This window comes from Erwinia sp. PPS120 (assembly GCF_047918655.1).
GTDB lineage: Bacteria > Pseudomonadota > Gammaproteobacteria > Enterobacterales > Enterobacteriaceae > Erwinia > Erwinia tasmaniensis_A.
Genome location: NZ_JBLREF010000017.1, coordinates 23,520 through 81,190, shown reverse-complemented (window position 1 = coordinate 81,190; position 57,671 = coordinate 23,520). Strand labels below are relative to the sequence as shown.

The following is a 57,671-nucleotide window of genomic DNA, read 5'->3' as shown; positions in this document are numbered from 1 at the left end:
CTGACCTATACCGCCGCACTGTTTTCGATGATCTGCTTTTTTACCGCCATTATCCTGCTACCGCTGCACTTTAACGCCCTTGGGGTGAGTGAAGCGCAAACCGGTTATTTTCTCTCATTCGTCTCACTGATAGCGGTTTTTGCCGCGTGGCTGATGCCAGAGCTGGTCAGGCGCCTGTCCGGGCGGGTAACGCTTGCCCTGGCTTTTACGCTGTATGCCGTGGGGCATCTGCTGTTTGCCTTTGCTCCCTCTATGCCCTTTTTTGTGCCTGGCGGCATCGTCATGGGCTGTGCATTTGGCTTCTCGGTCCCGCTGGTTAATCATCTGATGGTGCAGCTTTCCAGCCCGGCTCAGCGCGGACGAAATCTTGCCCGCCTCTCCATGGCCCTGTTTCTTGGGCAATTTCTGGCTGGCTTTATGGGGTATCTTCCTGGGAACAGTACGGCGGTGTTTACTGCGGCAGCGCTCATTGCGGCAACTATGGCCGCGCTGACGTTCGCTTATAAGCCTTTTCAATAATCGGCTGCGAGTCCGGGCCATGCCCGCATTTCCGCCGCCGGGCTTAGGTTAGCTATTTTCGTCATTAAGCGGTTGCCACGCCTTTTGCTATGTTGCCCGTAGTGTAATGACATAGAGGGAAACAGGATGAAAAAGGTCTGGCTGAGCAGCCTGGTGGCGGCCGCATTAATTAGCATTACCTCTCACGCACTGGCGGAAGAGACCCCTGCGGCGGTAAATGGCGAGCCGTAAGTTTGCCGACCGCTATCCGCAAACGGCGCTGAAGGTGGTGGATCAGCTGGGGGATCTGAGCGACTGGGCCAATCAGCACCCGCAGGATGCGGCGAAAATCCTCTCCGCCTCTACCGGCCTGGCGCAGCCCATCTGGCAGCGTGCGCTGGCCAGAATGCCCTTCGGCGCAGAGCGCATGACCCCGGCCGTGTTTCAGGAGCAGCAGAAGCTGGCCGATAAGTTCACCCAAATCGGCCTGCTGCCGGTGAAAGTGGACGTCAGCAGCGCGACCTGGTCGCTCGACAGAAAATAACGCCTGTGCAGGTGGGCGGCCGCGGCTGCCCACCTGCACTTGTGTCACAGCAGTGAATATACCTTAATTTTCCACCCGCGCAGGCTGTCTGGCCTGCTCCGCCGTCGTCGCATAGCGGCTGGTTTTAAAGGGGAGCGACAGTCGCCCGCGCAGGGTAGCCTGGTCTGATGGCTGCCAGTAGCCGCGCGCGGCGAGGATCGGCAGGACAAGCTGGGTGATATCCTCCAGCGCCTCCACCAGCACCGGCCCGCTGATAATAAAGCCGCTGGCTCCCCCTTCCTCCACCCAGCGAATAAAGGTCTCAGCCACCTGCTCTGGCGTACCGAAAAACTCCCCCCGGGGCAGCGTGGTTTCAAAGGCAACCTGCCGCAGGGTGAGCCCTTCCGCCTTCGCCCGCTGTTTAATACTGTCGGTGGTCGAACGGAAGGTATTCTGTCCCAGATCGCCCAATTCCGGGAACGGCCCGTCCAGCGGATACTGACTGAAATCATGGTGGTCAAAGAAGCGTCCCAGATAAGCCAGCACGTCCTCTGCCGAGAGCAGCGAAAGCAAATGCTGATATTTCGCTTCGGCCTCTTCTGCCGTGTTCCCGACGATCGGGCTGATGCCGGGAAAAATACCCACCGGCTCCCGCCCATTTTTCGCCACTTCTGCCTGGAGCCTGTCGGCATAGATCCGCGCCTCCTCCAGCGTACGGGCATTGGTAAACACCGCATCCGCTGATTTGCCGGCCAGCGCAATGCCGGTTTCCGACGCGCCCGCCTGGAAAATAACCGGCTGCCCCTGGGGGGAACGCTGGATATTGAGCGGCCCTTCCACCGAGAAATACTCCCCCTGGTGATTCAGCTTATGCAGCTTTGTCGCATCAAAAAACCTGCCGCTCTGCCGGTCGCGAATAAAGGCATCATCCTCCCAGGAGTCCCACAGCCCCTGTACCACGCTGATATACTCCCCGGCAATTTTATAACGCAGCGCGTGATCCGGGTGCGCCTTGCCAAAGTTGCGCGCCGACCCTTCCAGGGGCGAGGTCACTACGTTCCAGCCTGCCCGGCCGCCGCTGATATTATCGAGCGTGGCCAGCTGGCGGGCGACGGTAAAGGGATCGCTGTAGGAGGTGGAAACCGTCCCCGCCAGGCCGATGTTATGCGTCACCGACGCCAGCGCGGAGAGCAGCGTAATGGGCTCAAATCGGTTCAGAAAATGCGGCAGTGATTTCTCATTAATGTGCAGGCCGTCGGCGACGAAGAGAAAATCGAAGCCCGCCGCCTCTGCACGCTGCGCCAGCCCGGTGAAGTAGCGGAAGTTAACGCTGGCATCCACCGGGGCCTTTGGGTGACGCCAGGCGTTCATATGCCCGCCCGCGCCGTGCAGCATCAGTCCGAGTTTAATCGTGGTCGTGTTGCTCATCAGATTTCCTTACTGCTGGCCCGCCAGCAGGGCGATGGAACGCAGACGCTGGCTGGCATCGGCCAGCGGCGTATGCAGGATAAATTCGGAGATGTTTAGCCGCTGCTGCAGGGCCGCCAGCTTTTCATGAATCTGCGCTGCGGTGCCGTGCAGGATGGTCAGCGGCTGCTTATCAATGCGGTAATCGCTGGCCCCCGCCTGACGCACAAACGCCTCTGCCTGGTCGCGCGTACCGACGGTAACGTGTTTGTCCCCCAACGTGACGCGGAAGTTATGCTGATCGGCCACGTGTGCCCGCGCCTCTTTTTCGGTATCGGCAGCCAGCGCCGCCAGGCTCACCAAAGCCTGACCCCGCCCACCGGCATACTCATGGTAAGCCAGCACGGCCTCAGTCATCTCGACCTCGTCGGGGTTAATAAAACCGGCAAAGACAAAGTTCCAGCCCAGGGACGCGGCCAGACGTGCGCTCTCTTTACTGGCCCCCAGCAGAAACCGCTGCGGCGAGGTGGCCGGGGCGGGTAGCGCGCGGGCTTCGTCCCCGGAAGCATTTGCCCCATCCTGATTCAGATACTGGTCCAGCCGGGTGAGCTGCGTGGTGAAATCGTCACGGCTTTCCCCTCGTGCGCCCTGAAGCGCCCGGGTAGAAAGCGGCAGCCCGCCCGGTGCCTTGCCGATGCCCAGATCCACCCGATCGGGAGCCAGCGACGCGAGCAGATGGAAATTCTCCGCCACCTTGTAGGGGCTGTAGTGCTGAAGCATCACCCCGCCGGAGCCGATGCGTAGCCGGGCGGTTTTTGCCAGCAGCCAGGCGATCAGCACCTCCGGCGAACTGCCTGCCACCCGATCGCTGTCGTGGTGTTCAGATACCCAGAGGCGATGATAGCCCAGCCGCTCGGCCTCGAGCGCAAACGTCAGGGTGGTGCTGAGCGCCTGTTCAGCACGCTCTCCCTCAGCAATGGGGCTTTGATCTAATAAACTCAGTCGGTAATTCACGGCAGCCTTCCTCGCGGTTTTGCATCAGAATTTCATATAAGCCGCCGGGTATTAAATATTAATTCCGACTTAGGTTTTCCGTTATTGTCACAAACCTCCCGGTAATGGAGCGCCGTGGTTTTTAATTAGCCCTTATTGTTATTTCGCCCTTAGTTTATTTAGTTTTGTTGTTTTACTTCATCCGCCCCCTGGAGAATAGTGCAGGGAAAGTGGAAAATGAAAATATGGATAAACAATAAAATGATGAATCGAACGCGCCTGGCCGCACTGGCCCTCGCCCTCAGCTTTACGACTTTAAGCCACGCCGCTGGCGTCGACCTGGTGGCGAATGAAACCCCCATTCATACCGTTAAAAATAACGCCGCCGCGGCATTAATTCCCCCGGGGTTTAAATTTGTTAAGCCGGGTAGCCTGACCGTGGCGCTGGCGGCTGGCCTAAAACCGCCAATATTGCCGTCACCCTGAAAAAGGGTAATGGGCTGGTGAACGCCGTTCAGGCCTCGCTAAACAGCGCAATCGCCAACGGCAGTTATCTCCAGGTGCTGGATCGCTGGGAGGAGAGCGTGGAGAAAATAGACCACTCTGAGATTAATCCGCCGGGCCTCGGCGACTGAGCAGGGAGAACCCGATGATCGACGACCACTTTATTCATACCAGTCCGGACGATCCGCTGATTGAACCGGTGCTTGATGGGCTGTTTGCGGAGTACCGTCAGCGCTACGGTGATTATTTCGCGGCACAGGCCGAAGAGGTTGAGCCGCTGGGGCTGTACGCCCCACCCGAGGGTGCCTTTATCGTCCTGCTGCGCCATGAGACGCCGATCGCCATGGGGGCGTTTAAACGCTATGACGCCCACACGGCCGAGCTTAAGCGCATCTGGACGCATCGCTCTATGCGGCGCCAGGGGCTGGCGCAAAAGGTGCTTGCCGAGCTGGAACGTCTGGCACGACTCCAGGGCTATCAGCAGGCGTTTCTCACCACCGGCTTTCGCCAGCCGGAGGCGGTCAGGCTCTACCTGTCCCACGGCTACCAGCCGCAGTTTGATACCTCCGTCGATGCGGAACGTTACTCCCTGCCGCCCTATGACGGGCGTCTGCCCTTTACTAAAGCGCTGTATCTTCCGTCCGCGCTGAAGCAGAGTGCATAAGGCGCTGAGATGTCGTCCGATAATCCCGTTCGTTCCGCGCTGACCACGCATACCGAGCTGGATAACGTCAGCCTGACCATTGAGCAGGCACGGTGACGGTGATCCTTGGGCCGTCAGGATCGGGTAAATCCACCCTGCTGCGTACCATTAACCATCCGGAACGCGTCGATGAAGCCTTTATACAGATTGATGGCGAATATGTCGGCTACCGTCGCAAAGGCGACCGGCTGTACGAGCTTAAGGAGCGGGCAATTCTGAAGCAGCGCACCCAGTTTGGCTATGAGCATGGCCGCGCCAGCTCTCCGGAGGTCAGCAGCAGCGGGTCGCTATCGCCCGCGCGCTGGCGCTGGAACCTAAGGTGATGCTGTTTGACGAGCCGACGTCGGCGCTGGATCCGGAACGGGTTGGCGAAGTGCTGGAAACCATCAGAACGCTGGCGCTATCGGGAGTGACGATGGTGGTGGTCACGCATGAAACTGGCTTCGCCCGGCAGGTGGCCGATCGCGTGGTCTTTATGGCTGAGGGTAAAATAGTTGAAGCCGGTAGCGCAGAGCGGGTACTTAACCGCCCCGCCCATCCACGCAGCGCTTTTTGCAGCGGGTGCTGTAAACGACTTATACCGGTTTTTATGGAAAAACATCGTATCCACCAGGTTGTTACTGAACTGGCACGTCAGCGTGAGAAGGAAGCGGCCAAGAAAGCCAGTGCTGAAAGAGAGACGCTGAGCAAAACCAGTGGGCTTATCGCTGATGTTGGTGACCGAATGGGTGAGTATCTCGGAGATAAGTATAAATCGCTGGCTAACGAAATTGCGAATGATATAAAGAACTTCCAGGGGAAAAATATTCGCAGTTACGATCAAGCGATGGCATCGCTGAGCAGGAAGTAGAGTCCTGGGTGCTGGGCGGGATAGCTGCCAGTCTGGCTTTGGGTTTTTTCTCAGCGACAATTGGGTTTGCTTTGTTATATGCTGGCATTCCTGCGATAGCTGTGGGTATATCAGGAATTATGTCCTGACATCAGCCTGAGAGGTCTCCCGGTGGTGGTCAGTTCATGATCGCAGCACAATAATAGATAAAAACAAAATGCATAGAAAAATGGACTGAGCAGACAAGAGCATATAAGCGCCGCTCTGTCAATACTCTTAATTACTTTGCGAATTCTTATCGTACACGCAAAGCATAAAAAAGCCAAAATGGGTGCGGTTTTGCAATAAACATCCATGACCTTAGTCATCAGCGGATTTTTTGCAGATGTTATTCCCGGAAGATCGGCGGTTCTGGCTGCGATATCCTTCAGAATGGCAGAGTCAGCGTTATGCAAATCCATCGCCCAAATCACTACCAGCGGAGTAACACCCGCAAACAAAAACAGACAGGACAGCCTGTAGTGGATCGGTAATTCAGGACACCTCGAAATCCTGTTAATGTTAAAACAGTGAACATGAGGTGATGCATGATCAAAACTCGTCGGACTAAACGCACATTTTCTCCAGAGTTCAAACTCGAAGCTATCGAACAGGTTGTTAAGTATCAGCGAGATGTTCGGGAAGTCGCGCAGGCGCTCGAACTCAATCCTGATCATTTGCGCAAATGGATACGGCTTTATAAGCAGGAACTTCAGGGTATTGAGTCCACTGGCAATGCGATTACACCTGAACAACGTGAAATTCAGCAGCTTAAAGCGCAGATAACGCGTCTTGAGATGGTAAAAGAAATACTAAAGCAGGCTGCCGTGCTGATGAGCGAAGTCCCCGGAAAGCTATCGCGCTAATCACACGGCTGAAAGCAAAGTGGCCTGTGTTGGTTCTTTGTCATTTATTCGGTGTTCACCGCAGCGTTTATTACGCGCAGATGAAACGTCCTGTTAATGTGCAACGAATAGAATTACGAAGTCGGGTGAGAGCATTTCATGCTCTCAGTCGTGGCGCTGCGGGGAGTCGGGCAATCAGCCAGATGCTGCGCCAGAGTGGCGTTGATGCAGGCCGGTGGCTGGCGCGACGACTGATGCAGGAGTGCGGACTGACAAGTCGCCAGCCGGTTAAACATCGCTATCGGGTAAACGAAGACAACAGTCCGCCGCTGCCAAACTTATTGAATCGGCAGTTTAACCCTGCCGCACCCAATCGCGTCTGGTGCGGCGACATCAGTTTTATTCGCCTGCAGGATAAATGGTGCTATCTCGCGCTTGTCGTTGATTTATATTCACGCCGGATTATCGGTTCAGCCCTCTCATTAACCGCTGATGCTGATTTGGTGTGCAGGGCGTTGTGTCATGCTTTGGAAACACGACCGCGTGATGGTCGTCTGCTGTTTCATTCAGATCAAGGGGTTCAATATAAAAGCAATAAATACAGAAAGTTACTCTGGCGTTATGGGGTAATGCAAAGTATGAGTCGCCGGGGGAATTGCCTGGATAACTCGCCGATGGAAAGATTCTTTCGTAGCCTTAAAAGTGAATGGCTTCCAGAAGGCGGGTATGGTGATTTTAGCCATGCGGTACGCGATATAAACCAGTGGATAAATGGTTATTACAACGCATACCGCCCTCATACGAACAATGGTGGTTTATCGCCTTGCTTACATGAAGAAAAATGGAAACAGGTTATTCCGGTGTCTTGATTTTGTGATCCACTACAGCGAGCCTGTGAGCTAATTTATTGTCCTCTTCAATACTCCGCATTGCGATTCCTTCGCCTCTGTGCTGGTCACCTTTTCTTCATCATATACCCATCCCGGTGGTAATTACGCCGCTCAAACAACCCTGCTGATATCCCCTCACCACTTCATCGCACCCTGCTGCCATGACAGCAGGCGGTCACGCAGGGTAAACAGCAGCGTGATTAGCGAGGAGAATAGCAGCGCCATCACGATCAGCGCACCGTACATATTGGCATAGGCGGCCCAGCCCTGCGCCCACTGTAGATACCACCCCAGCCCCGACTTCACCCCCATCATTTCCGCGGCGACCAGCACCGAAAATGACGCCCCCAGTCCCATAAACAGCCCGACAAACACGTGCGGCAGCGATGCCGGTACCGCCACGCGCAGGATCAGGAACAGCGGACGCGCCCCCAGAGTTCTTGCCACGTCAAAATAGCGATCGTCAACGCTGCTGACACCTGACCAGGTCAGCACCGTCACCGGAAACCAGGTTGCAAGGGCAATCAGAAAAATTGCCGCGGAAAAGCTGGAGGGAAAGAAATAGAGCGACAGAGGCAGCAGCGCCGTTGAGGGAACCGGACCCAGCAGGCGCAGTACCGGATGAACCCAGTACCCCAGCCCACGCGACCAGCCGATGGCAACGCCGGTGATAAAGCCACTCAGGCTGCCCAGTACAAAACCTGCCGCCAGCAGCCGCAGCGAATTCAGCACGCTGTCCCCCAGCCGTCGCCAGTCGGTGGCATAGGCCTCAACCAGCGCGCGCGGCGGCGCGAAAAAAGGCGCGGGCAGCAGCGCCAGCTTGGCGGTAACCGTTTCCCACAGGGCAATCAGCACGGCCAGCACCACCAGCCAGCGTGCCGCCCTGCGCAGCGGGTCGAACAGCCGCCCGTTAAGCACTCTCCCCAGCAGCGTTGCGAGGGTGAGTATTACCGCCAGCACCACGAACAGCCGGTGAGTTTCACCGACAAAGCGCGGCGGCGCAAAACCCACCTGCCGGTCCGGCCAGAAGATCATCAGCGCCGCCAGCAGCCACCAGGCGAGTACCGCCAGCGCTAAGGCGGGCGAAATGGCTGCCGGGGGCGCAGGCGTTTGTACGAACGTGCGCGGAATAGTAGCTGATGGTGCAGACGTTTGTGCTAATGCGGATGGGATTGCAGGCGACGAGACCGGCGGCAGTGCAGTATGCCCGCTGCTTTTCTTCGGGCTGGCATCGGTAAAGGCGTCGCTGGACATGGTGCCTCCGTTAGCTCATATGCGCGTGCTGAACCTCAGGCAGCAGCTCGGGAACATAGTGTTCCGCAAAGCGCTGCGCATCGGTATCAGGACGTATCACATTGATGAGTTTCAGCTCATTGACATACACCGCGACCTCTTTACGCAGCTGGTCGCCGGTCGAGTGATGATGGTGCGTATGTTCGCGCAGCATCGCGGTGATGTCGTCAATCGGTACCTGGCCCGGCACATAGGGGGCAAAGATTTTTGCCGTCTCTGCCGGATGATCGGCGGTCCACTGCTGGGCATCCACGATCGCCTGGGTGATTGACCGCGCCACGGCGGGATTATCCCGTACCAGCGATCCGCGCAGGCCTAATACACAGCAGGTCAGATTGCGGTACTCGCCGTTAAGGTTGTTGTCCACCTCGACCAGCCCCTCACGATGTTTGATTAACCATCCCTGGGGATCGTCGGTGGCCAGCGCCTGGACTTCCCCCTTGCGCAGCGCCTCACCAAACAGGTCTTCCGGGTACTGTACCCAGTTGACCTGTTTGTCGGCATCAATGCCCTGCTTAGCCAGCTGGATAGCGAAGAAATTGCGGATTGGACTGGCCTGATCGGACACCGCGACGCTTTTGCCCACCAGGTCGCGTACGCTGTGGATCCCGGCGCTGGCCGGGGCCAGCAGCCGCATACAGCCGCCGTGCGTACCAACGGTCAAATCGACGTCAAACCCCTGTTCGAGCGGTTTAAGCCAGCGCAGCGCCATACCAATGCCGCCATCAGCCTGCCCGGTGGCGATGGCCTGGAGCAGGGCATCCGTCGGGCCGCTAAAATTGACCGGCTCAACGTCCAGGCCATATTTTTTAAAAAATCCCTGCTGTAGCGCCACGGAGATCGGTGCCTGACAGACCGCCGTCTGTCCCCAGGCCAGCTTAACGGGCGTCAGTTTTCCCCCGCCGGCTGTCGGGGTTTCAGCCCAGACAGGCAGCGCTGAAGCCAGCCCTAATCCTGCTCCCATCGCCCCAAGCGTCTGAATAAAAGAACGTCGCGAAAAACTCCGGTGACCGGCCATAATTAACTCCCTGAAGTATGATGTGCTCATTACTTTTACAGGACTGGAAATATCCACCAAATAACATTAGTGCATTAATATTTCTGCCAGCGGCAATATGTCTTACAGCCTCACTATATTCACTTTGTACGTTAGCTTAGCGGTTATTGTTTATTTACCTTTTATTCTCAGCGCGGAATATATCCGCCAGCTGCAAAAAAATATAGGGACTATCAATGACGTTAGCCGAAGATATTAACCCGGTTACCGGGCTGGCATTAACGATTGCGGGCATCAGTCACGCGTTCTGGCTGGGCGGTGAGACGCTCCCGGTGCTGGACGACGTCTCGCTACGGGTGAAGCCGGGGGAATTTGTTGCCCTGCTTGGCCCCTCCGGCTGTGGGAAATCGACCCTTTTGCGTCTGGTGGCCGGGCTTGACAGGCCTGCCGTGGGGCAGATTGAGGAAAACGGCAGGCCGCTCAGCGGCCCCGATCCCAGCCGGGTGGTGGTGTTTCAGGATCCTACCCTCTATCCCTGGCGCAGCGTGTGGCGGAACGTCGCGCTGGGGCTGGAAACCCGCAGCAGGCTGACCGCAGAGGACAAAACCCGCGTCGATGCCATGCTTGAGAAGGTGGGTTTAAGCCAGTTTGCCCATGCCTGGCCGCATCAGCTTTCCGGCGGCATGGCGCAGCGTGCCTCGCTGGCACGCGCGCTGGTTAACCGGCCCCGGCTGCTGCTGCTGGATGAGCCTCTCGGCAAGCTCGATTCCCTGACGCGCATCCGTATGCAGCAGGAGCTGGTCACGCTGTGGCGGGAGCAGCAGTTCAGCGCGCTGATGGTCACTCATGATGTGGAAGAGGCGCTGCTGATGGCCAGGCGGGTGGTAGTCTTTAGCCCGCGTCCAGCCCGTATTATCGACACCCTTGACGTGCCCCTGCCCTGGCCGCGTCGGCGCGACGATCCGCGCCTGATCCAGCTACGTACCCGCGTGCTCGATTTACTCGGCGCGGATCAGCCCGCGGCCTGAATTATCCCCGGAGCCTTTGATGACAATCTATAACGGCATTACCGAACTGGTCGGCCAGACCCCACTGCTGCGGCTCAACGGCTTCTGCCAGCAGTTTACCCTTCATGCCGGGCTGGTGGCAAAACTGGAGTATTTTAACCCTAATCACAGCAGTAAAGACCGTATCGCGCTGGCGATGATAGAAGCGGCGGAGCGTGACGGCAGGCTGCGGCCCGGCATGACGCTGGTCGACACCACCAGCGGCAATACCGGTATTGCGCTGGCCGCCATTGCGGCAGCAAAGGGCTATAAATTTCGCGTCTATCTTCACGACAAACTGAGCGCCGAGCGCTTTGCTATTCTCACTGCCTTTGGTGCGGAGATCGTGCCGTTTAGCCAGGTCGAGGGCTTTGACAACGTTATTGAAGAGACAGAGGGTGACTTTGTTGCCGCCGCCCGCTGGCTGGCGGCTAACGTTATCCTGAAGCAGCCGAATATCTGCTTTACCTGCCAGCTGGAGAATCCGGTAAATCCTGATGCCCATTATCGGCATACCGGACCGGAGATCTGGCAGCAGACCGGCGGCCATATTGATCTGCTTATCGCCTCGGTCGGCACCGGCGGCACCCTTTCCGGCGCGGGACGCTATCTGAAGCAGCACTCGCCATCCATTCAGCTGATTGGCGTTGAACCTGGCAGCCACTCGATCCCTGGCCCTGATAACCCGGACAGGCGTGAGATAACCGGGGTGCACGCCTTCCACGACGTGGCACCTGAACGGGTGCCGCCCACGCTCGATCATCCCCTGCTAGATGATGTCTTTGCCGTGGAGAGCTGGCAGGCGATACAGACCGCGCGCGAAGTCGCGACTTCGGACGGTATTCTGGTGGGGGAGTCTTCCGGCGCGGTGCTCTTTGCCGCGCGTGAAATTGCCCGCAGGCCGGAGAACGCCGGCAAACGTATTGTGGTGATTCTGGCTGACAGCGGCCTGACCTATCTCTCGACCGGACTGTTTGATCCCCGGCTGACTATTGCGCAAATCGAAGCGGCACAAAAACCAATTTATTTGAAGGCATTATAACTACAGCGGATGGTTATTGTTCTGCAAGATAATACAAGGGAATGTTTCATTGCTATAATGACAAAAAGCCGCCTTAACTGGCGGCCTGTTTTAAAAAAAAGATTTATGGCCTGTGGTCTGTATCAAAATCAAAATACCCACAATATGGACAGGCTACTACATCACCAGGATCGTCTATTTTATCTACAATAGCATTATAAGATACTGTTTCACGGCAATTACTGCACGTCACGATCTCGTTTTGTTCAGCGCAAATCCTGAATGTATGTAAAGTAAAATTGATACCTCTAAATTTTTCCACGGATGTCCTCGATTTGAGTATTTAAGGCAACACTGGCGCCTTATATTTCTCAAAGTAAATTGACTTAGTTGCTTGCACGACAACCTCTGCACCAGCTCTGGTTCGTTGCGCCAGAAGGCACCGTTCTGAACCCAAACAACATCTGAAGATCGCCTGCTGTGTAAGCAGTAATTTTTTTACACTTTGGACAGGTGTGCGGGAGGTTAACTAAACCTACCATATGACTTCTCCTTATGCGCCGCTGCGCTCTAACGTACCTGTAAGGATTATCGGTAGAAGGAAGGTTATCTTTAGATAAATTTATGAGACGCTTAAATCTGACACAGGCGATTTATCTCAAGTTTTCATGCGCCTGAGGTTGAAACAGCGGACATGTGGTGGTTGCAGTGGCACGTATAAGATAAAAAAGGCCGGTTTCCCGGCCTGATGCATCAGTTATTAACGGGAATAACCGCGCCTTTATATTTGGTGCGGATCCAGTCCTGAATTGATTTAGAGTGCAGAACGGTAACCAGTGCTTTAATGTCTGGCTTATTCTCATCACCGCGATGCACGGTGATGATATTAGCATAGGGGTTATTCTCGCCGCTCTCAACCGCAATCGGATCTTTCACCGGATCCAGCCCCGCGTCAATCGCGTAGTTCGCGTTAATCACTACCGCGTCGCCTTCATCATTGTTATACATCTGCGGCAGCAGTGCGCCCTCAACGTTTGCGAGGAATTGCAGATGCTTAGGGTTGTCCACAATGTCACTGATGCGCGCATCCACTTTGCTGACGCCTGGCTTAAGCTTAATCACGCCGGCCTTTTCGAAAATCGAGAGGATACGCCCCTCTTCGGCTACGGCGTCACGCATGATCACTTTGCCATTCTGCGGCAGATCCTTCAGCGACTTATACTTTTTGGAGTAAATGCCAATCGGTTCAATATGAATGGCGCCCGCGCTGACAAAGTCATAGCTTTTATCGCCCGCGTGATCTTTCAGCACGCTGTTCAGATAGGGAACGTGCTGAAAGTAGTTCGCATCTATGTCGTGGCTGGCCAGCGCCGTGTTCGGCAGGATGTAATCCTGGAAAGGCTTGATCTCAAGGTCGATACCCTGCTTGGCCAGAATCGGTTTTGCCTGCTCCAGGATTTCCGCGTGCGGGACATTGGAAGCGCCCACGGTCAGGGTATCTGCCCACGCGCTCAGACTCAGCGCGCCCAGGGTGGCCGCAGCCAGCAGCGTCAGTGTTTTTTTCATTATTCCTTCCTTAACGTTAACGTTTATCGAGCCGTGTAGTTATGACATCACCTAAAAACTGGATGATAAAAACGATCACCAGAATCATCATCGTTGCCACCAGCGTGACATCGCTATGGTTACGCTGAAAACCTTCAAGGTAGGCCAGATTACCCAGACCACCCGCGCCAATCACCCCCGCCATCGCGCTGTAGCTGACCAGCGCTATCAGGGTGACCGTAATACCGGAAACCAGCGCCGGAGAGGATTCAGGCAGCAGAACGCGGAACACCAGCGTACTCAGTCGCGCGCCCATTGAACGCGTGGCTTCAATCACGCCACGGTCCACCTCACGCAGAGCGATCTCCACCAGCCGGGCATAAAAAGGCGCCGCGCCGACGATCAGCGCCGGAAGCGCCGCATTAGCGCCCAGAATGGTGCCAATCAGCGTTTTGGTGAAGGGGATCAGCAGTACGATCAGAATGATAAAGGGAATAGAACGGAACACGTTGACCAGAATCGAGATGACCGAATAGAGCACGCGATTCTGATACAGCCCACCGCGCGCGGTCAGAAACAGCACCAGCCCCAGCAGCAGTCCCAGCACAAAGGTCGCAATGCCTGAGAGTGCAGTCATATAAAGCGTTTCACAGGTTGCTGACCAGAGCTGGTCCAGCTTCAGATGCGGAAAAAGTGTCTCAATCATGATTGACTACCTCGGTCGTGACGGCACGGGCATGCAGATCGGCCAGGATATTCTCCAGCTGAGCACCGCTGGCCGGGACCTGTAGCCACAGCTCGCCGAAGGTGCCGTGGGCGGTTTGGGTCATTTTTCCATGCAGGATATTGAACGGCAGCGCGTATTTCAGCGTCAGCTCGCCCACGATGGGCTGGCTGGTATTATGCCCGACAAAGGTCAGCTTGAGCACGCTGCCCGCGTCGCCATCAACCAGTGCGGCGTTAAAGGGCGTGTCGGCGCTGCTGTATTCCGTGGTTTGCTTCACAAACTGGCGGGTAACAGGCTTTTGCGGATGCGTAAACACCGACAGCACCTCGCCCTCCTCCACAATTCTGCCTTCCTCCATCACCGCAACCCGATGACAGATTTTACGCACCACATGCATTTCATGGGTGATCAGCACAATGGTGAGCTGAAGCTTGCGGTTTATGTCCAGCAGCAGTTCAAGAATGGCATCGGTGGTCTGCGGATCAAGGGCTGATGTCGCCTCGTCGCAGAGCAGAACTTCCGGATTATTCGCCAGCGCGCGGGCAATCCCCACGCGCTGCTTCTGGCCGCCGCTGAGCTTAGAGGGATAGGTGTTCTCTTTGCCAGCCAGCCCTACCAGCTCAATCAGCTCTTTTACCCGCGCCTGTATCTGGGCCTTAGGGGCCCCGGCAATTTGCAGGGAAAATGCGATATTCTCACTAACGGTACGCGACCACAGCAGGTTAAAATGTTGGAACACCATGCTGATTTTTAGCCTTGCCGCGCGCAGGGCTTCGCCGTTTGCCGTCGCAATATTCTGGCCGGCAATCGTTACACTGCCGGCGGTGGGTTTCTCCAGTCCGTTAAGCAGGCGAATAAGCGTGCTTTTGCCTGCGCCGCTGTAGCCGATAATGCCATAAATCTGACCCTGTCCCACCTCAAGGCTGACATCGTCAACCGCGGTGACCGGACCGGCGCTGGTGTTAAAAACTCTGGAAACGTTGCGCAAAACTATCATCGGGTGGAGCCTGCTGTTGTTATATACAAAATCGACGACCAATTAAGTAAACTGATTAAAATGAATACATTATTGTCCGGGCTAATGCCCTCGCGATAGTAGAGGTGAGTAATGAGGCTGAAAAGGACCATTAGGAAATGAGTTATAACGAAAATGAATAACGGTTTTACAGGGCTTTCTCCAGGGAATTGTTGCCTGCCCCGGATACTCTGGCTTAAATTTGTATCAAATTAATTCCCTGCGAATTAGAAAAACAGATATACCAGCTTATACGAAGCTCTCATTAACACTCTTATTAAATAGCCATTTTTAGCGCACGTAGCGATATCCTCCGCTGTGGGATATGTTTATATCGGCAAAAAAAGAAATGAGGATTTCTAAATCGGTGGGGTTCATTCAGAATTGATATCAATAATCACCGCCGCCATAGCGAAAACTATGACGGCGGCAGGCGTAACGCGATGAATTAATCTGACTTACCTTATTCAGGTGAGCAAGTTATTTCTTTGAGCCGCCTTTTTTTCCAGCTTCAGAAGCTTTTTCTCTATCATTCTTGAAGTTGCCAGCGCCGCTGCCCTGGCCGCCCTTTTTACCTGCGTCTGATGCTTTTTCACGATCTTCGTTTTCACGATGCTGAGTCATACAAAATTCCTCTTCGTGTTAAAAGATATCCCGCTGGAATATAATCCTGTTAAAAATGGAAATCACCCCAACAGGCCTCTTGCCTTTATAAGGCTAGCAGGCTGCCGGGCCTTTGCAAGAAAGGGATGCGACATCAATCACAAAACAATAAATAACCCTATCCTTATGATTAATAAATAAATTACGCTTCACCCGTTTAATGTCAGAGTGTAAGTAAAAAACCGCCACCTTAATAAAAGGAAGAAATTCTTTTATTTATCAGTCGATATATGTAAACGGGCGCAATAAATAAAACGATGATAAGGATAAATAAAATAACATTTATCTTTTGTACGTTTCGATATGCCCTGCGGCAGCGGGCAGATTTCACTGCCGGGGCACGTCCGGTCGGTGAGAATGACCGAAACTCAGGTTTACGTTACGGCTCAGAAAGCTGTTTAGCTTCTACGTGTGTATGCTTGCCGCGCCCTTTAACATAGCCACTTATGCGAACCTGATCATCAGCGCCATACTTTTTCCCCTTCCATGCCGCATGGGGAACGGTGACATCAATGGTTCCGGACTTATCACGAAAAAGAAACGTATCGCGCCCGGTTTGCTTGATCAAATTCCCCTCCAGCGTTACCCATGCTCCATCCCGGAGATCGCGAATGCCGCTGATCTGACTTTCGGTTGTATCCTCGGTGCCTTTATACCCGGCATCCTTTTTCTGCGGCGGCGGTGGCGCATCTCCGCCCTTGAATCCACCGTCATCGGCCATTACGTTTAAGCTAAAAGCCAACAGGGCTGCCAGCGTCAGGATTTTTTTCATCTTATCTCCTTAATGTTTCAGGCTATCTCATTTACAACGTGGTGTTATTCATCCTGGCACACCGCTGGCAGTTTGAGTAATATCCCCAATGCAACTGCTGCTTAATTACGCATGAAGATAAGGGCGCTTCGGTTGCCACTTTTACCAAATGCTAACAATTTTAAGATGAACCCTAACGGTAAGTGACTGTTTATGCCGATGCCGTAGCAGTACTATAGGAGGTCCTAAGCCGTAGTGGATAACGAGGTACTATGATTTACCGTTTCACCCTGGCCGCCGCTGTGGCCGCCGTAACGCTCACCGGATGTGCTAAAAATCAGGCCGGTGGGCCTCCACCCGATTTCTTCTCCGGCCCTTCTCAGATAGATGTTTCTCACTTAACCACCAAAGCCGATGATGGTTCCTCGGTATTTGTGACTATTGACGGCAATGAGGGAGGCATGCTGACCCGCGGCGAGAGTAAAGCGTTACATATTCCCGACGGTAAGCATAAAGTGGGCGGCTATGTACGTACGCTGTTCGGCTATGGCCGCGTGACTATCGATCCTATCACCGTCGTCTCGAAGAAGGGCGAGGTCAGGCATGTTGCCTATTCGGTCACCCGGAATAAGCCCTCCTTTACCGATCGGGGCGAAACGCCGCTTCCTCCAGCGCCAGAAAAACAGGCTGCGCCAGCGGCGGCACAACAGAGCACTGCGGCAACCGCGTCGCAGCAGAGCACCACAACCGCTCAGCCCACGGCAACCGCGTCGCAGCAGAGCACCACAACCGCTCAGCCTGCGGCAACCGCTACGCAGCAGAGTTCCTCCGCTACAACCGAGAAGAGTACAACCTCAGCGGCTGAAGCCGCCTCCACGCAGCAGATTATTGATGCTTATGGGGAAACATCCGCCCAGGAGTAAGTGCTTAAGTCTGACCCACGGTTAATCCCTTTCCCGGAGTCAGGCTGCTCAACATTGCGTGGAAGGGACTTTGCGCACCGGTTCGTCATCTTTACCCCTTTCAACACCTGTTTCTCACTGAAAATCTATAAACACGCGTACCTTTTGCAGCATGTAAGGGGTTTAACGCTCAACCCGGGCCGTCGCTCCCCCCCGCAAGAAGTGGCACCAGTATGTCGCTAATCGGCGTCGGGACGCCATGAGCCCGGCCGCGCCGTGACCTACGACGGCGACAACAGTATTGATTTCAGTATTCATGAAAGCGGACTCCTTCAAGGTGGGCGTTTGGGATTCCGATAAGATTGTAAGGTAAGCTTGTTATTTATACAGGCTGCGTTATCGCAGTAAGGTGGACTTCCGCGCTATACGTAGCTCGGCGGATAATTTTAACAAATGAGATAGCCTTAATACGATAAAGCATATGCCATAATCGAAAAGCGACCGGCGCTGACGCTAAATGCTACGAATCAGCCGGTCATACTCAAATACTGCCTGTCTTGTCGGACTGGTTGTTGTATATGTGCACAATTTGCGGATCGGCGCTATTTTGTTGAGGCAATAGCGCGGGATTTATACGGATCAGTCACAGTTTTCAGCGGTAATAATATTGAAATCAACCTTGCCGCTCTGATAGATATCCGCATCCTGATTTGCGCTGAGTTTTTTTAGCATAATATCCATCGCCAGCTGGGCATGCTGCCGGGCGTTTTGATCCAAGACGTATGAGAGACAGCCATTGTGCAGCAGACGCCGGGTCAGGCTGTAAAGTTCATGGGTAATATAGACGCACTGACCCAGCAGCTGATGATTTTCCAGCTCGGCGCTGATCTCAGTATTGCCGGAACCGGTATTGTACAGTCCGACAATTTTGTCATTTTTTTTCAGCGTCTCGCCCAGCAAACGTCGTATGGTCTGTCGTTCATCCTGACCCGCCAGCACCTCCTTCAGGCTGATCTGGGGAAAGCGCAGCTGAAGCACCCGCCGAAAACCTTCTATGCGCTCACGGTGCGCGCTATAGTCGCCGCGGCCGCTGACCACCACCACTTCACCCGCTGTTTTCAGCGTCTGCCCCATCAGCAGACCAGCCGTACGCCCCGCCTGAAGCTGGTTGATGCCGACATGGCACAGGCGGGCAGCATCCGGCAGATCGGTGACGATGGTGATCACCGGGACACCACGCTCACGACAGCTCACCAGCGCGGCATAAACCGCAGGATGATCCTGTGCATAAACAATGACGCCATCGCGCGTGTGGGCGCACTCAGCGATGTGTGCGGCCAGTCTTTCAGGGTGTGATTCAGCGATAAACGTGCGATGCAGCGTTACCCGGCGATAGCCGAGCGCGCTGGCGATTTCCCTGAAATGGTTATCCAGGCCTTTGAAAAAATAGGATCCATTAGCGCTGAGGATGACCTCAATTCGCCAGGGATGTTGATACGCCTCTGGCAAAATACGGTTAAGGCCGTTCAGCTTTGCGGCCAGCAATACCTTGCGCGCCGTCTCCGGCGAGACGCCGCCGCGCTCATTCAGTACCCGATCCACCGTAGCTACGCCAACGCCGGCCAGCCTGGCCAGCGTCTCCAGGGTCATTTTCTTCATTTCTGCTCCGAAAAAAATGACCCACGACTGCAACGCTTACTCTTCAATCCTGCCGTTCCTCATTAAATACAATGCCTAACTGGCGCCGCACGTTATCCATGGTGCTCAGCGTCATCAGCGACGTCTCCAGCGGCCGGATGGGCGACTCAGTCAGCCCCTGACCAATACACCACGCGGTGTGCTCAATTTCATACGAGAGCTGTTCATAATGTCCGCCCTTATCTTTCCAGTGCAGGAGCTGGTTACCTTCGCTGGAGGCCAGGGTAAAATCACCGGGCGCATAGAAATGCCCGTTAAGGCTCAGGGTCGCATCGCGTCCGGCAATCACCGCACCTGAAGGCGTGCGGCTGAATAGCGTGGTATTCAGCACCGAATGCATGCCGTTGTGGTGGGTGAACAGCATGGAAGCCTGTCCGTTAACGCCACCCGGCGCCGGTTGCCCCTGCGCCAGCACCTGGGCCGGTACGCTGCCGGCCACGGTGATGCTGAGCGAGATCAGATAACTGCCCAAATCCAGCATTGGCCCGCCGGCCAGGTCCGGGTTAAAGATACGGTGATCGGGCGTAAAATACTCGCCGTGATCGGCAATCAGCGTATGAAGGTCGCCCAAATCGCCGTTTTCCAACAGCTGACGCAGCACATCATACTTCGGTGTGAAGTCACACCACATCCCCTCAAGGCAGAATAATTTTCTGGCGCGGGCTTCCTGCTGGAGTTTTGCCCCTTCCTGCGCGTTAAGGGCCAGTGGTTTTTCAACCAAAACGTGCTTTCCGGCCTGGAGGACTTTCATCGCATCGGGAAAGTGATGATTATGCGGCGTGGCCACATATACCACGTCCAGATCTTTCAGTGCCAGCATTTCACTGGCCTCGGTGAAGATCCGAGGAATATCCCAGCGTCCCGCGAACGCTGTGGTCTTGTCCAGGTTGCGCCCAGCCACCGCCACCAGCTGCTGACGGGTATGGTGACGGAACGCTGCCGCAAAGCGATCGGCTATCCAGCCCGGACCGATAATCCCCCAGCGCAGCGTGGGCAGGCCATCGACAGACAGTATTTCAGGTTGCGGTAGCGTACGAGGAAACATAGTCACTCCAGTTTTTTTGTAAGAAAGCCGCAACGTGTGGCGGCCTGCAGGGTCAGGTGAGTTCACTATAGAAAGGCATCAGCGGGAAGAAAACCTGGCCGATGATGGAAAACCCTCAACAAATGATGGAAAACCCTCAACATAAAACTTCCCTGGCCTGGGGGAAAAAATTATTCTGGTACTGTTGTTAAATTGTTAATAATTCGCTTGTTATTTTATAAAAAAAAACTCTGGTCAGGTGCTTTTTTCATCGAGTCACCGCCATAAAAAAACTAAAAACAGTTCCTAGCATTGTGATCAGTTAACCAGGAAAATTATGAAACGCAGAGAATTTCTCACTTCAGTGGTTGCACTGGGGGTTGCCTCATCGCTGCCTGCTGCGCAGGCCGAGGTTGTGAATGGCGGACAGCCATGGGAACCCGGTAAGATTAACACCCCACCCCCTCCACCCCGTAAAGGGGGGCTTCAGTATCTGACTCAGCACGAATTCGATACGGTCGCAATCATTGCCGAGCGCTTTATTCCGGCTGATGAAATGAGCCTCAGCGGCAAAGATGCTGGCTGTGCCATTTTTATTGACCGCCAGCTGGCGGGTGATTACGGCAATGCCGTAGCCGAATACCGCCTTGGCCGCTTCGTTAAGGGCACCCCCGAGCAGGGTCCTCAGTCTCCTCTCACGCCCGCTCAGCGATATCGTCAGGGTCTGGCCGCACTGGATCGTGCCACCCGCGCGCGGTTTGGTCGGGACTTTATTGGTTTAAACAGCGAACAGCAGGAGAACATCCTGCACGCGATGGAAGCCGATAAGTTCGATTTAGGTGCCGACGTCGAAACGAAGGTCTTTTTTGAGCTGCTGCTGCAAAACGTGCGCGAAGGATTCTTATCTGACCCCATCTATGGCGGTAATAAAGATATGACCAGCTGGAAAATGATTGGTTTTCCCGGCGCGCGCTACGATTTCCGCGACATGCTCAGTAAAAAAGGGCAAAAGCTGAATATCATCCCGACCAGTCTGATTGATAACACCCTGTAAATTTGGGCGTTGTGTTTCTGAGTAAATGTGAGTTCTGAAGATGAATAATGTACGTCCAAAAGCTGATGTTGCTATCGTCGGCCTGGGGTGGTGTGGCTCGCTGATCGCCGAAGAGTTAACCCGCGCCGGATTAAATGTCGTCGCGATTGAGCGTGGCCCCTGGTTTGAAACCGCCACGGACTTTCCCCCGTCGGTAGATACCGACGAGCTGCGCTGGGACACCCGCCGCAGCATGCTGCTGCCCCCTGCGGTAGAAACCACCACCTTTCGCAATAATATTACCCAGAAAGCGCTGCCAAGCCGCGACTGGAACCTGAATGAGCTGGGCTATAACGTTGGCGGATCGGGTACACACTGGGCCGGTATGGCCTGGCGCTTTACCCCGTTTGATTTACAACCCTATACGCAAACCATTGAGCGCTACGGTAAAAAGCAGATTGCCGACGGCCTGATCCTCCAGGACTGGGGCGTAACCTATGATGAGCTGGAGCCGTTTTACGACCGCTTTGAAAAAATTGCCGGCGTCTCCGGTAAAGCAGGCAGGCTCAACGGCAAAACCATTCCTGACGGTAACCCGTTTGAGGGCAACCGCAGCAGTGAGTATCCGCTGCCGCCGCTGGAAGGCATGCGCCTGACCGATCTGTTCCGCGATGCGGCCAAATCCCTCGGCCAGCACCCCTTTATGGTTCCGGCCGGCCAGGCGTCCCGTGCCTACGTCAATCCACTGGGCGTGCGCATGGGCCCCTGCACCTACTGCGGCTACTGCCTCTATTACGGCTGCGGTAACTTCTCTAAATCCAGCCCGAACGCCTGCGTGATCCCGGCGCTGATGCAGCGTGAAAACTTTACCGTATTAACCGACTCTGCGGTGGTGCGGGTCAATAAAGCGGAAGATGGCAAAACCGTTACCGGCGTAACCTACGTTGACCGTAACAAAAAAGAGTGGGAGCAGCCGGCAGGCATCGTGATCCTGTCTGCTTTCCAGATGCAAAACGTCCGCCTGCTGCTGCTGTCCAAAATCGGCAAACCTTACGACCCGGTCAGTAAAACCGGCGTGGTGGGACGTGCCTACAGCTTCCAGACGGTAGCGGGCGCCAGTCTGTTTTTTGAAGATGAAAATCTTAACCAGTTTATCGGCGCGGGCGCGCTTTCACAGCAGGTTGATGACTTTAACGGCGACAACTTTGACCACAGCAATCTCGGGTTTATCGGCGGAGCCGGTATTCTGGTGGTGGCCCGTGGCGCAAGGCCAATCGGTAATGCCGATGCCCTGCCGCCGGGTACGCCACGCTGGGGGAAAGAGTGGAAAAAAGCCTATACCCATGCGTTCCAGAACGGCACCTTTATCTTCGGCCAGGGGACCAGCTATTCCCACGAGGATTATTATCTGGATCTGGATCCTGAGTATAAAGACAACAATGGCAACCCGCTGCTGCGCGTCACCTTTGACTACAACGAAAATGACCGCCGCGCAGCCAAATTTATTGAAGAGAAAAGTGTCGAGATTGGCAAAGCCATGGGCGCCAAAATCGTTCTGGGGACCAACTCCGCTTCGGGCCACTATTCACCTTATAATTTTGCCAGCGACCACACCATCGGCGGCGCGGTGATGGGCACCGATCCAAAAACCAGCGTGCTGAATCGCTATCAGCAGAGCTGGGACGCACATAATCTGTTTGTGCTGGGCGCCTCATCCTTCCCGAACAATGCCGGTTATAACCCAACGGGCACAATTGGCGCACTGAGCCTGTGGACGGCAAAAGCTATCCTGGAGCAGTACATGAAAAACCCTGGTCCGCTGGTGAAGGTGTGAGATGAAAAAAATCAAAATTGCAGGCGGTATCGTTGTGGTTGCCGCCGCCGTTACCGTGGCTTTGCTGTGGCAAAACGGCAATACCCGCGCGGATGACGTTGCCGGAAATACCGCGCTGACCGGACAGCCGCCAGCGGCGTCGGATGCAGAAGCGGTGATGCGGGGTAAATATATTGCGATTGCCGGTGACTGTGTGGCGTGCCATACCGCTCCCGGCAGCAAAGCACCCTTCTCCGGCGGCTATGCCATCAGTACGCCATTTGGGGGCATCTTTGCCAGCAATATCACCCCAGATAATGAGTACGGCATCGGCAAGTGGACCGAGCGTGACTTCTACCGCGCCGTTCGCCACGGTAAGGGGAAACATGGAGAAAACCTCTACCCCGCAATGCCTTATAACGCCTATGTGAAGGTCAGCGATGCCGACATGCACGACCTGTGGATGTATATGCGTTCGGTTAAGCCGGTGCACTATAAGGCACCGGAAACTAACCTTCCCTTCCCGTATAACATTCGACTGGCGATGATGGGCTGGAACCTGCTGTTTTTCGAAAACAAAGGTTTTACGCCTGATCCCTCTAAATCTGCCGAGTGGAACCGGGGTGCCTATCTGGTTCAGGGACTTGAGCACTGTGCCGCCTGCCATACGCCGAAAAACATTATTGGAGGTGATACCAGCGCGTATCTTCAGGGCAGCAACCTCAGCGAGTGGTACGCCCCTGAAATCACCAGCAATACCTACACGGGAATTGGCAACTGGTCCGAAGATCAGGTGGTGGACTATCTCAAACTGGGGAGTAACCATGTGGCGGTGGCCTCCGGACCCATGGCCGAGGCGGTAACCAATTCGACCCAGCATCTGAGTGATAAGGATCTGCACGCAATTGCAGCCTATATCAAATCGCAGCCCGGTTCGGATCGTAAAAAGCCTGCGCCGCTGGCGGCAGATTCAGCGCAGATGAAAATGGGGGCAGACGTTTATTCAGTGAACTGTACCGCCTGTCATAACAGCGACGGCAAAGGCATTCCTAACCTGGCCGCCAGCCTGGCGAATAACCCGGCAATTATGGGACCGGATGGATCCTCGCTGATCACCACCGTGCTTCAGGGTGGACGCGGCGCGGTGACGGCAGGTAACCCCACCAGCGGGGCGATGCCGAGCTTTGCCTGGAAGCTTTCCGATGAGCAGGTCGCTGCGGTGACCACCTACATCCGTAACGCCTGGGGTAATGCCGCACCGGCCATTGACGCTAAGGAAGTGGCAGGTAAACGCAGCCTGTTAAAACTCCCTTCGCAGATGCCGGAGAACAGTCCGAAAAGTCACTAACGCTGGCACGATATCGCCGCGCTGTGCTCTCTGGCGGCAGGGCCGATGTTTATCAGGGCCATCCCTAACGGGGTGGCCTTTTGCTTTTCTCCCTCACCATTTTGTGCCAGGGTTGACTCTTCCCCTCAGGAGAAACGCTATGCCTCTGCTACCCCGTCTGTTGTTATCCGCGCTACTACTGACCAGCCTCCTTGCGACCGTTAAGGCTGTTGAACCGCCCTCCTCCTTACTGATAAAAAATGGCTACGTGATGTCGATGCGCGCGGGCGAAGCGGATCGGGAAAATACCGACGTTTTGATCCGGGGCGATACCATCGCCGCCATTGGCAAAAACCTGCACGCGGCGGATGCCAGGGTGATTGATGCCACCGGAAAGTTTGTGCTTCCCGGCTTTGTTGATGCGCATTCCCACCTGTGGATCACCACTCTGCGAGGCCAGTTTCGTAACAGAGACGGAAAATTTTTCCCGGTGAGCAACCGGCTTGGCGCCGTGATGAAGCCAGATGATATCTATACGGCAATGTATACCGGGGCCATTGAACAGCTCGCCTCGGGTATTACCACCAGCAGCGACTTTTTCGACAATATTCACGGCCCGGCGGCGGGCGATGCGGGCTACCGCGCGCTAAACGATGCAGGGATCAGGGCGATTATGTTTTATGGCGGGCCGGATAAAACCTTAGCCACGCCGATCGATCTGACGCATCTTAAGCAGCTGATGGCGAAACCGCATGACCGCCTCCTCCCCGGCCTCGCCTGGCGGCTGCCGCGCGATCTCCATGACGAGGCTGCCTGGACCCTCCGCGATCGGGAATACGCCTTTGCCCGGGATAATCACCTGCCGCTCCAGGTTCACGTAAGCGGCGAGGCTGATGCGATGTTTAATGCACTTATTCAGCGGCACTATCTTGCCCCCTTCGTCACCGTTGTTCATGCCACCCAGGCCACGCCCGCCCAGCTGAACGCGCTGGAAAAGGCCGGAGGCAGCCTGGCTCTGACCCCGATAAGCGAAGAACGGGTCGGTTACGGCCTTACCCGCTATGACCAGTTTAAAGGCGTGACCCGCCAGGGGCTGGGCCTGGACGGTAACGCGCTGGCCGGCAGCGCAAATATGTTTGCCACGCTGCGGCTGGCCGCGCTGACGCAAAGCGGTGCAACGCAGGATGAAACCGGGCCGGATCCCCGTCGTCTGCTGGAGCTGGCCACCCGACGCTCGGCTGACGCCGCCGGACTTGGCAGGATAACGGGAACAATTGAGGTGGGTAAACGCGCCGATATACAGATTATTAATCCTGACGCGCTTAATATGAGCGGGTTTGGCGGCGGCGACCCCGCCTCGCTTATCGTCTATTCGGCTGAACCGGAAAATGTCGATACGGTCGTGGTGGATGGAAGGATCCTGAAACTGTCAGGCCAGATGCAGCACACCAATATCACTGCGCTGGTGGCAAGGGCCAACGCATCTGCGCGTCACCTGCGGGAAGACGCCGCTAAATAATGCGTTTTATAACCTGTCCACTCTTTTGCCAGCCTTGCGGCTGGCTCACTTTTTGCAGGCCGTGATGCCGGAATAACATTACCAATAATATCCTCCCGGCTCCACATTGCCGCTGCATAGCAGTAATGAATTAAGTGGTCGCACTGCCCTGACTGAATGATTTTCTGCACCTTTTCATTCAGTTTCGTCCCATTACTTTTATCAGGATGATTAGAGGACTAAGCAGCAATAAAACCAAAGCTGGTCTTTTTAGCTTCGCACTTAAGCTGTGTCATCGTTTCAATTTACCGTTAAAATCTGTGGGCGCGGCGGGCTTATCGGTATTTCCCGGACTCCAGCCGGGGGCAGCGGCAGTACCGGTGGTCAATCCCTCTACTGGATACAGGCTATTCAGAATTATGCTCACGCAAAGATCACGCCTGCCCAGGGTTTTAATGCGGTCGTAAAACAATTATTCCCGGCTTACTGGCCATATAGTCGGTGAACGGCGAATCCACCACCTGCCTGTTTATTTTCAGGGATGAGGCATTTCTGAACCACACCTTGCCGCCAGACTTAATGACGATGCCAACATGCGTCACGTCCAGACCGGCAAGAGGCGTCCAGACCCCAACGTAATCGCCCGTTTGCAGTTTATCGAGTACGGCTGAATCAATCGCATGGGCGGGGATATAACTTATTTTCCTTGCTATAACGGGCAGCCCCGGAATATATGTACTGCCGTCAGCCTTACGATTGAGCTGTTTAACAACTGTGACCGCTTTCGCGCTGAGTTGTCGGGTCACATCCGTCGCATTGAGCGGCTGTGTGGCAGACCAGTCAGTGAAAAAGTGCTTTCTGCTCAGGTAACTGACTCTGCCGCCAACGTATCGCGTACTGATAAGGTTGCTGAGAAACGTCTTCTGGTCATGTGCCTGCGACAGCGCCCTGACATAATCAATCAGGGTGAAACAGTCTACCCCGTGGAAATCTGCTACCAGAACTTCGCTGACCTCAGTCGATCCAATCAGGGTATTTTCCTGATAAGGCGTCGTCAGAAAAGCGGAGGATACGGCGGCAATAATCTCACCGGGTTTCTCACCGGCGGCGGGAATAACGTGGGTGCGGATAATTGCCTGAACTTTATTTGCTGTGTAATCATCCATTGCAGTCTGATAGTCATTTCCGCGTGACTCCGCACAGGAGACAAGAAAGAGGACCATAAAAATCGCGCGTTTCATATCAATTTCCCTTTTTAACTGAAGGCTTCCGTTCAGCATTAGTATCTCCTCCAGATGAGATTTACAACCTCCGGCGACAATCTGTTTAAGATCTGTTTACACCTGCAGGGGATATTAAAATGACAAATCAGTTACCTCTCAACGATTAATTAAAGCGTGCTTTTCAGCAGCATTCTGTTCGCTACTGTTAATGCGGCGAGGAGTGCCATGACACTAACCGGTTAAGGTTAAGATAAATAGCATGTCGCAAGAAATGGATTATGACTTTACCGCTATTGAATTAATCGTTTACTACGGGGGGAAATATCAGCACTTGAGCAGAACGTTAGAAAATGCGTATTTGGACAGAGTGGGATGGTATTAGCCGATAATATAAGTAAACAGGCAGGTAAACGCTGCCTGTTTTTATTAGCCGCGTGAATCAGCCTGGGTGGCGCTGGCCTCGCAGCAGGCGTTTGCAGTAAAGCAGCCCGCTGTAAAGGGGATAATAGCGCCACAGCAGCCGTAGCTTAAGGTTATTACGGGTCATCTGCCGTGCGAGGCGATTGATTTTCTCATCATACTCGCGCGGTACGTCCATCCTGTTTTTCCGTATTTCAATCAGGCAGCCGCCCATCAGCGCGGCGTAATAGCCGTCCACCAGCTCGCGGTCAACGTTAGCCACCGGATGCTGGCGCAGGGCATTATCGGTGTTCTCCCGGGCAATAAAATAGTTTTTCACCCAGGAGAAATCACGCGTGCTGATCGATAAAGAGGTATCCACCACCCGCTTAAGATAGTAGGCGCTGCTGGTGAAAAAAGCCTGCCTGGCCTGGGTATAGACCCCAAACATAAAAGGCGCGTCCTCATGATTCTGGATCGGCAAAAACGGGCTGTTAATCCGGTCAATCAGCGCCTTAGAAATAATGCTGGTCCACAACACCCGATGCGCCGAACCGCGCGCGATCAGTTTGCTGAGCAGGGCCGCTCCGCCGTTAAGCTCACCGCTGAGATGACGGGGATGCGTACCCTCATACTGGCGCTGCGCCAGCGGGGCATTGTTAAACTTACGGGCCGAAAAGCCAAACAGCTCCAGGTCAGGGCGATCGCGCCAGACGCGGGCAAAATCGGCAAACAGCTCGGGCGCCACAACGTCATCGGCATCCATAAAGTAGACATAGTCGCTACTGACCAGGCTCAACCCTTTATTGCGGGCCGCGCTCACGCCACCGTGCGCTGCGCGAACCGGCTGTACCTGCGGGTGCTTACTGGCGTACTCCTCCAGCAGTGCCAGCGTGCCGTCCGTCGACCCGTCGTCAATAACGATCACCTGGGCCGGAAGCAGCGTCTGGTTTAGCAGCGAATCTATTGCCTCACCGATATACTCCCGCCCGTTCCACACTGGCATAATGACGGCGATGGAGGGAGTGGTTGCCGCGTTTATCAGGTTCATGACTCGCTCCTCAGACTGGTACGTTTGAACAACCCTTTGCCGATTTTTTCCAGCACCTTGGTATGCAGCAGGCAACACACGCTCAGGTTGACCAGTCCAATCAGTCCCAGATAGAGCAGGTTAAGCCAGCGGTTCTGATCCCATTCGAAGGGGACGAGGTGCGTCAGCAGCGCCACGCCAGCCGATACCAGCCAGATCATCGCCACATCCCGCGTCAGCCAGCGCGCATGAATGGTGGGTGCAAATTTGCGGTGAACGATCCATGCCCAGACCAGCAGGTAGAAAATATTCTGCCCCAGCCAGACAATCCCGGTTCCCAGCGCACCGTAGTGGATGGCGGCATAGATATTCATCGGAATAAGCACGATGGCGAACAGGCTGAAGCCCTTCACGTGCATCGACAAACGGCCGTTGACATATTGCAGATGATACAGCAAACCGCAAATCGCCTGCAGCCCGCTTCCCAGCGCATAGAGCGTCATTACGAATGACATCTGCTGGACAATTTGCGGATTCTGCGTCCACGCCCAGATCAGCTGACCGGAGTAAAGCGCGATGGTTATGCTTAGCGGCGCCATAAAGATGCTGACGGCCTGGGTGGTGTAACGATAGAGGGTCAGCGTCTCGGCTTCGCCCTGCTCTTTTTTACCGCGCATGCCGGTCATACGCGGCACGATGGCCTGCATAATCGGGCTGCTGAGCATGACAATGCCCGTTGCGGCGGTTGCCACCACGGTAAAAGCACCGTAGGTTGAGAGTGGCAGCGTTTTGGAGAGCACCAGACGGTCGATCTGCGAAATAAAGGTCCAGATCGCACTGGAAAAAGCCGCGCCTACCGCAAAACGTAAAAATGGCTTTAGCACTCCTTTCAGCTCAGCGGAGTGATTCTGCCGCTTAGCACGTGGCACCAGCTGGTAGGATTTGTAGACGCAGCAGGCCGCTTCCGCAATGGAGATACAGAGCTGAAAGGCAAAGAAAAATATCACCGGATTGGGCGCAAAGCTGATAACAAATACCGCACCGAAGGTACGCAGGGTAATGGAGATAACGTTCAGGACGTTCAGCCACACCTGATGTTCATAGCCCACAATCACGCTGCGGAACGGTCCGGTGCGCCAGCGGATCGCGGCGGTAACCACCATGACGGCCACGGCAATCACCAAATCGCGGTACGGCAGTGTTTTAGCGTTTAGCCAGTGCTCAGCAATATAGGGAGTGAAAATCCAGCCCAGCACCACCAGCACCACGGAAGTAAGCAGGAAGAATTTGCCTAAGCTGGCAAACAGCGAAGGGAAGTAGGGATTATCTTCACTGTTTGCACGATAGCGCGCGGCCTCTCGCAGCAGCGTGGTCGACACGCCCACGTCCAGCAGTTGAAGCCAGGTTAACAGGATGGAAAAAAAGCCAATCAGACCGTAGGCTTCCATGCCCAGCTGATGGATATACATTGGCACCACGAGTATTCCGGCCAGCGTTGAGTAAATCTGTCCAACATAATTCGCCAGTGCATTACGCTTAATCGACATAGTCTCTTCTTTTATCTTAGCGGAGCGCCATTCACCAAAAAGTGATTCACCCTAACAATCGGGGTGAAACTGGGATAGGGGCACTTTTCCTAAAAGAGTGACCTTAAAGATGTTATCGCGTAACAAATCATGACCACTCTCCCGCCCGGAAAGACCCATCGGCGTAAAAACCGACAGGAAATAATTACCTTACAACACAGGATGAGAGGTTAAATATTTACCTTACACTGCTGCAGGTGGTGAAAGGGTTCAGGCTTTACGCACTCTCTTTTTTAAACCGAGTAAGGTGGTGTACGTGTCGGGGTGACGAAGCATCAGCCAGTTAATAAATGAACCCGGCTCCAGATCGCGGCCTAAATAACCAATCGCCTGTTTAACATACTCAGGCAGCGGTGTACCATTTGACAGCGATAAATGAATCATCAATTTAAAAGAGTGAATCAAATAGAGGCGGCGGAGTTCATTACGGGAAGGATCGCTACCCGGCAGGCTGGTTAATTTTTCGTACGAGCAGAGGAAAGCATCATAGCGATGACGGAAATAGGCCTCTTCTTTCGTACTGTTGGTTAAGGACCCCTGGCGGATACGCTGACGATAATAAAGATTTTTACTTACCCAGGCGATACCCGTACGCATAAAGGCCTGTAGCGTATAGCGGTGGTCTTCGTGCAGACGATCGCGATATTGCAGGTTATAGCGCGTGATAATGTCGCGTTTCAGCACATAGTTCCACGGTGCGGAGGTATAAGAGCCATTTCGCAGCAAACCGGCCATCACGTGCTGCGAAGGCACCAGACCGAAGGTGTCATGCTTTACCTTACCGCCGGTCTGCGTGGGATTACCGTCGACAAAGGTTTGTGAATTAAAACAAAACAGCTCGACCTCGGGATGTTGGGTAATGACCTCGCTAAACTCCTGATAAAATCCCGCGCAAACGATATCGTCGGGATCGCAGCAGAAAATGAATTCACCTGATGCGAGGCTGATCCCCTTATCACGCGCATTGCCAGCACCGCCATTCGGGATGGTGACAATGGTCACTACGGGTGAGTCGCCATATTTTTTCTCGATCAGTTCAAGCGTATTATCCGTTGAACTGTCGTTGACAATAATAATTTCATTTGGCAGTGCAATTTGACTCAGTAGTGAATCAACGCACTCAATAATGTATGCCCCCACATTATATGCCGGGATCACGACTGACAGATTTTTTTTCATCATAGTTTTTCTCAACCTTTAAGCTGCCTCTTAATAAACAACAGCGCCCCTGTAAAATCAATGCGAACCTCTTAATTAGCAGACTAATAAGAATAAGCTCAGGGCTTGTTTTTCGCTAAATTAAGAATTTTCCCGCGTAATTCTATTTTTGGCTGGTCTGAATTGTTCAATGTATTCTTGAGTAAATTTACCTTAAAAGCGCTTATAAGCATTTCCTTCTTTACTATCTGTTAAAATTTATTGAATCAAAGTTTACTTCTCTCCTGGCACATTTCAATCGGCCAAATGTGAATAAAATAGCGCTAAACCCAACGCAAACAAGTAACGTTATGGGATTATTCTTAGGAGAAACCGGTTTCTGAATATTTCCATGAAGGGATAACCTCACAGCGGCTAATCTGCGACACGTTTTTACCATCGAGTGCTGAACTGATGAATTATATAGAGAAATTGCGAGGTGCGTCGCAAATATAACCTGCGCAGCGTGGAGGAGTTGTGGTAGTGACAATATTTTTTATTTACAACTACGCAGGGATCCACAGGAGAGCGGAAATTGTTGCAGTGGGAAACTTTGATACAATTCTAAGTCAGTAAGTGCAGTTTTCCCCATGCCTTCAGCCCCGGCTATACCACAGAAGTATCAACCCCCTGCGGTGAAACATTAGCCATGCTGCTGTGAGTATACAGAAAACCTTAACTGTATTCTGAGACAATTCCGCTATAAAAAACCAGTCGTTATTATTGAACTGCATGACGAGCCGGTAATGGCTGAATTTTATACAATTAAGCGGTGAAACGAATTTCGTAATCGTTCTATAGTTAAGCATACCGTTATTGCTATCGGCCAAACCTTAAGCTGGCCTGACAGACGCTAGCGGATGAGAAATGCGTAAAGCGCTTACCTCCACTTTCAGACAGGGGATCCCTATGCCTAAGAGCAGAGAAATCATCGCCAGCGTTGTCAGCGCGGCACATGATGTCCGTAATGAAAACCGCACTCTGACCTGGGGAGAAGACCAGGTATTAGTCAGAGTGGAGCGCGGCGGTATCTGCGGCTCTGATATTCACTATTTCCTGCATGGCCGGGCAGGTATGTCCGTGCTTAAACAGCCGATGATTATCGGACACGAATTCGTTGGGCGCGTAGTTGAGACACCGTCCGGGAGTCAGCTTAAGATCGGCCAGCGCGTGGCCATCAATCCCTCGCTGCCCTGCAACCGCTGTTCGCGCTGTCTTGAGGGAAAGCAGAATCTCTGCGGACAGATGCGCTTTATGGGCAGCGCCCAGTTTCTTCCGCACGTTCACGGGGGTTTTGCCGATTACGTCGCGGTGAGTGAGCAGCAGTGTGTTCCCTATGCGGATAGTTCGGATGCGAAAGTGATAGCCTTTGCCGAACCGCTGGCCGTCGCGATACATGCCGTTAACCGGGCTGGTAGCCTGGTCGGAAAAAAAGTGCTGGTCACCGGATCGGGCCCGATTGGCTGCCTGACGATTGCGGCGGCGCTGGCCTCCGGCGCGGCAGAAATCGTGGCAACGGATATGAGCGAACGCTGCCGCCTGCTGGCCCGGGAAATGGGTGCCGCACGGGCTGTAGATCCGGGTAACAGCGATATGACCGATGCCTGGCAGGAAAATGGCGGCTATTTTGACGTCTGTTTTGAAGCGTCAGGCGCAGCGGCCGCAATCGCCTCCACCCCAGGCTTTACCCGCCCGGGAGGACGCATTGTGCAGCTGGGCATGGGCGCAGCCATCCCGGCGTTCCCGCTGGGTTTGCTGCTGGTAAAAGAGATTACGCTGGTCGGCTCCTTTCGTTTTATTGACGAGTTTGCAACCGCCGTGCGCTGGCTGGAGAGCGGTCGCATCAACCCGCTGCCGCTGTTATCGGCCGAGTTCCCCCAGTCGGACGTGGTTAAGGCGCTGGAAACCGCCTGTGATAAAAACCTTGCCGCCAAGGTACAGGTGGTATTTTAAGCCCTCCTGTGTCGTCCGCTGCGCCAGACCTGAGGATGTCAGGCACCCTATACCACCGGGCGCCTGACGCCTGACGCCTGACGCCTGACGCCTGACGCCTGACGCCTGACGCCTTGCAGGGGATTATATCGCCTCGCCGCGCGTCGCCGGCTGCGCCATGATTTTTTCAGCGGCCTTTTTACCGGCAATAAACGCATGATCGGAATTATAATATTCCCATTCGCTGTAGCGTCCGGCGAGGGTGATATCGTATTGCAGCAGCCATTCACGGATCAGGCTGACGTTAGATTCCCGGGCGTGATCATAGATCACATAGGCGTAGTGAATGTCAGCTTCGCTGGCGGTAAGTACCTTATCTTCGGCGGTAAACAGCCCAACGCTAATGCATTCGCGTATACAGCGCTGGATCAGCGCCTCCCCCTCCTCAGCCAGGGGGATCTCATCCGTATAGGTGATTTCACACGTCAGGCCAAAACCATTTTCCGGGTTGCAGTGCGGACTGGCGTTGCCCTGGAGGAAAACCCGGTGAAATATCGTGTCTCCGGGGTAGTAAATCCAGTGCTTTTCGGACAGGTTCGCCCGTCCAATTCCCAGATTCACGCAGCGCACCGAGGTATGACGCAACCCTGCGGCTGCGGCGTGTATTTCCGCCGGGGCCTGAACCCCCAGCATGGCAATCAGGGCCGGAAGCGGTACGGTACTGATCAGGTGGTCATAATGGTAGCGTTGGCCATCCTGCAGAACGGCGATATGCTGCGCGGGAAAGAGCTGAACAATCTCGGCGCCGGTCTCCAGCGAGCCTTGCAACAGCGGTAAAAAACCGGACATCAGCGCCTGGAATCCCCCCTGCAGCGGGTAACCAAAGCGAGCGTTGGGACCCAGCGGTTTACCCACCGGCTCCAGCGCCCCCTCGATGATGGCGGCAAGATCCGGCAGCGGCACGCGTCCGCCCAGCCAGGATGTTTCCATCTCGCTTAGCGGCACCTTCCACAGCTTGCGGTTGTAGGGGATCGCGAAATGCCTCGCGATGCCGCTGCCCCAGGTGTGATAAATGAACTGCTCAAAATTGTCCTCCGCTTTGTCACGCAGTGACAGCGAACACCCCTCCACTTCCGCTATGCTTCCATCAGCGCAGCAATCTTTAATGATAACCGGAGCGGCCTTCTCCGCCGCAGGCTGACCATAGCGCGCCTCTATCGCGCCCAGCACACACTCCTTAATGACCGCAGGTGGCAGGCCGTAAAGCGCCCCCTGAAAAGGATAGCGCGTGTACGTCCCCTCGGTATAAATCCAGGCCTCACGCATCTGCCAGTGCAGGTTATCCCCCAGCAACAGCTGGTACATCTCCAATACCCAGGGATCGTTGGAAAACATAATATGCCCGGCATAGTCGAAGACAAATCCCGACTGCTCCTCCGATCGGCACCAGCCACCCACGCGGCTGTTACGCTCAAGCAGCACCGACTCACTGCCCAGCTGCAACGCGGCGCTCAGCCCGGTGGGGCCCGCGCCGAGGATCAGATAGCGGGCATGGTGTGTGGTCTCGGGCTTAACACCACCCGCCTGAGCCGCGCGCTGCGAGGCGGCAGTCAGCGCAGCCTGATAGGTTTTGTGCTGAACCGGGGTGGCCGCCTCGCGGCTGATCAGGGCATGCTCGATCAGCCCGGCCATGTCCCCGACCGTTTTCTCCCAGGACGTACTGCTCACCACGGCCTTCATCCCGGCGGCCATTGCGGCCCGCTGGGTGGTGGAGAGGGCAATGGCCCGCTCACAGTGGCGCACAAAATCCGCTCCATCGCGGGCAATCATCACCAGTCCGCCATAGGGCGTCGCCACATCTTTGATAGCAGTGCTCACTACCGGCAGGGCCGCCGCCATATACTCCAGCACCTTAGTCGGGCTGATAAACTGCGTGGAGGCATTGAGCGCAAAAGGCATCAGACAGACGTCCCAGCCTGCCAGAAACTGCGGCAGAGCCTGATAGGGCTGCATACCAAAATAGTGAATATTGTCGCGCACCGGCAGCGCCGCCGGACTGATTTTTACCACCGGGCCGACGTAAATAAAGTGCCATTCGGGATGAGCATCGGCCAGCTGGGCCATCAGGATGGTGTCGATCCTTTCATCAATTACGCCATAGTAGCCAAGTCGGGGATGGGGAATTGCCGCCTGCAAAGGATGCTCATTGCTTCTGTCCAGCGCCTGCTCAAAGTGAATAGCATCCACGCTGCTGGGAAAACAGTACACATCGGGGTGCCGCGCCCGTTTGGCGTCATACAGGCTGGGACCGCCGGTAAATACCAGATCGGCCCGCTTAAGCAGCGCAGATTCACGCTGTAACAGCTGGCGCGGCGCCTGATCGAAGGCAGCCAGTTCATCCATACAGTCATAGATGACCAGAGCAGGATCGAGCGGGGTAAGCAGCGGTAACGCCATCGGCGTATAGAACCAGACGATGGGCCGCCCCTCCGGGCTAAGCGCCGCCATCAGCGTCTGAAGACGCGCAATCTGATCGTCATGAAAACCAGGCTGGCGCACGTCGGTATGCGGTCGCGCCACGGTCACATTGGGCGCCGGATGAGAGAGATGCAGTCCGGCCTCACCCTCCTCGTAAACCGGCTCTTCGATAAACACTACCCGGTAATGCCTGGCCAGCCGGGAGAGTAAATGCTGTGGACGCTGGAACACAAAATCCCAGCGTAGGTGGCTAAAAACAATCAGCGTCGGGGTCGTCATTGCACTCTCCTCATTATGAGCCTGTTGGATCCATCTGTTCTGAAAATGTGCGGTCGTCGCCTGCGCCTGAATAAGCGCGTCGGCATAGGGCTGGTCAAGTTCGCGGACAAAAGGATCCGTGGCGGCGGGAACAACATCCCACAGGCCGCTGCGGTGCCAGATATCGGCATTGTCCCATTCAGGTCGGTCAGTCACCGGATAAAGGCAGATGCCGGTAAGGTGAGTGCCCATCAGCATGGCCTGAGCGGCCTCGGCAGCAATATGGTTAATCCAGGCGCCCCGCCCACTGCCGACGTGGCTGGTTTCAGCAATCAGTATGGGCCGCTGGTAGCGCAGCGAGAGATCGTAAAGCATCCTGTGCAGCGGCGCGCGGCGCGCATCCCCAAGGTGCCACCACAGTCGCTGATTACTGACGTATTCCCACTGATTGTCGTGATAATAATTTGCCCCAATCAGATCGAGATAGCGCGGCGCCCCGCCCAGTTCAGGTTCAAGCCTGCCGCAGAGCATGTCCCATGCCTGGTACTGGGCGAGACATTCCCCGGCAACCTGTTCCCCCCATTTCGCTTCCTCACCCAGGGGGGGAACGATATGGATAAGCGGATCGCAGTGCATGATTCTCGCCCGGGGATCAACCTGCCAGATGGCATCACAGGCGGCAATTGCGGCTCGCACCAGCTGCCGTTTAGACTCAATCCCGGTTAAGTGACCCGGCCCGGCCGACGAGGGAAAATACCCCACGGACAGCGCCCAGCTGGTAAAGGAGATCTCATTCACCGGCGAATAGACCGGTGCCACGGCGTAATAAGGGGCCAGGTGGGCCGCCAGGGCGGCGCAGAACCGGGCAAAACGCGGTACGAAATCAGTCTGAAAGGGATCGGTTCCTTCCGGCCAGCCATAGTGGCAAATCGTCCAGCATATCTGTACGTTTGCCCGCTTTGCCGCCCGCATGCGTCTGTCGACGCTGCTAAAATCGTAACCCGTTACCCTGTCGCACAGCCGCCAGCCGACACTTTCACGTACGGTCCGGATGCCGAAGTCGCCCAGCCCCTGGTAATCTTCCCCGGCTTTGGCGCCGTGTCCGTTAGCGTCGATCATCGACAGACGCATACCCTGTCGGTTCAGGTGATCGGCACCCTCAAATCCTGCCTGCCAGAATGAAGCATACGGGGCCATTCCTCTCCTCCGTTCCAGATCCAGTTTAAAAACATCTCCTCCCCGTGGGGGCGGGAAATAAATGTTTAATATGATAAGATTCAGCGGGAAATGTATTTTTTGACGTTCTTTTTCTTTCATTAAAAATGGCAGTAAAATTCTGCTAATGAGCGTACGCAACACCTGGAAATAACCTGCCTTTTCATCCCAGTATAGTCAATCAGGTAAAATACCCCTTAATCACCCGACCAATATTTAATATTTAAGAAATAATCCGTACTGTACTTCACAAATCGCCTTACAAATCATTGGCAAAGCGTGAAAGCACAAATCATTAGCAAAGTGTGAAAGTTAAAAATAAATTTTTTTCTTCTTTATGAAAATTGCGATAACTCGCACGGTTTTTTTTCGCGTGCGTAACAACTCATTAAAAACAAATAGAAAAATTTAAAACCCTCATAATGAGATCCCATGAGGAAAGATTAATTTTTTCAGCATTTTTGCCGATATTACCTTCAACTTTTCTTTAATAAGGATGCTAAGATGTCACTCAAAAAGTCCTCGCTGCTTGTTCTGCTTGTGTTATTTACCCTCTTTATAACCAGTATGCTCACTAACGTCTGGCTTTTAACGCGCAGTAACACCTCACTCGATAAGGTAAACAAAGAAATACGCGTGGTGCTTTCTATAATTGATCCTATTAATCACAGTCGTACCCTGCGTGTTCGCCTGATGGAATATATGAAGGCCATGGAAAATAGCGCCACCCTTTCCTCTAAACCAACGCTCGACGGCGTTAATCAGGTGCTGTCAAAAGCGGATGCGGCTTTTCAGGCTTATCTTGCTGCGCCAAGGCTACCTGATGAACAACCGCTGGCTGATGCTTATCGCACTGCCTGGCTCGCCTATCGTCAGCAGGGTCTCGAGCCGCTTATCGGGGCGGCAACGGATAACAATCGGGCAGCATTCGACCTGCAGATACCCAACGTAGTTCGGCTCGACAGGCAGTATGAAATCGTTCTTGATAAGGTCCTTGCCCGGCATGAACACTATGCTAAGCAGCTTAATGCCACAGCACAGGGCAACTTCACGTTCGGCCTGGGTCTGATCGCCACTTTTAGCCTGCTGTTTATGATCGTCATTATGGCCGTACTTATCCTGCTCCGCCGCTTCGTATTGGCTCCGCTAACGCTTGCCCGCGACCACTGCCGTCAGATAGCAGCGGGTGTGCTGGATAAGCCCCTGACTGTGACACCGTCACGCAGCGAAATCCAGGCTTTAATAAACGCGATGGAGCAGATGCGCGGCTCGCTCACCGATATTATTCGTCAGGTGCGCCACTCTGCCCAAACCGTCTCCAGCGCCTCTCAGGACATTGCCGCCGGTAACACTGACCTTGCCTCACGAACCGGGCAGCAGGCTGCCGCCCTGACGCAAACCGCAGCGAGCATGGAGGAGCTGGGAGCCACGGTAAAACAGAATAATGAGAACGTTCATGAAGCCAGTCGCCTTACCCTGCAGGCGGTGCAAAATGCCCGCGCTGGCGATCGCGTCTCGCGCGACGTGATTAAGACGATGGAGCAAATCAACAGCAGCTCAAAAAAAATTGAAGATATCATCGGGGTAATTAATGGCATTGCGTTTCAGACCAACATTCTGGCGCTTAATGCGGCGGTAGAAGCGGCCAGAGCCGGTGAACAGGGACGCGGCTTTGCCGTGGTGGCAGGAGAGGTTCGCTCTCTGGCGCAGCGTAGTGCCGTCGCCGCAAAAGAGATCGAGGAGCTTATTGTTGCTTCCGCCGCCAGCATTCAGTCGGGTTCACAGCGGGTGTCAGAAACGGGTGAGGTGATTAACGCCATCATCACCTCGGTTACGCAGATAGATGCGCTGATGAACCAGATTTCCATTGCGTCTGAAGAGCAGAGCCGCGGCATCAGCCAGATTGAACAGGCAGTGACTGAGATGGATAGCGTGACCCAGCAAAACGCAGCGCTGGTTCATCAGTCTGCCGACTCTTCCGCCTCGCTCGAAGATCAGGTCAGGCATCTCACCCAGGCCGTCTCTGCCTTCCAACTGACAACGGGCTGAACGGGCCCCACCGCCGCCGCATGTCCCTTAAACAACAAGGGGCTGCGGCATCATCAGGGAATGCTCAATCCTGACCTGATTGCGGGTGAAAAGTTTTAAGGGAATTTATTAACATATTAATAACGCAACTGTGTTTGAGATTATGTCGCGTTTCTGAGTGAATGATAAAGAAAAATAAAAACAGACATCATTTGCGGCCTTTAATTTTCTTTGCTATATAACAGCCAAATATTCGTGGTTTTTATCCTAATTAAAATAATACATTTAGATTGGGGTTAGATAAGTCGCACCGACAAATAAAGAATTAAGCTAAATTATCCCCTGGAGCACAGCATGTCCATCGCATCATATCTGTGGAATACCCTTATTCCACGTAAAATACATTCACTGGCTGCCCGGCCGGCCGGCAATACCTTTGATTGCCGGGCGGTGCCGACGCGGTTTCCGGTTGGCAGCGGCGACGGGCGCGGCCTGATGATGGTCTTCGTGCCGCCCGAAGCCGATTTCAGCCGGATTAACAGCGCCTGGCAGAAACTAAGCACTCCGCATCGCCGGATTATTACGCTCTCATCGACGGGTGCGCTCTGTGCTAAAAAGGGGCAGTCCACCTACTGCGCCACCAGCGGCCCGATGGGAAGCTGGCTCTGGCTGCCGCAACAGACCCTTGCCGAACATGAAGTACATCAGCTGGACCTTGCTATGCCGCCGGAGGCCACGGCCAGGCAGCGTATAGCTGCGCTCAGAAGCCAGCTGGACAGGATGCCGGTCAGCATGGCGCTCTCCTCTGAGGATACCTTCGCCATGATCTACTGCGATGGCCTCTCTTCGGCAGAAGGGTTTCTGATGCAGGCCTGGTATGACAGCGGACGTTTCCCCTGCCTGGCGATAGGCGGGTCAGCGGGTGGGCGCACCGACTTCCTGGACACCTGGATTGGAACCCATGAGGGGCTGCTACAGAATAAGGCAGTGATTATATTTTGTAAGATGGCGAAAGGTAAATCATTCGCACCTTTTAAAAGCCAGAACTTTATCCCGACCGCGCAAAGCTGGCTGATTGCGGAAGCGAACCCGGTTGCACGTACCGTCACCTCACTTTTTGATACTAACGGGCAGCAGAAACCGATTGTCGGGGCACTTGCCGACTATTTTAAATGTCCACCTTCGCAGCTTGAAAAACATTTAGAGGGAACCACGTTTGGCGTGAAAGTCGGTGAAGAATACTTTATTCGTTCCGTTGCTAAAATTAATGCCGACAGTCTCAGTTTTTTTTGCGACCTGGAATTTGGCGATCGCCTTTATCTTTTACAGGCGCAGGATTTTGTTAAAGCCACACAGCAGGAGTGGCTGAAATTTTCAGCCGGAAAAGGTAAACCCAGCGCCATGCTGCTTAATGACTGCCTGCTGCGTCGCCTCAACAATCCAGACAGCCTGCCTTCGGCTCAGCTCTTTAGCGGCGTAACCGCCGCGGGCTTTTCCAGCTTTGGCGAAATTTTTGGCGTACCTATTAACCAGACGCTGTCAGCGCTGGTTTTTTACGACCGGGATGTGAAGGCCATGTCGCACTTTGCTGTCGAGTATGCGGCCTATGCCGGGCACTACGCACAGCGTTCGCTGCGCCGCCGGGAAGCCCTGCATACGCTACAGACCGGCGTGATTGATAAGGTCATTGCCTATCAGCAGGCCATCGCGCCGGTGATCAATACCTTCCCGCTGCTCGAGCAGGCCACCAACCGCCAGAGTGATGCCCTGGATATCGCCGGGGTAAATATTGGCGCTATCAACGATGCCGCCGCCATCACCCTGACCGCACAGGAGGAACTGACCGCCCAGCTTGCCGAACTGGAACAAATTTCGCGCGGTATTACGCAGATAACCGCAGGTATCGGCGCGATTGCCGATCAGACTAACCTCCTCGCGCTCAACGCGGCCGTGGAAGCCGCTCGCGCTGGCGCGGCGGGACGCGGATTTGCGGTGGTTGCGGAGGAAGTGCGCCGTCTGGCACGATCGTCAAAAGAACAGGCTGATGCCACCCGCCAGAACATTAATGAAACGGTCGCCACGCTGGCTATGCTGAAAAAACTGGCGGGCCGCAGCGCCAGTACGACCACGGATATGGCGCAAAAGAGCCTTTCGGCGCGCGGGCAGATCGCGACCATCAGCGAAGAGAACGCGCTTGGGCGTCAGAGCATGGCGGAAAATATCAGCCGACTCAAAGATGCCGCAGCAGGGATGGATGCAATGAATCAGGCGGTCACCCAGCTCACCGTTCTGCAAAAGCTGCTGAACCTCTAGCACCCTGGCGACTCGCGTTTCCCTGCCCCTGACCCGGCGCAGGGAAACGCGGCTGATAAAATCTTAACCACGCAGTGAGGCGACCGCGCGGGCGAAAAACGTTTTCCCCCCGAAGTTACCCGATTTTAGCGCCAGCGCGATGGGCTGATCTCCCTGAGAAAACATCGCCGGTACGCCCACATCGATCTCTTCACCGATAGTGAGCGCCCCCAGATCCAGCGCGCTGACGACCGCCCCCGACGTTTCCCCTCCACCGACCACGATACGTCGGATGCCTGCGGCCACCAGCCGCTGCGCGGTGGCGCCAAACAGCGCGTCCAGCGCAGCGGCGACCTTCCCACGGCCATATTGCTGCTGGATCTGCCTGACCGAAGCCGGGTCACCGGAGGAGTAAACCAGCGGAGACTGCCCCTGATGCGCCTGAATAAAGTCGACCAGCCGATCGGGCCCGGTTGCGCCGCTCATCACGTCACCAACGTCGATCATCATTACCGGATGATATTTCTGGTGTTCAGCAATCTGCGCGCGGGTGGCCCCCGAACAGCTGCCGACGAGAATAGCCTCCGCACCGACAATCTTCGGGGTATATGCAGGTTTACCGCTTACCCGCCCCTGGGCAATAAAGTTGTGCGGCAGTCCAAGGGCGATGCCGGAGCCACCGGTGACCAGCGGTGCATGGCAGCAGGCTTCGCCGATAGCCGCAAGATCGGCCTCGCTGATAGCATCCACCACCACCAGCGTGGCCCCCATTAGCTGCGAGCTGGCCTCCGACGCCGCGCCAGGCTGACGTTCTGACAGGGCGTCTGCCCACTGTTTAGCGTCAGCTGCTCCGCCCGGCGTGCGTTCAGTCAGGGTTTCTGCCCGCTGTTCCGCTTTCGCTAATGCCTGGCTCAGCGCGTCGCTCCCCTGGCTCACGGTTTGCCAGCCAATATGCGCCACCCGATTATGCGACTGACGTTGCAGTACCCGGCGCAGATCGGCATCGGTCATCGGGGTAAGCGGATGATGCTGCATCCCCGATTCGTTAAGCAGCCGATCGCCCACGAACAGATGCCCCTGATAAACCGAGCGGCCCATGGCGGGGAAAGCGGGACAGACCACCACGCTTTTGGCCCCAAGATGCGCCGCCAGCGCATCAATGACCGGCCCGATATTGCCGCTATCGGTTGAGTCAAAGGTCGAGCAGTATTTGAAAACGATCTGCTCGCACCCCTGCGCCTGCAGCCAGCGGCAGGCTGCCAGCGACTGGGCCACGGCCTGATCCGCCGGAACAGAGCGGCTTTTGAGGGCGACCACCCCCGCTTCCACTTCTGCACCGGCAGGCCGCGAGGGCACCCCCAGGTACTGCGTGGTTTTCAGGCCGCCTTCGCCCTGTATCCCTTTCGCGAGCGTCACCGCGATATCGCTGGCCCCGGTAAAATCATCCGCTATTACGCCAATTAACATCGTCTACTCCTTGCCGTCTGCGAGGCAGCGCGCATACGCTGCCGCCACGCTGGCCTTCATCCGCTTCACGGCGGCATGGGGCGCGGTCAGTACCGGAATTGAAACCTGCTGACGAACGCTGTCGGCAGCACGTGAGGTGGAAAAGTGCGCAAGCATTATGACATCACAATGTGCCAGCTCTTTTGCCCGCGCGGCCACCCGCCGGTTATGCCCCTCAACGTCGCCCTTCTTCAGCAGATCGATGGCTTCTTCCACCAGCACAGTGGTCAGCGTGGCCGCAGAGTGATGCTCCGCAACGTACTGGTTAAATTCATCGGTCATGGTCTGTATCGAAGGGCCAAAGGTGGCGAGCATCCCGATGGAATTTCCCTGCTGCACCGCCTCGTGAAACATCGCTTCGTTAGGCTTCAGAACCGGGATGGGAAGCCGCTCTGCCAGCCTGTCAATGGCCGGGCCAAAGGCCGAGCAGGTCACCAGAATGCCCCCGGCCTGCATCTCATAGCCATATTCGCCCAGGCGAACAAAGCGATCGATCAACTCTGGCGAGAGCGTCGCCGCGCGCGCGCGGTCCACCGACAGGCCGTCGTCCAGAAGGTTAATGGTCTCGGCTTCCGGCCAGATATCACGAAAGGCCGCGTCAATTGGTGCCATGGCGACCGGGGTGGCGTGCAGTAAAACAATACGGGTCATTTTTCGCTCCAGATAGTGGGCTGGCGGGCGTGCTCTGCCCGGTAGGGTCGTAGCGCGTCAGGCACAGGCTACAATGTAAGGGCTTACAAATGTTTCTGTAAAGTGAAGCTGATCACAGATCACGCGGTTCATATTGTTAATGTCATGTTGAAATATTAACGATGATTGCTCACAATTGAAAGCGCTTACAAAATAAATGCATTATGCGTCATGCCCCGTCATGCCCTTATGCCTCACTGCTAACCCTGTTCACCCACTGTGAGAACGCATTATGACTTCATCTGCTACGCCCTCCACGCTGCGCGGGGTTGACCCGGATACCGCTACCGTCGTGAACGCACCGGCGACGGCTAAGCTGCCGCGCCGGTTTCGCGATCTGCTGGCGCTGGATGATTTTGAGCGCCATGCCCGCCGACGCCTGCCCAATATGATCTACCAGTACGTGGCGGGCGGCGTCGAAACCGGACGCGGTATCGCCGGCAATCCTGAAGCCTACCAGCGCTATACCTTTATCCCCCGCATGTTCAGAGACGTATCAGGGCGCAGCCAGCGCACCACCCTGTTTGGCCACAGCTATCACCATCCTTTCGGCGTTGCCCCGCTCGGCGGCGCCTCTTTTGTCGCCTATCAGGCCGATATTGCGCTAGCCCGCGCCGCCCGGGAGATTAACGTACCCATGATCCTCAGCGCCTCATCCCTGATTAAGCTGGAGGATGTATATGCCGCTAACCCGGATGCGTGGTTCCAGGCCTATCTGGCGGGCGATCAGCCGCGTATTGACCGTCTGCTGGAGCGCGTGGCGGCGGCGGGCTTCAGCACGCTGGTGGTAACCGGCGATACGCCGATGCTGGGTAACCGCGAGCACAATATCCGCAGCGGCTTCAGTATGCCGATTAAGATCACCCCGAAGGTAGCGCTTGAAAGCGCTCTCTGCCCGCGCTGGCTGCTGGGTACTGTCGCACAGACCTTCCTGCGTCACGGCGCACCGCATTTTGAAAATACCGACGCCGAGCGTGGTCCGCCGATGATGTCGGGCAAGGTGCGCAACACCCAGGCGCGCGACAAGCTCTGCTGGAAGAACGTTGAGGCCATTCGTAAAAAGTGGCGGGGAAATCTGGTGATTAAAGGGCTGATGTCGCCGCAGGACGCTTTTATCGCTCGCGATCTAGGTGCCGATGCGGTGATCCTCTCCAACCACGGCGGCCGCCAGCTCGATCACACCCTGCCGCCCCTCTATGCGCTGGCAGAGGTGGCTGCGCAAAAGGGCAGCATGAAGGTGATTATCGACAGCGGCATTCGTCGTGGCACCGATGTGATGAAAGCCATGGCGCTGGGCGCCGACCTCGTACTGCTCGGCAGGCCTTTTCTGTATGGTGCAGTCATCGGCGGGCAGGCAGGCGTTGAGCATGCCATGCATATTCTGCGTGACGAAATAGACCGGGATCTGGCGCTACTCGGCGTACGAACCCCGGCTGAACTGGATGAGAGCTATCTGCGCATAACACGCTGAACCTAAAATGAGCGCTATCTGCGCATAACGCGCTGAACCTAAAATGAGCGCTATCTGCGCATAACACGCTGATCTGCATATTGAGGAGTACCCTATGTCCGGGACTACAACCCTGCGCGTATTTAGCGCACTGGCGGTTCGCGCGCCATTCGACGCGCTGGAGCGCGACTTTCTGAAACAGTATTCCCACTGCGAACTGACGCTGGAGTGGAATCCCACTTCCGTGATTGAGAAGAAAATTGCCGCCGGTGCAACGGCTGATGCGGCAATCCTTACCGTACCGGTGATCGAGCGGCTGATTGAAGAAGGCGTCATCATTGCCGACAGCCGCGTGGATCTGGTGGATTCGCGCATCGGCCTGGCAACGCTGCCCGACGCGGTAGCACCGGATATCAGCAGCCTGCCCGCGCTAAAGCAGACGCTGTTAACTGCACGATCAGTGGCCTGGTCGCTCGGGGGGGCCAGCGGCATCTATTTTCAGACGCTGATCCAGCGGCTGGGCATTGAAGCGGAGATAACGTCGCGCGGCACCACCATTCCCGAAGGATTCACCGCCCGCCAGCTGCTGACGGGTAAGGCGGATCTCGCCCTGCAGCAAATCAGCGAACTGCTGATGGTGCCGGGTGTGAAAGTAATCGGCCCCCTGCCCGATGAGGCGCAGAAGGTGACCGCCTTTGCCGGGGGCATTTTCCGCACGGCGGCCAATCGGCAGGATGCGGCGGCGCTGCTGGCCTCGCTGCGCACCCCGCAGGCCCGGACGACCTTTGAATCCTTTGGACTGCGCTGTCGCGACCAGGCTGTCTGAATGGGATAGCCGGAGTTAGCGCGGGGCACTCCCCGTGCTGCTGCGCACAATCAGCTGTGGGATCAGCAGCGTCTGCCTCGTTGCGGGCTGGTCATTCAGCGTTGCCAGCAGATAATCTGCCGCACGACGGCCAATTTCATCCAGCTCCACGCGCATGGTGGTCAGCGGATGCTCAAGATGCTCCGCGTATTCATAATCGTTAAAACCGGTAATGGATATATCATTGGGTACCCGCAGATAACGCTCCCCCGCGCCGCGTAGCGCACCAAATGCCAGCAGGTCGTTGCCGCAGATCACCGCCGTCGGCGGTTCCGGGCCGTCGAGCAGGCGAAACATCGCCTGACGCGCATCGTTCATGGTAAAGGCATTATCAATCAGATTCACTTCTGCCAGCGCTATCCCCGCAGCGGCCAGCGCCTCACGCGTGCCGGTAATACGATCGAATACGCGATCGTTGGAGGGCGGCGTACCGACAATCACCGCGAATCGCTGATGCCCCAGCGCCAGCAGGTGCCGGGTAAGCTCGCCCGCCGCCTGCTCGTTATCGTAGCCGACGCTCGGGTGCTGCCGATCAACGGAAAAAGTCTGCACGCAGGGAATATCAAGCTGATTGATACGTTCGCGCAGACGGGGATGGTGGGAATTACCCACCAGCATCAGCGCGTCAATACCATATTCCACCAGCTTGTTAACCTCCTGTAGTTCGGTTTGCGGATCGAAGTCGGAGTTCGCCAGCAGCAGGGTATACCCGGACTGGTGGATCTGCTGCTGAAAGGCAGCCAGCGGCCTGGAGAAGGTTTCGGTGGCAAGCGTTGGCACCACCGCGCCAATCGTCATGCTTCTGCGTGACGCCAGCGTCCGTGCCGCGCGGTTAATCACATAGCCCAGTTCCTCACACGCCCGTTCTACCGCTTCACGCCGCGACTGGCGCACCGAGGCGCTGCCGTTGAGCACGCGTGACACCGTCGCCGTTGATACACCAGCGCATTTGGCAACATCTTCAAGGGAGACTCTGACAGGCAGAGCGGGCTTATCGGACATGACGGAACTCCATGCTGAAATGAGTGACGCCGCCCACAAATTTTGCAGACAACGAATACTTAGATTTGAAAGCGCTTACTTTTCACTTGACTGAATTTTGTAATCGCTTACTTTTAACATCATGTTATCACTTTGCCTTCAAATTTTACCAAATGATAACAGGGATTGCGGCAGTCAGGGGCATCCTCCGTCTGAAAACCCTCATATAAAAGCATCAGGATAATAAAGGAATTCACCATGCGTAGATACCCTCGGATCCGCTGGCTCATGATCGCATTTTGTTTTTTCGCCATCGCCATTAACTATATTGATCGCATTAATCTGGCGATCGCCGCACCGCATATTAAACGGGATCTGGGGCTGGATGACACCAGTATGGGGCTTATCCTCGGGGCCTTTTTCTGGACCTACGCGCTAATGCAGATCCCCGCCGGTCGAATGATTGACCGCCTCGGTGCGCGCCTCGGGCTGGCCATTGCCGTGGGCTGGTGGTCGCTATTTACCGTCTTTACCGCTTTCGGGCGCGGCTTTACCTCAATTTTCGCCTTCCGCCTGATGCTGGGCCTGGGTGAGTCCGGGGGGTATCCGGGCTGTGCCAAAGTGGTCTACGCCTGGTTTGCAAAAAAAGAGCGCGCGACCGCCAGCGGTATTTTTGATGCCGGTCCGCGCGCCGGGAGCGCCATCGCCCTGCCCCTGGTGGCTTGGCTGATCGGCACCTGGGGATGGGAAACCTCTTTTGTGGTTACCGGTGGTCTGGGGCTGGTATGGGTGGGTATCTGGATGCTGTTCTATCGCGAGCCGGAGGAGATTAAGGGGCTGGACCCGGTGCAGCGCGACAATCTCCTCGCCGACCGCAGCGTCCAGGTGGTGGATAAAAGCGAGAAGGTGAATATTCCAGGCCTGTTCCGCTACCGGACGGTGTGGGGCATGATGATCGGCTTCTTCTGCATGAACTTTGCCACCTACTTTTTTGTGACCTGGTTCCCAACCTATCTGACCATGGCACACGGCTTCTCCCTCAAGGAGCTGGGAACGCTGGGCGCTATTCCCGCGCTGATGGGTATCCCGGGCAGCCTGCTCGGCGGCCTGTGCTCTGACTGGATGTACCGCAAGGGGTTTTCGCTCACCACCGCGCGTAAAACCTGTCTGATTGCCGGAATGCTGCTCTCATCGGTGATCGCCTTTGCCGCCTTTACCAACAGCATGGCGGTGATTCTGACGCTGTTTTCTCTGACCTATGCAGGCCTGGCCTTTACCGCGGCCAATATCTGGACCCTGCCTGCCGATGTGGCACCCGGTCCGGGCTATGTGGGGACGCTAAGCGGTATTCAGAATTTTGCCGGCAACCTGGCGGGGATCGTTACGGCGTCCTTCACCGGTCTGATGCTCAGCCTGAGTCACGGATCCTTTGTCGTGCCGCTGCTGGTGGCGGGCGGCATCTGCCTGTTCGGTGCGTTTAACTTCATGTTTATCATGGGGAAAATTGAGCCACTGGCGCTGAAAAAAAACGCGACAGCGGCCCAGGTTGCGGCGGCTAACCGGTAACCGCCTGCCTCAGGGCAACCGTCGCGCCCTGCACCGCTACGCGACCCCACTGATGCGAATGAAAGAGCGTAATGATGAAAAATGAAAATCAGCTTCGTGAAGAGATCTGCCAGGTGGGTTTCAGCCTCTGGTCACGCGGCTATACCGTTGGCACCGCAGGCAATATCAGCGCCCGACTGGATGATGGCTGGCTGATCACCCCCACCGACGCCTGCCTGGGCCGACTGACGCCGACGCAGATCGCGAAAGTCTCTCTTAGCGGTGACTGGCTATCGGGCGATAAACCCTCCAAAACCCTGCTGCTGCATCGCCAGGTTTACGATCGCAACCCGGACGTTCAGGGCATGGTACATACCCACTCCAGCCATCTGGTGGGACTGACGCTGGCGGGCGTCTGGCACGCCGCAAGCATTCTGCCGCCGATCACCCCTTATCAGGTGATGAAGGTAGGACGTATTCCGCTGATCGTCTATCGCCGCCCCGGCGCGCCTGAGGTGGCGGAGCAGGTGGCAAAACTTGCCTGCGAGGTCAGAGGGGTGATGCTGGAGCGCCTGGGTCCGGTTATCTGGGGCCGATCCGTTTCCGCCGCCTGCTATGCCCTGGAGGAGCTGGAGGAGACCGCCCGCTTATGGATGCAGGCCACGATTAAGCCAGTGCCGCTGGACGAGGCTCAGGTCAGCGAACTCTGTGAAGCGTTCTCCACAAGCTGGTAACGCCGGATCATAACAGGAAAAAATTATGCAAAATAAACGTGTTTATGCCGCTGCGCTGCTGTCGCTGCTGGCAACCCTCAGCGGCGCACAGGCCCGCACCCTGGTGTATGTCTCCAACGCCGACAGCGGCACGATTACCGGTTACCAGCTGGATAAAGAGAAGCCCAGCCTGATCCCTACCGGCACCTTCCCAACCGGCGAGAAAGCGATGTCGTCGGTGGTCTCTGCCGATAAGAAAACCCTCTATGTTTCGATACGCAGCCAGCCCTGGCGGGTGGCGGCCTGGCATATTCAGCCCGACGGCACGCTGGTGAAAGCCAGTGAGACGCTGCTACCGGAAAGCATGGCCTATCTCTCAATGGATAAACAGGGACGCTATCTGCTCAGCGCCTCCTACGGCGGCGATCTGTTCAGCATCAACCGTATTGACGCTCAGGGACGGGTAGAAACGCCGCCGGTGCAGGTGGTTCATACCGGCAAACGTGCGCATGCGATTCAGGTTGATCCGACCAACCACTTTCTTTACGTCACGCTGCTGGGGGCTGACCAGCTGTTGCAGTATCACTTTGATGCGATCAGCGGCAGGGTGACCCCGGCTAACCCACCCTTTGTGAATATCCAGCAGGAAGCGGCAACCGGCCCGCGCCATTTCGTTATCGCGCCGGGGCTGGACAGGCAGGGTAAGCGCAATATGTATATTCTCACCGAGATGGCGGGCAATATTAGCCGCCTGACGATTAACCCTGACGGCACCGTCACCCCACAGGAGGCGGTGAATTCGGTTTCGCCCAGGGAGGATATGCAGCGTGGTGAAGCGCGGCCCCTGACCGGAGATGACAAGCTGCCGCCTTCGGCCAAACCGCGAATTTGGCAGGCCGATATCCATCTCAGCCCGGACGGACATTTTCTCTACTCCACCGAGCGCACCCGCAGCCAGCTCTCCTCGTTCTCTGTCGATCCCGCTGATGGCCATCTGACCTGGCTCTCCAGCATCAAAACCGAAGAGCAGCCGCGCGGCTTCGCCATCGATAATAGCGGCCGCTTCCTGATCGAATCCGGGCAAAAATCCCCCCAGCTCTCTTTATACACCCGTGACAACGTCACAGGTGCGCTCACTCTGGTGGGCCGCTACCCTGGCGGTAAAGGCGCCAACTGGGTCACGCTGGTAGAAGAGTAACCTTAGCCACCCGCCCGGTGGACCGTTCCACCGGGCGGGATCAACCCCCTATGGAGTCATTATGCCCCTTAAAAGACGTCCCCTGATTGCTGCCCTGCTTACCGCAGGCCTGTTCACGCTGACTTCCCTGCCTGCGGCCAGTGCAGAAGAGAAAGTCGTCGCCACTGACCTTGAGCCGCTGCATCACGTTATCATGGAAAATCAGTATTTTACGGTGATGCGGGTAATTATCCGACCAGGTCAGTCAACCCAGTATCACGAGCAGCATCTTGATTACGTCAATACCCACGTTAACGGCAGCCGGGTAAGCATCAGCTGGCCTGACAAACCCGCTAAAGAGAGTGAAATGAAGAGCGGTAACGTCAAGTTTGGCGCACATCAGGGTAAATCGACGGTCGATCGGGTCACCAATATTGACACCACAATCAATCATCAGGTGGCATTTGAAATCAAACAGCATGGTCCACTGGGCTTTGGGGACGCAACCCGACCGGACAGTCCGCTCTTCCAGCAGGTGCTCGATCAGAAAACCGTGAAGGGCTGGAAGGTCACGCTACAGCCCGGTGAAGGAACCGGCGCATACGCCCAGCGCGGTCCCGGCGTGCGGGTATTCTTTACCGAAGGCCGCCTGCTGGTGGCTGTTCCCGGTCAGCCAAACCGTAATAAAGAGATTTGGATCCACCGTGGCGATGCAATGCTCACCGATCCCGGCAAGGTGGCGTTAACCAACGGTGGCGAAACGCCGCTGGTCTTTAACGATTACGAACTGCTGTAGAGGCTACCCGGTGAGATATCTCTGTCTGCCGCTGGCGATAAGCCTGCTGCTGTTCAGCGGCGCAGGCGATGCTGCTGGCAGCACTGAAAATAACCGGCTGCCGGGCAGCGCCAGTCATGGCGCGGGCAGCAACGGATATAGCGATCTGCTGGCCAGGGGGAAGTATCTGGCTACTGCCGCTGACTGCGGCGCCTGCCACACCTCACCCCGCCAGGGTGCGCCGATGGCCGGCGGTTACGCCATTCAGTCCCCGATGGGCAGCATTTACGCCAGCAACATCACGCCGTCAAAAACAACGGGCATTGGCCTGTGGAGCGAAGCGGAATTTGTTCGGGCAGTACGCAAGGGCATCAATCGCCAGGGTGAGCATCTCTACCCGGCGATGCCCTACAGCGCCTACGCCCGTATCACCGATGAGGATATGCATGCGCTCTATTTTTACTTTATGCAGGGCGTAACGCCAGTAGATACGCTCACGCCCCGGACGCGGCTTCCCTTCCCGTTCAGCTTTCGCGGCGCTATGGTGCTGTGGAATGCTCTTTTCGCCCGAGCGCCACAGGGAGGGGCGACTCCCGTTGCGCGCGGCGAGTACCTGGTCAGTGCACTGGCGCACTGCGATACCTGCCATACCCCGCGCAATATTCTGATGGGTCAGCAGAACGATCGGGCACTATCAGGCGGCAGCCTGGGCAGCTGGTATGCGCCCAATATCACGCCCGATCCCCAGTCGGGGATCGGGAGCTGGACGGCGGCGGAGCTGACTCGCTACCTGAAAACCGGACGCGTGCCGGGCAAGGCGCAGGCGGCCGGTTCGATGGCCGAGGTGGTGGAGCACAGCCTGCAATACCTCTCCGATGCGGATATTGCGGCGATGGTAGCCTGGCTGCGTCAGCAGCCGGCGGTGAATAACGGTGAGGTAACGGCCAGAGAGAGCATGGGCAGCCCCGTCGCCAGTGAGGCGCGGCTGCGCGGGCAGCAGGATGCCGACCCCGGCTGGCAGGTATTCAGCGCCAGCTGCGCCAGTTGCCACCAGCCCGACGGCAGCGGTAACGCCCGCTACCCTTCGCTGTTTCATAACAGCGCCACCGGGGCCAGCCAACCGGATAATCTGGTTGCCGCCGTCCTGTTTGGCGTCCAGCGCAATGTACAGGGGGAGTCGGTTGCCATGCCCGCATTCGGACCGGATGCCGATTTCGCGATGCGGCTGAGTGACCAGCAGATTGCCGACGTCAGCCGCTATGTAATGAAGAACTTTGGTAATCCGCAGGTAAACGTCACGGCAGAGCAGGTCGCTCAGCTGCGCCGGGGCGGCGCCACGCCGCTGCTGGTCCGGCTGACCCAGCCTGTCGTGCTGGCGGGAGCCGCGCTGGCCGTTGCCCTGCTCGCGACAGTCCTGATCATCCGCAGAAGGAGGCGACATGTCTGAACCCACCTCATCCCCACTATCGCTGTCCCGGCGCCGGCTGCTACAGGGCATGGCGGTACTGTCGCTTAGCGCACTCACCGCCTCGCTCCTTCCACAGCAGGCCTCCGCGGGCGCGCAGGAATCAATGGCCTTTCAACAGATCGCAGCCTTTCTGGTCGGTCGTCCGGTCAGCCCGGTGCTCAGCGCCCGCTATTTTGCCGCGCTGAATCGTCGCGTAGCGAACTTCTCTGCGCGCTTTAGCTCGCTGGCCCGGTATCTGGACACGCAGCGCTTTAGTCACATTGACGATCTTGCCCGAACCCTTGCCGTGCAGGATCCCCGGCGTCAGACGGCGTCGCTGATTGTCGCCGCCTGGTACACCGGCGTGGTGGGTGAAGGGGCAGACCGGGAGCTGATTGCTTACGCTGACGCCATGATGTACCTGCCGACCCGCGGCGTGCTGGTCATACCCACCTACGGCGGCGGCCCTGATTCCTGGGGCAGCAAGCCTGACGATCCGCAGATAACCAAAGGAGAGGAGTAATGGACAAACCCGTCGATGCCGAGGTGATCATCATTGGCTCTGGCGTGATGGGCGGCCTTATCGCAACCCGGCTGGCAAAGGCCGGAAAGTCGGTGATTATCGTCGAGGCTGGCCCACGCGTTAAACGCCAGGAGATCGTCGAACGTTTTCGCGATTCACCATTTAAAATGTCGCTGACCAATATGAAGCTCCAGGGCGTGGGTTCCCCCTACCCCGATCTGCCGCACGTACCCTCCACCTATGGCGACTACATTCAGCACGTCGGCCCGGTAAAGTACGCCACCCGCTACCTTCGCGTGGTCGGCGGTACCACCTGGCACTTTGGCTCCGCGCTGTGGCGCATGGTGCCAAACGACTTCAGGCTGAACAGCCTTTATGGGCGCGGGCGCGACTGGCCCTTTGGCTATGAAGAACTCGAGCCCTGGTATGGCGAGGCCGAAGATGAGCTGGGGGTGTCCGGCGTCGATGGTCAGGATGAGAGCGGCCAGGGCGGCGTGGCATGGCCACCACGCTCCCGGCCTTTCCCGATGCCGGGCCTGCCGCCCAGCTACCTGTTTACCCGCCTCTCCGCCATGCTGAGTAAAGGCGGTTATCATCCGGTGCTGGAGCCGAATGGCCGCGCCACCCGCCCGTGGAAAAAACGCCCGGCCTGTGCAGGCAATAATAACTGCAATCCGGTCTGCCCTATTGCCGCCAAGTATGACGGGTCAATGCATATCGACGAAGCGCTGGAGCACGGTGCCAGGCTGCTGGACAACGCGGTGGTGGTCAGCATCGAGGCCGACGATCGGGGTAAAATCACCGGCATCCGCTACAAAAAACCGGACGGCTCGGAGCACCGGCTCACCGCCCATCATTTCGTGCTGGCCGCCTACGGCATCGAATCGCCTAAGCTGCTGCTGAACTCCACCTCACCGCGCTACCCCGGCGGTATCGCAAACAGCTCGGACCAGGTGGGACGCAATCTGATGGGTCATACCGGCATCAGCATGAACCTGATGATGAAAGAGGACGTATGGCCGGGCCAGGGGCCGACCGAGCTGCTGGTCTATCTTAATCACCGCGACGGTGACTTTCGCCGGGACTTCCCAAGCTACAAGATTAAGGTGCGCAATACGGTACCGACTGCCGATTATGCCGCGTCGCTGATCCAGCAGGGGGTGCTCGGGACCGCGCTGGATAAGGCACTGCATCGTCTGTCGGCACGGTCGCTGAACTTCGCCATTGATTTCGAAACGCTGCCGCTGGCGGAAAACCGGGTGCTTCCCAGCAAGACCAAATCGGACGCGCTCGGCATTCCCCTGCCGGAGATCTACTACAGCGTAACCGACTACTGGCATGCCGGAAAAACGCAGGGACTGAAGGACTTCGCGCGCTTTGCGCAGCTGCTTAACGCTGACGTGCTGAAAATCGATACCCAGTATCAGGACCGCCAGCACATTATGGGCACCACGATAATGGGCGACGACCCGGCTAACTCGGTTGTCAATCGCCACTGCCAGAGCCACGATCACCCCAACCTGTTTATCGCCGGGACCAGCGTCATGCCGTCCGCCTCCTGTATGAACCCCACCCTGACCGGCGCAGCACTGAGTCTGCGGCTGGCCGATTATCTGCTGAATAGGGTCCGGGTATGAACCCCCTTAACCACCGGGAGGTGCTTCGGGCAGCGTGATAACGCTCCACCGCCACGCTATCACCCTCCGGGCGACAAAAAAGGGGCTGCTTTATTCAGGCAGCCCCTTTCTCCGTTCAACATATCGTTAAGCTATTTCAGGCGGAACGCCACCACGGCATCGCCCTCTTTGGTGCCCATCGAGCCGTGGCCACCCGCCGCGATAATCACGTACTGTCGGTTATCTGCGCCCATATAGGTCGCGGGCGTCGCCTGGCCGCCGGCGGGCAGTTCGGTCTGCCACAGCAGCTTGCCGCTATTGATATCGTAGGCGCGGAAGAAGTTATCTGCCGTTGCCCCGTGAAAAACCAGATCGCCTGCGGTGGTCAGCGGTCCGCCGTGCGCCACCATCCCCATCGGGAAGCCGATGGGAAAGCGTCCCGGCAGGAAGGTCGTTTTCAGGTTTTTGGTGGTGCCAACGCGACGCAGCCACGCCGTTTTACCGGTGGTCAGATCCACGCCCACCATCCGGCCCCAGGGTGGTGCAATACAGGGAATGCCCAGGCTGGAAGCGAACTGCTGAATATGGATGGCGTAGTCGCCGTCAAAGTTTTCATTCCAGTACGGCGTACCGTCTTTGGTAAATAATCGCTTCTCCGCATTTTCCGGCGAACGTTTGATCAGATTGTACCTGTAGGCCAGGCGAACCGGTGCGGCGACGAGGATCTGCCGCTGAGGATCAACAGAGACCGACCCCCAGTTAAATACGCCGATATTGCCCGGAAAAACAATTGACCCGGCGACGGTCGAGGGCGTCCAGGGGTTGCCGTCATAGCGCATCGACTTATATTCGATGCGGCAGGCCATTTGATCAAAGGCGGTCAGACCCCACATGGATTTTTCGCTCAGGGGAGCCGGAATAAAGTTCAGGGCAGATACCGGCTGCGTAGGCGAGAAGTCCTCGCCCGCGACGCCTCCCTTTGTCGACACCGCGACCTGATTTATGGGGTAGACGGCCTGACCGGTCAGCCGGTTGAGCACAAACAGGTTGCCGGTTTTAGTCGGCAGGATCACCACCGGCTGCCGTTTACCCTGGTAATCAATATCCAGCAGCGAAGGCTGTGAAGGATTATCGCGATCCCACAGGTCGTGCTTCGACGACTGGAAGCGCCACTTGAACGCCCCGGTTTTCAGATCCAGCGCCACCAGCGTGTCGCGAAACTTCTCGGTATTGCTGTTGGCGTCGCGATGAGTGCCCAGCTCATCCGGCGAGGCGTTGCCAAAGGGCACATACACCAGGCCATTTTTGGTATCGGCGCTGAGCGTTGCCCAGGCCACCGGGGTATCCTGCGGATAGCTCTGTCCGGCTGGCAGAGGCTGGGTCATATCAGGCCGGGCCGGATCGAAGTTCCACACCAGACGACCGGTAATGGCATCATAGGCACGGATCACGCCAGAAGGGTTTCCTGCGTTATAACCGTTATCCATGACCGAGCCACCGAGAATAACCAGATTTCCGGCCACCAGCGGCGCAGCGGTTTGCATCAGAGCATGGTCGCGAAGCGGCCCCATATTTTCCCGCAGATCGACCATGCCCCGATCGCCAAAATCGGCGCACGGTTTGCCGGTATCCGCGTCCAGCGCCAGCAGTTTATTGTCATTGGTTGCGTTAAAAATGCGCTTGCGACATACCGCCTGACTGCGAACCGGGGTGGTGACGGCGGCAGTCTGGGCAGTGGACACCGCGGGCGTCGCGGCCGCATCATAATAGCTTACGCCACGGCAGGTCTGATGCTGCTGCATATATGAACGCTCGCGCGGGGGGGTCGTTTTCCATTTCAGCGCCCCGGTCTCCGGGTTAAGCGCGTGGACTTCGTTATGCGGCGTACAGAAATAGACGGTATTATTCACCATGAGCGGGGTAGCCTCAAAGGTGTATTCACTGGCGTCCTGTGCAGTGCGCAGATCCCCGGTATGGTAAGTCCAGGCCGTGTCCAGATTACTGGCATTGTCGGCTGTTATCTGTTTCAGATTAGAGAAGCGCAGCCCGTCGGTAGTGCCTCCGTAGGCCGCCCAGTCATTCTGCGCACCTTCGCCGCTTTCCGCGTTACGGGCGGTGGTCAGGTTACCTTCCTGTGGCAGCGGGTCGTAAAACATCATGCCAATGACCAGGGCGATCATCACCAGTACGGTGGTACCGAGGTAGGGATGAAATGCGCGACCCGTTGCCCGGTCCTGCGTACGCGTCAGCGGTCGCACCACCCAGGGCAGCGCCAGCCAGACGCCGATCAGGCCGATAATGTCACCGCGCGGGATCCACTGCCACTTATCGAAGCCCACCTCAAAGAGAATCCAGGCTGCCACCAGCCACATCAGCGTGGCGTAGATCGAAAGCGCGATCCTTTTATTTTTAAACAGCAAAACGGCGGTGATGAGCAGCCCGAGGGCCATAATAACGTAAAAGGGCGAACCGCCCAGCAGCAGCAGCCTGCCGCCCATATACAGCATAGCGAGACCGATTATCGCTATCAGACTACCCGTAAGTTTAGTGACCATGTTTTTCTCTCAGTGTTGACGCAAAGATAAAAAATACGCTTACTTGAAGTTACATTCTTGTAACGCTAATTTAACGAAATGAGAGGAGGAAGACACGCTTTTTACTGCTGTTTTCAGGGTGGTATCGCAAAATTTCAGGACTGGAAAAGTCGCAAAGAGGGGAGATTTCAGAGGGGAGCTGAGTTTGTCTGGTTAACAGGCATGCGATAAACAGGATGAAAGCATTAAAAAATTTTCACTGAAAGTGTTTTATTTTCATATCTAACCCCCAAAGCATCTAAGCGTTTTATTAAATAATGCGCCCATTTTTTTTGATAGAATCGATTTCCATTTATTGACAAGAGAGTATGTAAATGCATATAAGCAATCAAAAAGTATCGCCTTTTAATAAGCCAACCGTAGCTCCTGAAACTAATCTGATAAAAGATAATTTCCCGAACCAGATTTCTACAGTGAAGCAGTCTACTATTTCAATTAACCGGCACGGTAATACGTTTCAGGGATTGATTCCCAGAGAGAGCATTACCAGGCAGGATTCAATAAACAGTATCAACACGCCTTCTGTGGAAAAAAACAGTTCTCAAAAGACGCCGTATACCCCTCTGA

The 57,671-nt window shown here is 55.9% G+C and carries 47 protein-coding genes and 3 pseudogenes (1 of these 50 only partly in view); 28 read left to right on the top strand and 22 right to left on the bottom strand.

Annotated elements, in window-relative coordinates; all coding sequences use genetic code 11:
* A protein-coding gene (locus ACLRGG_RS11565; protein ID WP_416249918.1) for an MFS transporter crosses the window boundary here: on the top strand, nt 1-519 show its 3' end. It extends 606 nt beyond the left edge of the window; only the last 519 of its 1,125 coding nucleotides appear in the window; its start codon lies beyond the left edge, outside the window; its stop codon occupies nt 517-519.
* Between the two features lie 217 nt (nt 520-736).
* A pseudogene (locus ACLRGG_RS11560) lies at nt 737-1,042 on the top strand (sulfonate ABC transporter substrate-binding protein); the annotation flags it as partial.
* Between the two features lie 63 nt (nt 1,043-1,105).
* Here the strand turns inward: ACLRGG_RS11560 and ACLRGG_RS11555 are convergent.
* Complete coding sequence (locus ACLRGG_RS11555) at nt 1,106-2,449, bottom strand: LLM class flavin-dependent oxidoreductase (RefSeq protein WP_416249917.1); 1,344 nt, start codon at nt 2,447-2,449, stop codon at nt 1,106-1,108.
* Between the two features lie 9 nt (nt 2,450-2,458).
* The gene (locus ACLRGG_RS11550) at nt 2,459-3,442 is read right to left on the bottom strand and encodes an MsnO8 family LLM class oxidoreductase (RefSeq protein WP_416249915.1); all 984 of its coding nucleotides are present in this window, start codon (nt 3,440-3,442) and stop codon (nt 2,459-2,461) included.
* Nucleotides 3,443-3,682: 240 nt separating this feature from the next.
* Between ACLRGG_RS11550 and ACLRGG_RS11545 the strand changes: the two genes are divergently transcribed.
* The 5 genes and pseudogenes from ACLRGG_RS11545 (at nt 3,683) to ACLRGG_RS21435 (ending at nt 5,478) form a co-directional block, all read left to right on the top strand.
* A complete protein-coding gene (locus ACLRGG_RS11545) occupies nt 3,683-3,907 on the top strand; it encodes a hypothetical protein (protein ID WP_416249913.1) in 225 nt (74 codons plus the stop codon).
* A pseudogene (locus ACLRGG_RS11540) lies at nt 3,868-4,056 on the top strand (ABC transporter substrate-binding protein); the annotation flags it as partial. The gene ACLRGG_RS11545 and the pseudogene ACLRGG_RS11540, both read left to right, overlap by 40 nt.
* A 14-nt stretch (nt 4,057-4,070) precedes the next feature.
* A complete protein-coding gene (locus ACLRGG_RS11535) occupies nt 4,071-4,589 on the top strand; it encodes a GNAT family N-acetyltransferase (protein WP_416249912.1) in 519 nt (172 codons plus the stop codon).
* A 92-nt stretch (nt 4,590-4,681) separates the two neighbouring features.
* Complete coding sequence (locus ACLRGG_RS21440) at nt 4,682-4,951, top strand: ATP-binding cassette domain-containing protein (protein ID WP_503827127.1); 270 nt, start codon at nt 4,682-4,684, stop codon at nt 4,949-4,951.
* Nucleotides 4,918-5,478 carry an ATP-binding cassette domain-containing protein gene (locus tag ACLRGG_RS21435; protein WP_503827128.1) on the top strand — a complete coding sequence of 187 codons (561 nt, stop codon included), beginning with the start codon at nt 4,918-4,920 and terminating at the stop codon, nt 5,476-5,478. The genes ACLRGG_RS21440 and ACLRGG_RS21435 overlap by 34 nt, the downstream gene beginning before the upstream one ends.
* Before the next feature lie 110 nt (nt 5,479-5,588).
* Here the strand turns inward: ACLRGG_RS21435 and cui are convergent, their stop codons facing one another.
* Nucleotides 5,589-5,918 carry a colicin immunity protein Cui gene (cui, locus tag ACLRGG_RS11525; RefSeq protein ID WP_416249911.1) on the bottom strand — a complete coding sequence of 110 codons (330 nt, stop codon included), beginning with the start codon at nt 5,916-5,918 and terminating at the stop codon, nt 5,589-5,591.
* A 126-nt stretch (nt 5,919-6,044) separates the two neighbouring features.
* Here cui and ACLRGG_RS11520 point away from each other — a divergent pair.
* Nucleotides 6,045-7,210, top strand: a protein-coding gene (locus ACLRGG_RS11520) for an IS3 family transposase (protein WP_416249910.1) whose coding sequence is annotated in 2 segments (ribosomal slippage) — nt 6,045-6,309 and nt 6,309-7,210 — 1,167 coding nt in all. Because the reading frame shifts where the segments join, the coding sequence is not laid out codon by codon here.
* 156 nt (nt 7,211-7,366) lie between these two features.
* Here ACLRGG_RS11520 and ACLRGG_RS11515 read toward each other — a convergent pair.
* Complete coding sequence (locus ACLRGG_RS11515) at nt 7,367-8,485, bottom strand: ABC transporter permease (RefSeq protein ID WP_416249909.1); 1,119 nt, start codon at nt 8,483-8,485, stop codon at nt 7,367-7,369.
* Nucleotides 8,486-8,495: 10 nt separating this feature from the next.
* A complete protein-coding gene (locus ACLRGG_RS11510) occupies nt 8,496-9,542 on the bottom strand; it encodes an ABC transporter substrate-binding protein (RefSeq protein ID WP_416249908.1) in 1,047 nt (348 codons plus the stop codon).
* 215 nt (nt 9,543-9,757) lie between these two features.
* On the opposite strand from ACLRGG_RS11510, the gene ACLRGG_RS11505 reads away from it, so the two are divergent.
* Together ACLRGG_RS11505 and ACLRGG_RS11500 are read left to right on the top strand one after the other, a co-directional pair.
* The gene (locus tag ACLRGG_RS11505; protein WP_416249907.1) at nt 9,758-10,549 is read left to right on the top strand and encodes an ABC transporter ATP-binding protein; all 792 of its coding nucleotides are present in this window, start codon (nt 9,758-9,760) and stop codon (nt 10,547-10,549) included.
* A 19-nt stretch (nt 10,550-10,568) separates the two neighbouring features.
* A complete protein-coding gene (locus ACLRGG_RS11500) occupies nt 10,569-11,609 on the top strand; it encodes a PLP-dependent cysteine synthase family protein (RefSeq protein WP_416249906.1) in 1,041 nt (346 codons plus the stop codon).
* A gap of 732 nt (nt 11,610-12,341) precedes the next feature.
* Here the strand turns inward: ACLRGG_RS11500 and ACLRGG_RS11495 are convergent.
* From ACLRGG_RS11495 to ACLRGG_RS11475, 5 genes are all read right to left on the bottom strand, one after another.
* On the bottom strand, nt 12,342-13,154 hold the full coding sequence (locus tag ACLRGG_RS11495) for a MetQ/NlpA family ABC transporter substrate-binding protein (RefSeq protein WP_067701985.1): 813 nt from the start codon (nt 13,152-13,154) through the stop codon (nt 12,342-12,344).
* 16 nt (nt 13,155-13,170) lie between these two features.
* Nucleotides 13,171-13,839 (bottom strand): methionine ABC transporter permease, encoded by a 669-nt coding sequence (locus tag ACLRGG_RS11490; RefSeq protein WP_416249905.1) that lies wholly within the window; start codon nt 13,837-13,839, stop codon nt 13,171-13,173.
* Entirely contained in the window at nt 13,832-14,857 is a 1,026-nt protein-coding gene (locus ACLRGG_RS11485) for a methionine ABC transporter ATP-binding protein (protein ID WP_416249904.1), read from the bottom strand. The genes ACLRGG_RS11490 and ACLRGG_RS11485 overlap by 8 nt, the downstream gene beginning before the upstream one ends.
* Before the next feature lie 498 nt (nt 14,858-15,355).
* On the bottom strand, nt 15,356-15,499 hold the full coding sequence (locus ACLRGG_RS11480) for a con-10 family general stress protein (protein WP_067701999.1): 144 nt from the start codon (nt 15,497-15,499) through the stop codon (nt 15,356-15,358).
* Nucleotides 15,500-15,917: 418 nt separating this feature from the next.
* Nucleotides 15,918-16,310: a YgiW/YdeI family stress tolerance OB fold protein gene (locus ACLRGG_RS11475; protein ID WP_416249903.1), complete on the bottom strand. Its 393-nt coding sequence runs from the start codon at nt 16,308-16,310 to the stop codon at nt 15,918-15,920.
* 251 nt (nt 16,311-16,561) lie between these two features.
* Between ACLRGG_RS11475 and ACLRGG_RS11470 the strand changes: the two genes are divergently transcribed.
* Nucleotides 16,562-17,212: a hypothetical protein gene (locus ACLRGG_RS11470; RefSeq protein ID WP_416249902.1), complete on the top strand. Its 651-nt coding sequence runs from the start codon at nt 16,562-16,564 to the stop codon at nt 17,210-17,212.
* 169 nt (nt 17,213-17,381) lie between these two features.
* On the opposite strand, the pseudogene ACLRGG_RS11465 reads toward ACLRGG_RS11470, so the two are convergent.
* From ACLRGG_RS11465 to ACLRGG_RS11455, 3 genes and pseudogenes are all read right to left on the bottom strand, one after another.
* Nucleotides 17,382-17,468, bottom strand: a pseudogene (locus ACLRGG_RS11465) (hypothetical protein); the annotation flags it as partial.
* Between the two features lie 362 nt (nt 17,469-17,830).
* Entirely contained in the window at nt 17,831-18,850 is a 1,020-nt protein-coding gene (locus tag ACLRGG_RS11460) for a LacI family DNA-binding transcriptional regulator (protein ID WP_416249901.1), read from the bottom strand.
* A 43-nt stretch (nt 18,851-18,893) separates the two neighbouring features.
* Complete coding sequence (locus ACLRGG_RS11455; RefSeq protein WP_416249900.1) at nt 18,894-19,934, bottom strand: Gfo/Idh/MocA family protein; 1,041 nt, start codon at nt 19,932-19,934, stop codon at nt 18,894-18,896.
* Nucleotides 19,935-20,250: 316 nt separating this feature from the next.
* Between ACLRGG_RS11455 and ACLRGG_RS11450 the strand changes: the two genes are divergently transcribed.
* The 4 genes from ACLRGG_RS11450 (at nt 20,251) to ACLRGG_RS11435 (ending at nt 25,605) form a co-directional block, all read left to right on the top strand.
* Nucleotides 20,251-20,967 carry a gluconate 2-dehydrogenase subunit 3 family protein gene (locus tag ACLRGG_RS11450; protein WP_416249899.1) on the top strand — a complete coding sequence of 239 codons (717 nt, stop codon included), beginning with the start codon at nt 20,251-20,253 and terminating at the stop codon, nt 20,965-20,967.
* 40 nt (nt 20,968-21,007) lie between these two features.
* Entirely contained in the window at nt 21,008-22,780 is a 1,773-nt protein-coding gene (locus ACLRGG_RS11445) for a GMC family oxidoreductase (protein WP_416249898.1), read from the top strand.
* 1 nt (nt 22,781) lies between these two features.
* Complete coding sequence (locus tag ACLRGG_RS11440) at nt 22,782-24,107, top strand: c-type cytochrome (protein ID WP_416249896.1); 1,326 nt, start codon at nt 22,782-22,784, stop codon at nt 24,105-24,107.
* 139 nt (nt 24,108-24,246) lie between these two features.
* Complete coding sequence (locus tag ACLRGG_RS11435) at nt 24,247-25,605, top strand: amidohydrolase family protein (protein WP_416249895.1); 1,359 nt, start codon at nt 24,247-24,249, stop codon at nt 25,603-25,605.
* A gap of 431 nt (nt 25,606-26,036) precedes the next feature.
* On the opposite strand, the gene ACLRGG_RS11430 is transcribed toward ACLRGG_RS11435, so the two are convergent.
* The 4 genes from ACLRGG_RS11430 to ACLRGG_RS11415 all read right to left on the bottom strand — a co-directional run bounded on the left by ACLRGG_RS11430 (nt 26,037) and on the right by ACLRGG_RS11415 (nt 31,004).
* Nucleotides 26,037-26,825, bottom strand: coding sequence for a DUF1460 domain-containing protein (locus tag ACLRGG_RS11430; RefSeq protein ID WP_416249894.1), 789 nt, complete (start codon nt 26,823-26,825; stop codon nt 26,037-26,039).
* A gap of 421 nt (nt 26,826-27,246) precedes the next feature.
* On the bottom strand, nt 27,247-28,257 hold the full coding sequence (locus ACLRGG_RS11425) for a glycosyltransferase family 2 protein (RefSeq protein ID WP_416249893.1): 1,011 nt from the start codon (nt 28,255-28,257) through the stop codon (nt 27,247-27,249).
* Nucleotides 28,254-29,783 carry a lipopolysaccharide biosynthesis protein gene (locus ACLRGG_RS11420; protein ID WP_416249892.1) on the bottom strand — a complete coding sequence of 510 codons (1,530 nt, stop codon included), beginning with the start codon at nt 29,781-29,783 and terminating at the stop codon, nt 28,254-28,256. Before ACLRGG_RS11420 ends, ACLRGG_RS11425 begins: the two co-directional genes overlap by 4 nt.
* 249 nt (nt 29,784-30,032) lie before the next feature.
* Complete coding sequence (locus tag ACLRGG_RS11415) at nt 30,033-31,004, bottom strand: glycosyltransferase family 2 protein (protein WP_416249891.1); 972 nt, start codon at nt 31,002-31,004, stop codon at nt 30,033-30,035.
* Between the two features lie 924 nt (nt 31,005-31,928).
* Here ACLRGG_RS11415 and idnD point away from each other — a divergent pair.
* Nucleotides 31,929-32,972, top strand: a complete 1,044-nt coding sequence (idnD, locus tag ACLRGG_RS11410; protein ID WP_416249890.1) for an L-idonate 5-dehydrogenase — start codon at nt 31,929-31,931, stop codon at nt 32,970-32,972.
* Between the two features lie 123 nt (nt 32,973-33,095).
* Here the strand turns inward: idnD and ACLRGG_RS11405 are convergent, their stop codons facing one another.
* Nucleotides 33,096-36,884, bottom strand: coding sequence for an NAD(P)-binding protein (locus ACLRGG_RS11405; protein WP_416249889.1), 3,789 nt, complete (start codon nt 36,882-36,884; stop codon nt 33,096-33,098).
* A 522-nt stretch (nt 36,885-37,406) separates the two neighbouring features.
* Between ACLRGG_RS11405 and ACLRGG_RS11400 the strand changes: the two genes are divergently transcribed.
* Entirely contained in the window at nt 37,407-38,951 is a 1,545-nt protein-coding gene (locus ACLRGG_RS11400) for a methyl-accepting chemotaxis protein (protein ID WP_416249888.1), read from the top strand.
* Nucleotides 38,952-39,284: 333 nt separating this feature from the next.
* Nucleotides 39,285-41,243: a methyl-accepting chemotaxis protein gene (locus ACLRGG_RS11395; RefSeq protein ID WP_416249887.1), complete on the top strand. Its 1,959-nt coding sequence runs from the start codon at nt 39,285-39,287 to the stop codon at nt 41,241-41,243.
* A 63-nt stretch (nt 41,244-41,306) separates the two neighbouring features.
* Here ACLRGG_RS11395 and ACLRGG_RS11390 read toward each other — a convergent pair whose 3' ends face one another.
* Nucleotides 41,307-42,689, bottom strand: a complete 1,383-nt coding sequence (locus ACLRGG_RS11390) for a four-carbon acid sugar kinase family protein (protein WP_416249886.1) — start codon at nt 42,687-42,689, stop codon at nt 41,307-41,309.
* A gap of 3 nt (nt 42,690-42,692) precedes the next feature.
* The gene (locus tag ACLRGG_RS11385; protein ID WP_416249885.1) at nt 42,693-43,379 is read right to left on the bottom strand and encodes an aspartate/glutamate racemase family protein; all 687 of its coding nucleotides are present in this window, start codon (nt 43,377-43,379) and stop codon (nt 42,693-42,695) included.
* Nucleotides 43,380-43,650: 271 nt separating this feature from the next.
* On the opposite strand from ACLRGG_RS11385, the gene ACLRGG_RS11380 reads away from it, so the two are divergent.
* Together ACLRGG_RS11380 and ACLRGG_RS11375 are read left to right on the top strand one after the other, a co-directional pair.
* Nucleotides 43,651-44,889, top strand: coding sequence for an alpha-hydroxy acid oxidase (locus ACLRGG_RS11380; protein ID WP_416249884.1), 1,239 nt, complete (start codon nt 43,651-43,653; stop codon nt 44,887-44,889).
* A 94-nt stretch (nt 44,890-44,983) separates the two neighbouring features.
* Entirely contained in the window at nt 44,984-45,694 is a 711-nt protein-coding gene (locus tag ACLRGG_RS11375; RefSeq protein WP_416249883.1) for a molybdate ABC transporter substrate-binding protein, read from the top strand.
* 15 nt (nt 45,695-45,709) lie between these two features.
* Here ACLRGG_RS11375 and ACLRGG_RS11370 read toward each other — a convergent pair whose 3' ends face one another.
* Nucleotides 45,710-46,735 carry a LacI family DNA-binding transcriptional regulator gene (locus ACLRGG_RS11370; protein ID WP_416249882.1) on the bottom strand — a complete coding sequence of 342 codons (1,026 nt, stop codon included), beginning with the start codon at nt 46,733-46,735 and terminating at the stop codon, nt 45,710-45,712.
* Between the two features lie 237 nt (nt 46,736-46,972).
* Here ACLRGG_RS11370 and ACLRGG_RS11365 point away from each other — a divergent pair, with 237 nt between their 5' ends.
* The 7 genes from ACLRGG_RS11365 to ACLRGG_RS11335 all read left to right on the top strand — a co-directional run bounded on the left by ACLRGG_RS11365 (nt 46,973) and on the right by ACLRGG_RS11335 (nt 54,531).
* The gene (locus tag ACLRGG_RS11365) at nt 46,973-48,280 is read left to right on the top strand and encodes an MFS transporter (protein WP_416249881.1); all 1,308 of its coding nucleotides are present in this window, start codon (nt 46,973-46,975) and stop codon (nt 48,278-48,280) included.
* 71 nt (nt 48,281-48,351) lie between these two features.
* On the top strand, nt 48,352-48,993 hold the full coding sequence (gene otnC / locus ACLRGG_RS11360) for a 3-oxo-tetronate 4-phosphate decarboxylase (protein WP_416249880.1): 642 nt from the start codon (nt 48,352-48,354) through the stop codon (nt 48,991-48,993).
* Nucleotides 48,994-49,018: 25 nt separating this feature from the next.
* A complete protein-coding gene (locus ACLRGG_RS11355) occupies nt 49,019-50,170 on the top strand; it encodes a lactonase family protein (RefSeq protein ID WP_416249879.1) in 1,152 nt (383 codons plus the stop codon).
* Between the two features lie 61 nt (nt 50,171-50,231).
* The gene (locus ACLRGG_RS11350) at nt 50,232-50,945 is read left to right on the top strand and encodes a hypothetical protein (protein WP_416249878.1); all 714 of its coding nucleotides are present in this window, start codon (nt 50,232-50,234) and stop codon (nt 50,943-50,945) included.
* Nucleotides 50,946-50,955: 10 nt separating this feature from the next.
* Complete coding sequence (locus ACLRGG_RS11345) at nt 50,956-52,371, top strand: c-type cytochrome (protein WP_416249877.1); 1,416 nt, start codon at nt 50,956-50,958, stop codon at nt 52,369-52,371.
* A complete protein-coding gene (locus ACLRGG_RS11340; protein ID WP_416249876.1) occupies nt 52,364-52,894 on the top strand; it encodes a sugar dehydrogenase complex small subunit in 531 nt (176 codons plus the stop codon). Before ACLRGG_RS11345 ends, ACLRGG_RS11340 begins: the two co-directional genes overlap by 8 nt.
* Nucleotides 52,894-54,531 (top strand): GMC family oxidoreductase, encoded by a 1,638-nt coding sequence (locus ACLRGG_RS11335; protein WP_416249875.1) that lies wholly within the window; start codon nt 52,894-52,896, stop codon nt 54,529-54,531. Before ACLRGG_RS11340 ends, ACLRGG_RS11335 begins: the two co-directional genes overlap by 1 nt.
* Before the next feature lie 131 nt (nt 54,532-54,662).
* On the opposite strand, the gene ACLRGG_RS11330 is transcribed toward ACLRGG_RS11335, so the two are convergent.
* Nucleotides 54,663-57,065, bottom strand: coding sequence for a membrane-bound PQQ-dependent dehydrogenase, glucose/quinate/shikimate family (locus tag ACLRGG_RS11330; protein WP_416249874.1), 2,403 nt, complete (start codon nt 57,063-57,065; stop codon nt 54,663-54,665).
* Between the two features lie 353 nt (nt 57,066-57,418).
* Here ACLRGG_RS11330 and ACLRGG_RS11325 point away from each other — a divergent pair.
* A partial coding sequence (locus ACLRGG_RS11325) for a hypothetical protein (protein ID WP_416249873.1) occupies nt 57,419-57,671 on the top strand: 253 nt, incomplete at its 3' end.

Coding starts and splice junctions, on each gene's coding strand:
- ACLRGG_RS11430 (WP_416249894.1), bottom strand. CDS start 26,825: ATGAAACGCGCGATTTTTATGGTCCTCTTTCTTGTCTCCTGTGCGGAG.
- ACLRGG_RS11545 (WP_416249913.1), top strand. CDS start 3,683: ATGATGAATCGAACGCGCCTGGCCGCACTGGCCCTCGCCCTCAGCTTT.
- ACLRGG_RS11335 (WP_416249875.1), top strand. CDS start 52,894: ATGGACAAACCCGTCGATGCCGAGGTGATCATCATTGGCTCTGGCGTG.
- ACLRGG_RS11400 (WP_416249888.1), top strand. CDS start 37,407: ATGTCACTCAAAAAGTCCTCGCTGCTTGTTCTGCTTGTGTTATTTACC.
- ACLRGG_RS11340 (WP_416249876.1), top strand. CDS start 52,364: ATGTCTGAACCCACCTCATCCCCACTATCGCTGTCCCGGCGCCGGCTG.
- ACLRGG_RS11425 (WP_416249893.1), bottom strand. CDS start 28,257: ATGAACCTGATAAACGCGGCAACCACTCCCTCCATCGCCGTCATTATG.
- ACLRGG_RS11375 (WP_416249883.1), top strand. CDS start 44,984: ATGTCCGGGACTACAACCCTGCGCGTATTTAGCGCACTGGCGGTTCGC.
- ACLRGG_RS11370 (WP_416249882.1), bottom strand. CDS start 46,735: ATGTCCGATAAGCCCGCTCTGCCTGTCAGAGTCTCCCTTGAAGATGTT.
- ACLRGG_RS11330 (WP_416249874.1), bottom strand. CDS start 57,065: ATGGTCACTAAACTTACGGGTAGTCTGATAGCGATAATCGGTCTCGCT.
- ACLRGG_RS11495 (WP_067701985.1), bottom strand. CDS start 13,154: ATGAAAAAAACACTGACGCTGCTGGCTGCGGCCACCCTGGGCGCGCTG.
- ACLRGG_RS11355 (WP_416249879.1), top strand. CDS start 49,019: ATGCAAAATAAACGTGTTTATGCCGCTGCGCTGCTGTCGCTGCTGGCA.
- ACLRGG_RS11450 (WP_416249899.1), top strand. CDS start 20,251: ATGAAACGCAGAGAATTTCTCACTTCAGTGGTTGCACTGGGGGTTGCC.
- cui (WP_416249911.1), bottom strand. CDS start 5,918: ATGGATTTGCATAACGCTGACTCTGCCATTCTGAAGGATATCGCAGCC.
- ACLRGG_RS11460 (WP_416249901.1), bottom strand. CDS start 18,850: ATGAAGAAAATGACCCTGGAGACGCTGGCCAGGCTGGCCGGCGTTGGC.
- ACLRGG_RS11480 (WP_067701999.1), bottom strand. CDS start 15,499: ATGACTCAGCATCGTGAAAACGAAGATCGTGAAAAAGCATCAGACGCA.
- ACLRGG_RS11500 (WP_416249906.1), top strand. CDS start 10,569: ATGACAATCTATAACGGCATTACCGAACTGGTCGGCCAGACCCCACTG.
- ACLRGG_RS11475 (WP_416249903.1), bottom strand. CDS start 16,310: ATGAAAAAAATCCTGACGCTGGCAGCCCTGTTGGCTTTTAGCTTAAAC.
- idnD (WP_416249890.1), top strand. CDS start 31,929: ATGCCTAAGAGCAGAGAAATCATCGCCAGCGTTGTCAGCGCGGCACAT.
- ACLRGG_RS11390 (WP_416249886.1), bottom strand. CDS start 42,689: ATGTTAATTGGCGTAATAGCGGATGATTTTACCGGGGCCAGCGATATC.
- ACLRGG_RS11395 (WP_416249887.1), top strand. CDS start 39,285: ATGTCCATCGCATCATATCTGTGGAATACCCTTATTCCACGTAAAATA.
- ACLRGG_RS11435 (WP_416249895.1), top strand. CDS start 24,247: ATGCCTCTGCTACCCCGTCTGTTGTTATCCGCGCTACTACTGACCAGC.
- otnC (WP_416249880.1), top strand. CDS start 48,352: ATGATGAAAAATGAAAATCAGCTTCGTGAAGAGATCTGCCAGGTGGGT.
- ACLRGG_RS11405 (WP_416249889.1), bottom strand. CDS start 36,884: ATGGCCCCGTATGCTTCATTCTGGCAGGCAGGATTTGAGGGTGCCGAT.
- ACLRGG_RS11440 (WP_416249896.1), top strand. CDS start 22,782: ATGAAAAAAATCAAAATTGCAGGCGGTATCGTTGTGGTTGCCGCCGCC.
- ACLRGG_RS11365 (WP_416249881.1), top strand. CDS start 46,973: ATGCGTAGATACCCTCGGATCCGCTGGCTCATGATCGCATTTTGTTTT.
- ACLRGG_RS11445 (WP_416249898.1), top strand. CDS start 21,008: ATGAATAATGTACGTCCAAAAGCTGATGTTGCTATCGTCGGCCTGGGG.
- ACLRGG_RS11515 (WP_416249909.1), bottom strand. CDS start 8,485: ATGTCCAGCGACGCCTTTACCGATGCCAGCCCGAAGAAAAGCAGCGGG.
- ACLRGG_RS11505 (WP_416249907.1), top strand. CDS start 9,758: ATGACGTTAGCCGAAGATATTAACCCGGTTACCGGGCTGGCATTAACG.
- ACLRGG_RS11420 (WP_416249892.1), bottom strand. CDS start 29,783: ATGTCGATTAAGCGTAATGCACTGGCGAATTATGTTGGACAGATTTAC.
- ACLRGG_RS11470 (WP_416249902.1), top strand. CDS start 16,562: ATGATTTACCGTTTCACCCTGGCCGCCGCTGTGGCCGCCGTAACGCTC.
- ACLRGG_RS11510 (WP_416249908.1), bottom strand. CDS start 9,542: ATGGCCGGTCACCGGAGTTTTTCGCGACGTTCTTTTATTCAGACGCTT.
- ACLRGG_RS11485 (WP_416249904.1), bottom strand. CDS start 14,857: ATGATAGTTTTGCGCAACGTTTCCAGAGTTTTTAACACCAGCGCCGGT.
- ACLRGG_RS11455 (WP_416249900.1), bottom strand. CDS start 19,934: ATGTTTCCTCGTACGCTACCGCAACCTGAAATACTGTCTGTCGATGGC.
- ACLRGG_RS11555 (WP_416249917.1), bottom strand. CDS start 2,449: ATGAGCAACACGACCACGATTAAACTCGGACTGATGCTGCACGGCGCG.
- ACLRGG_RS11535 (WP_416249912.1), top strand. CDS start 4,071: ATGATCGACGACCACTTTATTCATACCAGTCCGGACGATCCGCTGATT.
- ACLRGG_RS11415 (WP_416249891.1), bottom strand. CDS start 31,004: ATGATGAAAAAAAATCTGTCAGTCGTGATCCCGGCATATAATGTGGGG.
- ACLRGG_RS11380 (WP_416249884.1), top strand. CDS start 43,651: ATGACTTCATCTGCTACGCCCTCCACGCTGCGCGGGGTTGACCCGGAT.
- ACLRGG_RS11490 (WP_416249905.1), bottom strand. CDS start 13,839: ATGATTGAGACACTTTTTCCGCATCTGAAGCTGGACCAGCTCTGGTCA.
- ACLRGG_RS11385 (WP_416249885.1), bottom strand. CDS start 43,379: ATGACCCGTATTGTTTTACTGCACGCCACCCCGGTCGCCATGGCACCA.
- ACLRGG_RS11350 (WP_416249878.1), top strand. CDS start 50,232: ATGCCCCTTAAAAGACGTCCCCTGATTGCTGCCCTGCTTACCGCAGGC.